Origin of the sequence: Arsenicicoccus sp. UBA6765, assembly GCF_002453335.1 — a bacterium.
GTDB classification, from domain to species: Bacteria; Actinomycetota; Actinomycetes; order Actinomycetales; family Dermatophilaceae; genus Arsenicicoccus; species Arsenicicoccus bolidensis.
Genome location: NZ_DKGR01000044.1, coordinates 1 through 56153 on the forward strand (window position 1 = coordinate 1; position 56153 = coordinate 56153).

Sequence of the window (56153 nt, forward strand, 5' to 3'; positions counted from 1 at the left end):
CCGCTGCTGCTGGCCGCCGGACCTCTGGTCGGGGAAGCGGTCGGCGAGGTCGCGGATGCCGACCTCCTCCAGCGCCGCGTGCGCCTGCCGGCGAGCGGCGCGGGGACGGGCGCCGTCGAGCTCGAGCGGCAGCGCGACGTTCTCGGCGGCGGTGAGCGACGAGATGAGGTTGAAGTCCTGGAAGACGAAGCCGACGCTGCGGCGACGCAGCCGGGCCAGGGCGTCGGGCCGCAGGGCGGTGACCTCCTGCCCCTCGATGACCACGCGCCCGGTCGTCGGGCGGTCCAGGGCGCCGGCGAGGTTGAGCAGGGTCGACTTGCCGGACCCCGAGGGGCCCATGACGGCCACCAGCTCACCGGGCTCGATCGTCAGCGTCACCCCCTGCAGGGCGTGGACGGCGGTGTCGCCGGTGCCGTGGGTGCGGTGGACGTCGTCGAGCTCGAGGACCGGCATCGCGTCTCCTGTCGAGGTGGGGCCGGCCGGTCATCCCCCTGGTGACCGGCCGACCGCAGACGACATACTCGGTATGTCCCCTGGCTAGGACAGGTATACCGAGTATGTCCGCCGCCCGTCAACCCCCTGGGAGCCCTTGCTTGACGAGGATCCTGCGGGGGCGACGGGTCGCGGGCGGGTCGCCATACTGGCCGTATGACGACCCACGCCCACATCGAGTCCTGGCTCACCGACATGGACGGGGTGCTCGTCCACGAGGAGCAGGCCATCCCCGGCGCCGCCGAGTTCCTCGCCGCGCTGCAGGAGCGCGGGCTGCGCTTCCAGGTGCTGACCAACAACTCGATCTACACCCCGCGCGACCTGCGGGCGCGGTTGCTCGCCAGCGGCATCGACGTCCCCGAGGACTGCATCTGGACCTCCGCCCTCGCCACCGCCAGCTTCCTCGCCGAGCAACGGCCGGGCGGCTCGGCCTACGTGATCGGCGAGGCCGGCCTGACGACCGCGCTCTACGAGGCGGGCTACACGATGACCCAGCGCGACCCCGACTACGTGGTGCTGGGGGAGACGCGGACCTACTCCTTCGAGGCCATCACGCGGGCCATCCGGCTGCTCGAGGGCGGCGCGAGGTTCATCGCGACCAACCCCGACGTCAGCGGCCCGTCGGTCGAGGGCACCCTGCCCGCCACCGGCTCGGTGGCCGCGCTGATCACCGCCGCCACCGGGCGCACGCCGTACTACGTCGGCAAGCCCAACCCGCTGATGATGCGCACCGCCCTCAACCGGATCGAGGCGCACTCCGAGCACACCGTCATGATCGGCGACCGCATGGACACCGACGTGGTGTCCGGGCTCGAGGCGGGGCTGCGCACGATCCTCGTCATGACCGGGTCGACGCGCCCGCACCAGGTCGAGCTGTTCCCCTACCGCCCCACGCGGGTCGTCGACTCGATCGCCGACGTCGTCCCGCTGGTCGCGGAGCGCGCGCCCGACGTCGGACGTGACGACGGTTCGGCCTCGGCGATCAGCCGGGTCGAGGGCGGCACGGGCTGACCCTGAGCCGCGGCTCGTTCTGCCATCCAGCGGGCGGCGTCGCGCTGCGTACGCGTCACCGCGATGTACTTCGTCATGGTGCCTCCTCCATCGCCAGGGTAGTCCGTGCACCGACGGGCGTCACGGGGCTCCAGGGCCATCCGTCCGGGGGCCCGAGCCCTCTGGAGACGGGCGAAGCACGACGACCACCCCTTCGCCCCGCTCCTCGGCATCCTCGACCTTCGACGTGGTCTCGCGAAGGACCGCCGAGCCCTGCGGTCATCGTCGGAAACTACCAGCTCCGCCGCCCACTTGAGGTGGCGCATCGACTCCTCTCGGCGGGAGCGTCGCTCAAGCTCGACGGCACCTTTGCGGGACACGGCGTTGGCCAGCAGCGCCGCTACGAAGGTCAAGAGGGGTGTACCCACAGACAGCAGGACCACGAGCCACGTCGGGACCACGGCGGTGGGACTCATGTTCCTGATCCTAGGGAAGCGCGCGACGTGCGGTGAGAGGGCTGTGGGCAACTTTCGGAGCGCGCGCGCCCGACGTCGGTCGCGACGGGGGCTGACGGCATACTGGCGGCATGAGCCACTCGTTCGACCCCGAGGTCGAGGCCCGCGGTCTGTGCCAGTTCGTCGACTCGTCCCCGTCCCCCTTCCACGCGGTGCAGTCGGCCGGCGCCCTGCTCGACGCCGCCGGGTTCGTGGAGCTCGCCGAGGGTGACGCCTGGCCGCAGCAGGCCGGGCGCTTCTACACCATCCGCGCCGGGTCCCTGGCCGCCTGGTCCACCGAGCACGCCGACGGGGCGGCCACGCCGTTCCGGGTGGTGGGCGCGCACACGGACTCGCCCAACCTGCGCATCCGCCCCAACCCCGACCTGCACCGGCACGGCTGGGACCAGCTGGTCTGCGAGGTCTACGGCGGGCCGCTGCTCAACTCCTGGCTCGACCGTGACCTGGGCCTGTCCGGCCGGGTGTCCGTGCGCGGACGGGCGGGCGTCGAGACGCACCTGGTGCTCGTCGACACCCCAACCCTGCGCGTGCCGCAGCTCGCCGTGCACCTCGACCGCGGCGTCAACGACGGGCTCACCCTCAACCCGCAGACCCACCTCGTCCCCGTGTGGGGGTATGGCGGAACCGCCCCCTCCATGCGCGAGTTCCTGTCCCGCGAGGTCGGCTGCGACGTGGACGACGTCCTCGCCTGGGACCTGATGACCCACGACCTCACCCCCTCGACCCTGCTCGGCCACGACAGCTCGCTGCTCGCGGCCCCGCGCCTGGACAACCTCGGCACGAGCTACTGCGGCACGCGGGCGTTCGTCGACGCGGTGGACGGCGACGGGCCGTCGACGCCGTTCGTGCAGGTCCTGGTCCTGTTCGACCACGAGGAGATCGGGTCGATGACCGACCGCGGCGGCTTCTCCTCGATGCTGCCGCAGATCATGGAGCGCATCACCCGGTCGCTCGGGGGCGACCGCGACGACTACCAGCGGGCGCTCGCCTCGACGGTCGTCGCGTCGGGCGACATGGCCCACGCCACGCACCCCAACTATCCCGAGAAGCACGAGCCCAACCACCAGGTCGCCCTCAACGGCGGACCGGTGCTCAAGGTCAACGTCAAGGGCCGCTACGCCACGGACGCCGTCTCGGCCGGCTGGTTCCGGCTCGCGTGCGACCAGGCGGGGGTGCCGATGCAGGAGTTCGGGGCGCGGGGGGACATGCCGTGCGGCTCGACCATCGGGCCCATGACCTCGGCCCAGCTCGGCGTCTCCACCATCGACTTCGGGGCGCCGATGCTGTCGATGCACTCGGCGCGCGAGCTGATGGGTGCCGAGGACCCGGCGATGTATGCCGGAGCCCTCGCGGCCTTCCTCTCCCCCCAGCTCTAGACCTACCGCGGGTAAAGGCATCGACCGGCCTTCGTTCGCCAGGCTGATGCCTCGGCCCCCGGTAAAGGCATCGACCGGCCTTCGTTCGCCAGGCTGATGCCTCTGCCCCCGGCGGGTCTGGTCCGTGGCCGCCCAGACCGCAGCTCCGCCGCCTCGCGCCGTTGGGCGTGGAGGCGGCGGAGCGACATGCGGTCTGTATGCCGGACGGTCAGGCGGCCTCGTCCAGCCGGGCGAAGCTCACGTCCATGCCGTCCGCCATGCCCGAGGCGTAGGCGCCGTCCCGGGCCTCCTTGGACGGGTAGCGGATGGTGCCCGTGAGCACCGTCCGGCCGTCCTGCTCCGTGAGCTCGACGACGTTGTGGGTCGGCGGCCAGTCGGTGCCGCCCATCTGCTCGGTGGTGACGAGCCGGCGCGGCGCGTCGACCTCGAGCACGTCGCCGTAGATCTCCAGCCGCCCGTCCGGATCGAGCCAGACCCAGCGGAAGCTGCCGCCCTCGCGGATGTCCATGTCGCACACCTCGAAGGTCGTGTCCTCGCTGGGGCCCAGCATCCAGGTGCGGACGACCTGGGGGTCGGTGCAGGCCTGCCACACGCGCTCGGCGGGTGCGGCGAAGGTCCGCGTGTAGCTGATGGTGGTGTCGTCGGGAAGGGTGAACTCGGTCTTCATCTCTGCTCTCCTCGTGGATCGCGCGGGGACTCGACGAGTGCTGCGAGCCGGTCGAGTCGCGCGTCCACGACCTGCTCGAACTGCGACACGAAGATGGCGGCACGCACCAGGGGGTCGATCGCCAGGACGCTGTAGATGCGCGTCCCGTCCCGCTCGCGGCGGATGAGCCCGGCGCCCTCGAGCACCTTGAGGTGCTTGGAGACGGTCGGCTGGCTCAGCGTGAACCCCTCGGCGAGGTCGCCGGCGGAGCGTGGCCCCGAGCGCAGGCGCTCGAGCATGGCCCGGCGCGTCCGGTCCGACAGCGCGCTGAAGATCCGGTCGAGCTGGTCGTCGTCGGGAGCCATGGGTGTCCTCGTTCGCAGTATTTCCATGTGGCTATTTAGCCATGTGGCTATCTTTAGGCGCAGGAGGGCATTGTGTCAAGGGGGCTAGGGAGCTGAGCTGTGCGGGTTGCCGGCGGACCAGCCGGTATGACGTCCCGCCCGTCGCGTGGCAGCCCGATCAGCCCGGCTCAGGCAGGGCCAGCGCTGCGAGCGCGGGTTGTGCACGCTGGGCCTCGCCAGGCCCACGCGCGCATCAGATCGTGAGGAGGACCTTGCCGATGTGGGTGCCCTTGTCGAGCTCCTCGTGCGCGCGCGCCACCTCGCGGGCCGGGAAGCGACCGTGGATCACGGGCACGACCTCGCCGGCCTCGACCAACGGCCACACGTGCTCGCGGACCTCGGCCACGATGGCGGCCTTCTCGGCGCGGGGCCGGGCGCGCAGGGAGGTCGCGACGACGGTGCCGCGCTTGCGCAGCAGGGTCGCGATGTCGAGCTCGCCCTTGACGCCGCCCTGCATGCCGATGATGACGAGGCGACCGCCGGTGGCCAGGGCGGCGACGTTGCGGGGGAGGTACTTCGCGCCCATGTTGTCGAGGATCACGTCGGCGCCGCGCCCGTCGGTGGCTGCTCGCAGCTCCTCGACGAAGTCCTGCTCCTTGTAGTCGATCAGGATCGAGGCGCCGAGCTCGCGGCAGCGCTCGAGCTTGGCGGCCGAGCCGGCGGTGACGGCGACGCGGACGCCGAGGCGTCGCGCGATCTGGATGGCCGTCGTGCCGATGCCGCTGGACCCGCCGTGCACGAGCAGGGTGTCGCCGCGCTGCAGCCCGGCGGTCATGACGAGGTTGGACCAGACGGTGCAGGTCACCTCGGGGAGGGCGGCTGCGTCGACGAGGCTGATGCCGGCGGGCACGGGGAGCAGCTGGCCCGCGGGGACGGCGACGTGCTCGGCATACCCGCCTCCGGCGAGGAGGGCGCAGACCTCGTCGCCCTCGCTCCACCCCTCGACCCGGCTGCCGACCTGCACGACGATGCCGCTGACCTCGAGCCCGGGGATCTCGGACTCGCCGGGCGGCGGCGCATAGTTGCCCTGGCGCTGCAGCAGGTCGGCGCGGTTGACGCCGGCGGCGACGACGCGCACCAGCACCTCGTCGGCGTTGATCCCCGGGGTGGGGATCTCGGAGACGGTCAGGACCTCGGGGCCGCCGAACGACGGCAGGGTGATGGCCTTCATGCCTCCACCGTATGACGCAGCCCGGCCGCCGCAGAAGTCCGCTCAGAACTCGTGGTTGAGCGTGAACGACAGCGCGGCCAGGGTCATCACGAGCACGGCGAGGGGGATCAGCACGATCGACCAGGCGGGGTGGCGGCGCCGCACGGGCCCGGTGAAGGCGAAGACGAACAGCACCCACGACAGCACGAACAGCCCCAGGGCGACGAGCTCCCCGGTGCCCACGGCGCCGTCAGCCGAGGTGGATGAAGCGGGCCTCGAAGAGGTCCACCGGGGTGTCGACGTCGAGCAGCGCGCGCGGGGAGGGGGCCGGGATGCCCTCCATGCGGAGGCTGGCGGCGGTGCGGTGCACGGAGACGTCGCGGGTGCCGGGTGGGAAGGCCTGGTGCAGCGGGCCGGTGAGGTAGGCCGCGAGCAGCGGCTGCAGCGAGCCGGAGTCGTCCACGAGGGCCACGGCCTGGACACCGGACGGGGAGTCGGCGAGCGCCTCCACGACGTGGGGCGCGGCGTCGCCGGCAAAGGGCTGGTCGCCGGCGAGGACGACCGTGACGGGGGTGCTGGACAGGGCCGCGCCGGTGGCGATGCCGGCGGCGGGGCCACCGAGCGGCGGGTCCTCGCGGGTCCAGGTGACGGGGCGCGAGGTGGGGCGCTCGGTGCCGACGCAGATGATCGCCCAGTCGTCGGGCAGGTCGCGCAGGATCCGGCCGAGGACGGTCGTCTCGCCGAGCTGCTCGGACGTCTTGTCCCTGCCGCCCATGCGGACGTTGGTGCCGCCGCAGAGGATGACGGCGGTCACGGCGCTGGTCGTGTCGGGGCCGGTCATGGATGCTCCTTGTGATGTCCGCCGAGGCGGCGGGTGAGCTCCTGCGCAGCTCGTCGTGCGGCGCCCGCGAGGGGCTGGACGGACGCCTCCACCTGTCGGGGATAGGTGATCGCGACGGATGCTACCGGGTGCCCGCCGTGGTCCACCACCGCCGCCGCGACGCCTGCGAGACCCTCGGTGACGGTGCCGTCCTCGAGCGCGAAGCCGCGCGCCCGGACGGAGGACAGCTCGGAGCGCAGGGCCGTGAGCGACTGCGGCCCGGTGCCCAACCGGGTCACGAACGCGGACCGGTCGGGGAACAGCGCGCGCACCTGCGGGGAGGGCAGCGCGGCCAGCATCGCCAGACCGCTGGCGGTGAGCTGCGACGGCAGCCGCACGCCGACGTCGGTGACCAGCAGGGGGCGCCCGGGCGCCCGCTCCTCGAGGACGTAGAGCACGTCGCGACCGTGCAGCACCGCCAGGTGGGCGCTGTGCGTGGTCTCGTCGACGAGACGGGTGAGGACAGGTCGGGACAGCCGCGCGAGCCCGGCCTGCCGGGAGTAGGCGCTGCCCAGCTCGAACACCCCGACCCCGAGCCCGTAGCGACGCTCCTCGGGGAGGTGCGTCACCAGACCCTCGTCGGCCAGGAGGGATAACAGCTTGTATGCCGTCGAGCGCGGCAGCCCGAGGTCGCGCGCCACGGCGGCGGCGGGCACGGGCTCGGGGTGACGCGAGAGGTGGCGCAGGATCGCGACCGCCTGGCTCACGGCGGGGGAGGCGCTGCGGGTCATGGCCCCATCCTGACGGGTGTCACCGGTGGGGTGGCGCGGACTGTCCACAGCCTCAGTCGGGTCGCGTCAGCCCTGGGGCCTGGCGGCTCACGACGGTCGCAGATCTTCGGGTTCCATCCCGAAGATCTGCTTCTGTGCCGAAGACCTGCGATGGGGGACCCCCGCCCCGCCCACGCAACCAGGGCGGCCCGCGTCAGTGATCGGGATCATCCAGGCACCAGGTGTGCTCGTCCTGGATGGCGAGCTCGGGCGGCAGCTCTCGCCGCAGTCGCGTCACGGCGCCCTGCATGCCGTCGGAGTACTGCTGCCTGGTGCTCGCTGAGTCCCACTCGTCCAGATAGTGGAAGTGCGTCTGGAACACGTCGCCCCATCGGCGCAGCTCGTCGGTCAGCTCGGGCGACAGCTCGTAGTCGGAGGGTTGCATCTGGTACTCGTCGGTCCCGCTCTCCCACAGCGGCCACGGGGCGCCGTACTCGTGGAAGACGCGCACCTTTCGCTGTGGTTCACGGGCCAGAGGCATTCCTCGAGGCTATCGTCACGCGGCCGGGTCAGCGGTGGGACGAGACATCGAGCCCGGCTGGTCGGGGTGCCGGGGCGACGGGGCGACGGGGGCCAGGACGAGGTTGTCGATGAGGCGGGTGCGGCCGAGGCGGGCGGCCAGCGACACCAGTGCGCCGCGCGCGGGGTCGACCACGTCGACCTCGGTCAGCGTGCCCGGGTCGGCGACGCTGACGTACTCCACCGACACCGCGGGCTCGATGGCCAGGACCGCGTGGGCGGCACCGAGCAGCTCCGAGGCCTGGCGGCGGCCGGCGGCATACGTCTCCTCGACCGCGACGAGGGCTCGATGCAGGACGGGGGCGGCGGCGCGCTCCCCGGGCGAGAGATAGGTGTTGCGCGAGCTCATCGCCAGGCCGTCGGGCTCCCGGCGGATGGGCTCGACGCAGACCTCCAGCCCGAGCGCCAGGTCCTCGACGAGACGTCGGATGACGACGGTCTGCTGGGCGTCCTTCTGGCCGACGTAGGCCCGCGTGGGCCGCACCGCGCCGAACAGGATCGTGCACACGGTGGCCACCCCGTCGAAATGCCCTGGGCGGCGGGCACCTTCGAGGACCTCGGTGACGCCGCCGACGCTCACGTGCGTGGACCAGCCTGGGGGATAGACGTCCTCGACGCGGGGCGTCCAGACCAGGTCGACCCCCTCGGCCTCGAGCATGGCGAGGTCGCGGTCAAGGTCGCGCGGATAGCTCGCGAGGTCCTCCCCGGGCCCGAACTGCGTGGGATTGACGAAGATCGACACGACCACGGCGTCGTTGGCGGAGCGCGCTGCCCGCACCAGGGACAGGTGGCCGTCGTGCAGGTAGCCCATGGTGGGGACGAGCCCGACGGTCCCGAGCTCGGCTCTGGCGCAAGACAGCTCGTCGCGGGTGGTGACGACACGCATCGGATCTCCTTGTCCGCAGGGACGTCTCGTATGCCGTCCGACCGCTGTCAGGCGAGCGGGGCGTAGAAGTACGTGGTGCGGTAGGCGATTCGCTCGCCGTCGAGCCGGAAGAAGTCGGCGAACCGCAGGTCCAGCACGCGCCCGTCGCGAGCCGTGCCGGCGAAACGGCCCTGCACCGCCACCTCGTCGCCGTCGACGACCGTGTGCGTCAGCGTGTGCGCGCCGGACGCGATGATCCGCTCCCCGGAGTAGAACGCGGTCAGCCCCGAGTGCCCGCGCATCGGCTCGTAGCCCGGCCGCTCGTACGTCGCGTCCGGCGTGAACAGGGCGACGAGCCCGTCGACGTCGTTGGCGTCCACGAGCTCGTAGTAGCGGGTGACCGGGGCGGGGGCGGTGGTCGTCATGGCGGGGGACCTTTCGTCATACGGCGGGGTCTGTCTGCTCCGACCGTATGCCGAACCTCCCGTCGCGACGAGCGTGACCTCAGGCCGGCTCGACGCCATGTCTCGGATCCGGGACAGAAGGCGGGGTCAAGGGGGTGCTGCGCCGCGCGCCGGGGCTCGCACAATGAGCGGCATGACTGCTGAGCGCACACCCGTCCAGGTCGGCCGCGGGCCGCTGTCCTTCGACGACGTCGTCGCCGTGGCGCGGCACGACGCACCGGTCGTCCTGACCCAGGACTCGATCGACGAGATCGCCCGCAGCCGCACGGTCATCGAGGGGCTGGCGAGCGACACCGTCCCGCACTACGGGGTGTCGACCGGCTTCGGGGCGCTCGCGACGCGACACATCCCCACCGAGCTGCGCGCCCAGCTGCAGCGCTCCCTCGTGCGCTCGCACGCGGCGGGATCGGGTGCGGAGGTCGAGCGCGAGGTCGTGCGCGCGCTGATGCTCCTGCGCCTGTCCACGCTCGCGACCGGCCGCACGGGCGTGAAGGTCTCGACCGCCCAGGCCTATGTCGACCTGCTCGACGCGGGCATCACGCCGGTGGTCCACGAGTACGGATCCCTCGGGTGCTCCGGCGATCTCGCGCCCCTGGCGCACTGCGCGCTCGCGCTGATGGGGGAGGGCCCGGTGCGGCTGCCGTCGGGCGAGACCGCCGACGCGGGTGACGCGTTGCGCGATGCCGGGCTCACCCCGATCTCGTTGGAGGAGAAGGAAGGTCTGGCCCTCATCAACGGGACGGACGGCATGCTCGGCATGCTCGTCCTCGCCATCACCGACCTGCGCGCCCTGCTCAAGGTCGCCGACATCAGCGCCGCCATGAGCGTCGAGGGCCTGCTCGGCACGGACAACGTCTTTGCCGCCGACCTGCACGAGCTGAGGCCGCACCCGGGACAGGGGGATTCGGCCTACAACCTGCGAACCGTCCTGGCGGACAGCCCGATCCGAGAGAGCCACCGCACCGAGGCGTGCACGCGCGTGCAGGACGCCTACTCGCTGCGGTGCGCGCCGCAGGTCGCGGGCGGGGCGCGGGACACCGTCGACCACGCGACGCTCGTGGCGACCCGCGAGCTGGCGGCGGCCGTCGACAACCCCGTCGTCACCCTGGACGGTCGGGTCGAGTCCAACGGCAACTTCCACGGGGCACCGGTGGCCTACGTGCTCGACTTCCTCGCGATCGTGGCCGCCGACGTGGCCTCGATGAGCGAGCGGCGCACCGACCGGTTCCTCGACAAGGCGCGCTCGCACGGGCTCAACCCCTTCCTCGCCGACGACCCCGGCGTCGACAGCGGCCACATGATCGCGCAGTACACCCAGGCCGCGATCGTCTCGGAGATGAAGCGCCTGGCCGCGCCCGCCTCGGTCGACTCCATCCCGTCCAGCGCCATGCAGGAGGACCACGTGTCGATGGGGTGGTCCGCGGCCCGCAAGCTGCGCCGCTCGGTCGACGCCCTCACCCGGGTGCTCGCGATCGAGGTGCTGACCGCCGCACGGGGCATCGAGCTGCGCGCGCCGCTCGAGCCGTCGCCGGCGACCGGTGCGGTGGTCCGAGCCCTGCGCGAGGCCGGGTGGCAGGGGCCGGGGATCGACCGCTTCCTCGCTCCCGACATCGAGACCGCCCGCACGCTGGTGGCCGACGGCACGGTGGTGCGCGTGGTCGAGGAGGTCACCGGCCCGCTGCGCTGACACCTTTCGCCGATTGGTCAGTTTCGGACGGGTGGGGGTGTCGGGATCTGACCAGTGGGCGGGGTCGGGTTCGCCGATTGGTCAGTTTCGGACGGGTTGGGGTGTCGGGATCTGACCGGTGGGCGGGTGGGGAGTCGCCGTCAGGGGTTCGCCGGGACGTCATACGGAGTTCAGCCCGGGACCGGGCGCCCTGCCTAGCGTCGCAAGGGTGATCACCCGAGGCGTCGTCGGCGCGCTCCTGGTCCTCGTCGGAGGCTTCGTCATCACGCCGCTCCCGGCGTCGGTCGGCGCGACGCTCGCCGCGCCTCTGGCCGGGTGGGGCGAGACGATGCCGGGTCACGGCCTCGGGCTCTCGATGGCCGTCCTCGGGCTGGCGCTCCTGTCGTGGGCGTGGATCTCGCTGCTGCACACCTGCGCTCGTGGCCACCGCGGCACCGGCGCCCTGGACCTCGTGCGCAGCGCCACCTGGTCCTGGACGCTCCCGCTGCTGGCGGCACCGCCGCTGTTCAGCCGGGACGGGTTCAGCTATGTCGCTCAGGGCGAGCTGACGAGGCGGCTGCTGTCGCCATACGGCTATGCCCCGGTGACCCTCGCCGGGCCCTGGAGCGAGCGCGTGGACCCGCGGTGGATGGACACGCTCACGCCCTACGGCCCCGTGCCGCTCGTGTGGGGCGCGATGGCCACGACGCTGACGCGGGACCCCTGGGTGGCCATCGTCCTCGAACGCTGCGCCGCCCTGCTCGGGCTGGCCCTGCTGCTGTGGGCCCTGCCCCAGCTCGCCCGCTGGTGCCGTCGCGACGCGGCCACGGTGACGGCGCTCGTGACAGCCAGCCCGCTGGTGGTCGCGCACGGCGTCGGCGGGCTGCACAACGACCTGCTGCTGGCCGGTCTCGGCGCGGCGGCCCTCGTGGTGGCGGGACGCGGCAGCTGGGGGTGGGCCGCGGTGCTCGGCGGGCTCGCCGCCGGCGTCAAGGTGCCCGGCGGCCTGATCTGCGTCGGCGTCGTGCTGGTGAGCCTGGGCGTGGGGGCGACGGTGCGCCAGCGGGTCGGCCGGGCTGCCGCGGTCGGAGGGCTGGGCGTCGTCACGCTGCTGGCCTGCGGGCTGCCCTATCGCCTCGGCGTGGGCTGGGTCGGCGCGCTCGCCGTGCCCGGCGAGGTGCTCACGCCGTTCTCGCTGTCGACGACGGGCGGCCGCGCGGTCGGCTGGGTCGTCGACCACGCCGGCCACCCCGAGCTCTGGGCCCCGGCCCTCACCACGGCACGCACCCTCGGTATGGCGCTGGCCGTGCTCGTCGGCGTGGTCTGCGCGTTGCGGGCCCGCACCGGCGACCGCCCCGCCGCCCTGAGGTCGGTCGCCGTCACGATGCTGGCCGTGCTGCTGCTCGGGCCCGTGGCGCACGCCTGGTACGCCCTGTGGGTGGTGCCGTTCGTCGCAGCCCTGCCGCTCGGGGCGCGGCGGCTGCGGGTGCTGCTGGCCGTCAGCGTGGTCGGTGGGATCAGCGCGCCGCTCGACTCCTCGCTCGAGGGGCGTCCCGTGGCGATCGTGCTCACGCGGCGATGGTGCTGGCCGTGGCGGTGCCGCTGCTCCTGGGGACACGTGGGATCCCGGCGTCGCCCGAGCCTGTCCGCGCCCCCGAGTCCGACCACCCCACCGGGTCCGACCCCGCCCCGGTCCTCGCCGGCGCCCGTCGTTGAGAGGCGACAGATGGGGGTTATGAGGCCTTCACAACCCCCATCTGTCGCCTCTCAACGGGTGGTGGGGGCGGCGGCGAGGGTGCGGTGCAGGCTGAGCGTCCGCTCGACGGTCCGGCTCCACGGATAGCGCTCGGCCCGAGCCCGCGCGTCACGTCGCCGCTCGGCCGCCGGACGGGCCACGACCCGCAGCACGGCGTCGGCCAGGGACTCGGGATCCGGGTGCCCCCACGCCCCCGAGCGGTCGTCCACGAGCTCGCGCGCGCCGCCCCGGTCCGCGGTGACGACCGGCGTGCCGCAGGCCAGCGCCTCCAGCACCGCGAGCCCGAAGGGCTCGCCCGCGCACACGCTGAGCGCCACGTCCGCCTCCCCGAGACGGCGGGCCAGCGCCTCGCGCCCCGCCACGTGACCGTGGAAGGTGACGGGGGATCCGGCCGCGAGACGTTCGAGCTCGTGACGGTGGGGCCCCTCGCCATACACGTCGAGCCGCACCGGCAGGCCGCGGTGGTGGAGGGCGACGGCGGTGCGGACGGCGAGGTGGGGATCCTTCTCGCGGGAGAGGCGACCGGAGTGGACGAGGCGGATCGTCCTGTCCGGGGCGGGCTCGGGAGCCGGCTCGAGCGGCCGGAACGTCTCGAGGTCGACGCCCAGCGGCACCTGGTGGAGGCGGTGCGGGGCCAGGGACGCGAGCCCGGAGAACTCGCCCGCCGCGAAGTCCGACGTCGTCACCACGTGGTCGAAGGCCCGCGACAGCGCGCCGTTGAACAGCCGGATCGGGTGACGCAGGCCGCGCTGCAGGCCGATTCGCATGCTGAGCATCGTGTCCAGGCGCTCGTGGGAGAACAGCACGGTCGGCACCTGGCGGCGACGCGCCACGAGCGTGACCGGCAGCAGCGTCGACTTGTCCGAGATCTCGATCGAGGTCGGCGCGAAGGCCTCCAGGGCGCGCAGCACCGGCCGCGGGTCGAGGATCATCTGATAGCCGCCGCCGACCTCGCGCGACGCCACCGTCACGACGTCACCGAGCTCGGTGGGGATGCGGTCGTCGGTGGAGCCGGGGATGATCAGCAGCCGCTGCGCCCCGGCGTCCACGTAGCCGCGCGCGCTGGTCGATCGCCACCTTCATCCCGCCGGACGTGGGCCTCACGAAGTTGGCCAGCTGGGCGATCCGGAGCTCCACGCCCCCAACCTAGCTGGCGCGGAGGCAGAGGTTCAGCGGAACGCCGCCCAGTGGATGTCGGGCCGCCGGCGGACGTCCTCGGCCCAGGCGGCCAGGCCCTGCGGACGGCCGACGGCGCGCTCGCCGGCCTCGCGTCGGCGCTCGTGACGGGCGGCCGGCGCGTCATACGTGGTCGGCGTCGTGGTGATGTCGGTGGCCGAGTCGTGGCAGCGGTCGATAATGGTCATGGGGTGCTCCTCTCGTCGAGACGGGGCGGGTCCTGCACCAGCCCGTATGCCGCCAGGCTGCCTCGGCGCGGGATGTCCCGGCCACGGTGCGGGCAGGGCCGAATCCTGCGGGGGGCCAGCGGGTCCGACCTAGGCTGAGGGCATGGCCGATCTGCTGCTGAGCAGCTCCGACGTCGCGCGGGTGAGGTTCGTGACGACCCGCACCCAGGAGCTCGCGATGTCGCTGCGGGTGCTGCAGCACGACGTGACGGGGCTGCACCGGTCCTGGGTGCGGTCGGCCCGCGAGCGGCTGGCCGCGGAGCCCGCCATCGACCTGGGGCTGCTGGTGGCGCTGGTGCCGCCGGAGGGCTTCCTCGCGGACGTGCTGACACCGTCCTTCCTGTCGACCCCGGCGGACCTCGAGGCCGAGCTCGCCGGCGTGCGCGCATTGGGCCCCCGGGTGCTGCTGCGCGACGTGGACCTGCTGCGGAAGCAGCCGCATGACGCCACCGTCGGAGCGGTCCTCGCGAGGCTGGGCGCCGAGCCGGAGGTCGGCCTCGAACGCGTCGTCGCCGCGATGCGGGGCTACTGGGAGCTGGTCCTCGCCGACCGGTGGGGTGCGATCCGTCGGCTGCTCGACGCGGACATCGTCCAGCGGTCGACCCGGCTCGCGGCGCGAGGGCTGGAGCCGCTGCTCGGCGAGCTGAGCCCGCGCGTGCACCTGCTGCCCGACCGCCTGGAGGTCGCCGGATCCTCTTATCCGGCAGAGCATTTCGAGGGTGGGCGAGGACTCCTGCTGCACCCCAGCGTGTTCGCGGGCCCGAGAGGCCTGATCGGTCTGCAGGAGCCGCTCGTGCCCACGATCATCTATCACGCCCTCGGGGTCGGAAACCTCTGGGCCGCCGAGGAGCTCGACCACGAGCACGCGCTCGACGACGTGCTCGGCCGCACGCGCGCGCAGCTGCTGCGGGCGACGGGCGTGCCCGCCTCGACCACGGAGCTGGCGTGCCTGCTCGAGCTGAGCCCGGGCACGGTGAGCGAGCACCTGGCCATGCTGAGGCGGGCTGACCTCGTCGCGTCCGCCCGATCGGGGCGCGCCGTGCTGTACCGCCGGACCGACCTGGCCCAGCAGCTGCTCGACCGTTCGGCGCGGTGTGACGGATCCTGACGGTTCAGCGGGGCTCACGTGGGTAAGGTGCGTCACATGGCGGATGTGATCCAGGGTGAGGTGCTGTCGTTCGACGCGGTCAAGGGATATGGCTTCATCGCTCCCGACGACGACGGACCCGACGTGTTCCTGCACGTCAACGACATCGTGGGTGATCGCGCGCAGGTGCGCCCCGGCGTGATCGTCGAGTACGTGCCCGAGGAGGGCGCCAAGGGCCCCAAGGCCGCGCAGGTGCGAGCTCTCGGCGACGACCTGGACGTGCGGCGTCCCGCCGGTCGCCCCGTGGAGCGCCCCGACGGCGAGGTCGACGTGCTGTCGCCGCGCGAGTTCGAGGACGCGATCACCGAGATGCTGCTGCGCGCCGAGCCGACGCTCACGGGCTCGCAGATCCTGCACCTGCGGGGGCGGCTGGGGACGATGGCCCGCGGCTACGGCTGGGTCGAGGACTGACGACGAAGGCGTGAGGACCCGAGCGAGGGACGAGCGAGGCCCGGAGCGTCGAGGAGTCGGTCCCATCATGTACGGACTGACGACGAAGGCGTGAGGACCCGAGCGACCTACCGCGCGGGATCGACGTCCGTGTTGCAGAAGTCGTCGCCCGTGAACAGCAGCGGTTCGGCGTCGACGATCATCGAGGGAGGCCGCCCTCGTCATACATCTCGTCCAGGTCCCGCTGCATGGCCTTCCGATCCGCGTCGGTCAGCATGGTGTCGATCCGCTCCAGCACCTGCATGGACCGGGCGTAGCGCTCCAGCGCGACCTGCTCGCTGGCCCGTCGGCGTTGCTCGTCGTGGCGCTCCAGCAGCTCCTCGAGGGCCTGCTCCAGCGCGCTGGTCTGGGTGGTGCCGAGCGTGTCGGCGGCCCGGCGCGCGAGCGCGCACACCCGCTCGTTCTTGATGTTCAGGCTCATCATGGTCTCCCACCTGGCGGTTTCTACCCTGGGGCCACCGACTTTACCGTCGGGTGGAGGTGAGTGCGGGGTGGGCTTGGTCTCGGATACGGGACAGATGCCGGTATGCCGGGGGTGGCCGCCGTGACGTCGGCGCGGTTCGATGGGGGGACCCCGCTCCGGTGACGACGCCGGGTGGTGACCACGGTTTCGTCATACGACCCGATCGCCCGAGGAGGCAGCCATGGAAGGCTCCCGTCCCGTCCGCGCCGCGCGCGGCACCACCCTCACGGCCCGCAGCTGGCAGACCGAGGCGCCGATGCGGATGCTGATGAACAACCTCGACCCGGAGGTCGCCGAGCGGCCGGACGACCTGGTCGTCTACGGCGGGACGGGGCGGGCGGCGCGCGACTGGCGCAGCTTCGACGCGATGGTGCGGACCATGCAGAGCCTGCGCGAGGACGAGACGATGCTCGTGCAGTCGGGGCGCCCGGTCGGCGTCATGCAGACCCACGAGTGGGCGCCGCGCGTGCTCATCGCCAACTCGAACCTCGTTGGTGACTGGGCGAACTGGCCGGAGTTCCGGCGGCTCGAGCACCTCGGGCTGACGATGTACGGCCAGATGACGGCCGGGTCGTGGATCTACATCGGCACGCAGGGGATCCTGCAGGGCACCTACGAGACCTTCGCCGCGGTGGCCGAGAAGCGTTTCGGCGGAACGCTGTCCGGCACGCTGACCCTCACCGGCGGGTGCGGCGGCATGGGTGGGGCGCAGCCGCTGGCCGTCACGCTCAACGGTGGCGCCTGCCTGGTCGTCGACGTCGACAAGGCGCGGCTGGACCGTCGCGTCGAGCACCGCTACCTCGACGAGGTGCACGAGTCCATCGACGCCGCAGTCGAGTCCGCCCTGCGGGCCAAGGACGAGAAGCGCGCGCTCTCGGTCGGTCTCGTGGGCAACGCGGCCGAGGTGTTCCCCGAGCTGCTGCGTCGCGACGTCCCCATCGACATCGTCACCGACCAGACCTCCGCGCACGATCCGTTGTCCTACCTGCCGGTTGGCGTCGAGGTCGACGAGTGGGCGGAGTACGCCGAGAAGAAGCCCGACGAGTTCACCGACCGCGCAAGGGAATCCATGGCGACCCACGTGCGGGCGATGGTGGAGTTCCAGGACAAGGGCGCCGAGGTCTTCGACTACGGCAACTCGATCCGCGACGAGGCGCGCCAGGGCGGCTACGAGCGCGCCTTCGAGTTCCCGGGATTCGTGCCCGCCTACATCCGGCCGCTGTTCTGCGAGGGCAAGGGCCCGTTCCGCTGGGTGGCGCTCTCGGGCGACCCCGAGGACATCTATCGCACCGACCGGGCCGTGCTCGACCTGTTCCCCGACAACGAGCGACTTCACACGTGGATCAACGGTGCTCGCGACAAGGTCGCCTTCCAGGGGCTGCCCTCGCGCATCTGCTGGCTGGGCTACGGCGAGCGCGACCAGGCCGGGCTGAGGTTCAACGAGATGGTGGCGAGCGGCGAGCTGTCAGCCCCCATCGTCATCGGGCGCGACCACCTGGACTGCGGATCGGTCGCCTCGCCCTATCGGGAGACCGAGTCCATGGCCGACGGCTCCGACGCGATCGCGGACTGGCCGCTGCTCAACGCCCTGGTCAACACCGCCTCCGGCGCCTCGTGGGTGTCGATCCACCACGGTGGCGGCGTGGGCATCGGACGCTCGCTCCACGCGGGGCAGGTGTCGGTCGCCGACGGCACGCCCCTCGCCGCCCAGAAGCTCGCGCGCGTCCTCACCAACGACCCCGGCATGGGCGTCATCCGGCACGTCGACGCGGGCTACGACATCGCCGAGCAGGTGGCCGAGGACAAGGGCGTCCGCATCCCCATGCGTGAAGACTGAGTTACAACCTGGGCGTCACCTGCGTCTGCCCGTGGCGCGAACGGGCTGGTGGGGGCCATGCTGACGCCCATGGCTCAGACAACCCGCATCGAACGCCGCAGCATCGACGTCGTCCCCGTCAGCGAGCGACACGGCACCCCGCTCAACCAGCTCACCCTCTGGTTCGGCGCAAACATGCAGATCACGGCGATCGTGGACGGCGCGCTCGCCGTGATCTTCGGCGCGGACGCCCTATGGGCGATCGTCGGCACGCTCGTCGGCAACCTGCTCGGCGGGATCGTCATGGCCCTGCACTCCGCCCAGGGGCCGAGACTCGGTCTGCCGCAGATGATCTCGAGCCGGGCGCAGTTCGGCGTCATCGGCGCGGTGGTGCCGCTCGTCCTCGTCGTCCTGATGTACCTCGGCTTCGCGTCCACCGGGACCGTCCTTGCAGGACAGGCGATCTCACGCACCATGGGCCTTGACAGCCCCAACGTCGGCATCGTCGTGTTCGGCATCCTGTCGGCGGTGGTCGCCATCGTCGGCTACCGCTGGATCCACGCCATGGGGCGCGTCGGCACCGTGGTCGGCATCATCGCGTGGACCTACCTGCTCGTGCGGCTGTTCACGGCATACGACATCCCGGCCCTGCTGGGGCACAAGCCTTTTGACATCGTCACCTTTCTCCTGGCGGTCTCCCTCGGCGCCGGCTGGCAGCTGACCTACGGGCCGTATGTCGCGGACTACTCGCGCTACCTGCCGCTGGGCACGTCCGAGACCAAGACCTTCTGGGCGACCCTGGCCGGCAGCGTGCTCGGATCGCAGTGGTCGATGACCCTCGGCGCGCTCATCGCCGCCGTGCCCGCCGTGACCGGCAAGGGCTTCCTCGCCAACCAGGTCGGCTTCATCGGCGAGCTGGCCGGCGGCGGCATGCTCGCGATCGTGTTCTACCTCGTCATCGTCGTCGGCAAGCTGACCGTCAACTGCCTCAACGCGTACGGCGGCTCGATGACCATGCTCACCACCATGTCGGCCTTCCAGCGGACCGCCCGCGTCTCGACGCTCGCGCGAGCGCTCTACATCACGGCGTTCATCGCCGCGTCGGTGCTCGTGGCCCTGCTCGCCAGCGCCGACTTCCTCAACAACTTCAAGAACTTCGTGCTCGTGCTGCTCATGGTGTTCACGCCGTGGAGCGCCATCAACCTGGTCGACTACTACCTCGTCGCGCGTGAGCGGGTGGACGTGCCGGCGCTGTATGACGCCCGCGGTCGCTATGGCAGCGTCAACGGCGGGGCGCTGCTCATCTATGCGCTCGGGATCGCGGTGCAGGTGCCCTTCCTCGCCCAGGCGATGTACACCGGTCCCGCCACCAAGGCCCTCGGCGGCGCCGACATCTCCTGGATCGTGGGCCTCCTCGTGACGGCGGCCCTCTACTACCCCTACGCCCGCCGGACGGCACGCCACCCCTCGCGGATCATCTACCCAGAGGGCGTCCTCGACGCCTGACCCCCACCGCGTCTTCGCGCCTTTTCGCGCTCGGAGCTCACAAAGTCTCGATTTTCGGGGGTCATATCGAGCTTTCGTGAGCTCCGAGCGAACAACTGCCCGTTGTGGATAACTGTTGGCTGGATCGCCCGGCTGGGGATAACGAGGTTGAGCACCCGCAAACACCCTTCATCGTGGGCGCATGACCTCTAATGCATCGATTCCGGCAGCGCTCGACGGGATGCTGTTCTTCACGACCTCGGTGGCTCTGAGATCCGGCATGTCGCGGTACGCGATCAGTCAGCTGGATCACCCACATCACGGCGTCGTTGGTCGTCGTATGCCGATGACCATTCTCGAAGACGCCCAGGCGTTGGCCCTCGTCCTGCCATCGGACTGCGTGTTCACCCACTGGTCCGCAGCTTGGCTGCTCGGCCTGGGTCTGCCCGCGAGGTGGACCGCCAGTCCGCGACCTTGGTTGGACGTGGGTCGGCACGGAGGCACGCCGCCACGGCACCGGACCGTGAGGGGGCATCGATTGTCGTCAAGCGACATCCCGACGGTTGTCGTACCAGGGCTCGATCGACGGGTCATCGCGCCGGAGCACCTGTTCCGCCAGCTGGCCGACTCGATGAGCCATACGGATCTGGTCGTCCTGGGAGATGCGATCTGCAGCTGGAAGTCGAATCGCTCGGTAGAAGATCTCGACTCGGGGCTGAGCATCCGGTCGCCGGGGCTCGTGGCGGCTCGCTCAGCGCGTGCCGAGGTGCGGGCCGGAACCAACTCCGTCATGGAATCGCGGCTGCGCCAGGACTTTGCGCGTGAGGGTCTGCCGGAGCCGGAGCTCAATGCACCTATCGCCGACGGGGCCGGGCGGGTCCTGGCCTACGCGGACTTCCTGTGGCGGGCAGAACGTCTCGTGGTGGAGTACAACGGTGCGCACCACTTCGCCTCGGCGGAGCAGAGGGTGGCCGACGAATCGCGACGAAACCTGCTCGAGCGGATGGGCTATCGCGTGATCATCGTCAACAAGACCGACTACTTCCAGCACCACGCCGACACCATGCGCGCCGTCAGGGAGGCGCTTGCCGACCAGCGTGCACGTGTCAGTGCCTGAGCCCTGGTCGGTATTGGTGAGCTGGGAGCGCGTGAAGGTGCGGGGTGGGGCGTCGGGGTCGTGCGTTTGTGAGCTGGGAGCGCGCGAAGGTGCGGGGTGGGGCGTCGGGGTCGTGCGTTTGTGAGCTGGGAGCGCGTGAAGGTGCGGGTGGTCAGAGCCAGCCGCGGGACTGGGCCTCGCGCGCCGCCTCGACGGCCGTCGAGGTGCCGGTCTTGGCGATCGCGGAGGACAGGTGGTTGCGGACGGTCCCCGGTGAGAGGAACAGGCGCGCCGCGATGTCGGGAGCGCGGTGGCCCTCCATCGCGAGCTGCAGGGTCTCGCGCTCGCGCGCCGTCAGTGGCGAGGCGCCGCCGTAGAGGGACTCGGTCGCCAGCGCGGGGTCGACCACGCGGAGCCCCGCGTGCACGCGCCGCACGGCCTCGGCGAGCTCGGAGGCTGGCGCGTCCTTGACGACGAAGCCACTGGCCCCCGCCTCGAGCGCCCGCCGCACGTAGCCCGGCCGCCCGAAGGTCGTCACGATCAGCGAGCGGACGCCCGGTGCTTCGCGAGCCAGCTGCGACGCCACCTCCAGGCCGTCGAGGCCGGGCATCTCGATGTCGAGCAGGCACACGTCGGGCGAGGTCACGCGGACCGCGCCGAGCACCTCGTCGCCGCGGCCGACCTGCGCCACGACCTCGAGGTCGGTCTCCAGGTCGAGCAGCGCCGCGAGGGCCCCACGCACCATGGCCTGGTCGTCGGCCAGCAGCAGGCGGATCGTCATAGCCGCACCTCCAGTCGGGTGCCCCGCCCGTCCGGTCCGGGGCCGAGCATCAGGGATCCTCCGGCGCCGGCGACCCGCTCGCGCAGCCCGCGGATGCCGTTGCCCTCCTTGGCTCCTCGCAGCCCGCGCCCGTCGTCCTCGACGACCAGGCCTGCGGCCGAGAGTCGAATGGCGCACCGCCCCGCCCCGGAGTGCCGCACGACATTGGTGACGGCCTCGCGCAGCACCCACGCGAGGACCGTGCGGTGACGTGGGTCGACCACGGTGAGGTCGCCCGGCAGGTCGGCGGCGATGCCGGCACCGGTGAGCGCCATACGGGCGCCCTCGACCTCGTCGCCGAGCGACGCGACCCGCAGCCCACCCACGGTCTCGCGGATCTCGGCGAGGGCGGTGCGGGTCAGCGAGCGGATCTCGATCAGCTCGGCGCGGGCCCGCTCGACGTCGACGTCCAGCAGCCGCTCGGCGAGCTCGGTCTTGACCGCGACCACGGTCAGGGAGTGCCCGAGGACGTCGTGCACGTCGCGGGCCACCCGCTCGCGCTCGGAGGCGATGCGCAGGGCGTCCTTGGTGCGGGTGTAGTCGAACTCCTTGTCGTTGGCGACCCGGGTCACCGCGGTGGAGATGAAGACGATCGCCAGGATGATCGTGAGGAAGCCGAAGCTGCCGAACACCCCGGCCCACCAAGGGAGCCCGACGGCGAGGGCGAGCAGCACCCCGGCGATGCCGAAGGCGTGGCGCAGCGGGAACGTGAACATCGCGAAGCTCAGCAGGAAGGGCGACATCCCGACGACCTCGACGCCCAGCACCGGCACCGTGACCAGGCAGAGCGCGATCAGCACGGCGTACCACCGCACGGCGGCGGGGTTGACGCGCCGGCCCTCGCCGAAGGCCCAGAGCCGGTTCATCGACCAGACGTAGACGAACGCGAAGCACGCGATCGCGGCCAGCGCGATGCCCTTGAGCCAGGTCGGCGCGGAGTCCTGCAGGACCTCGATCACCGGGAAGCCGAGGAAGGCGAGCCAGACGGCGGCCATCACCCACCCGTAGCGGCTCCACGGGTTCTCGAGGGTCGGGTGGGCTCCGCTCACTGCCGTCCCCGGCTGCGGCGCACGAGCCAGGTCGCCAGGATCGCGAGGAGCGTCAGCCATGCGGCCACGTTAGCAACGGGGATCCACAGGCCCTCGTTGATCAGGACGTCGCCGGACATGACGCGGCCCTCGGTGAGCGGGTAGCGGCTCAGCTGGACCAGGCCGTAGAGCGGGGTGAACCGGGCGATGGTGAGCAGGACGCCCTCGAGCGGGATGAAGATGTTGCCGAGGAACGCGAGGATCACCAGGGAGCCGCTGGCCGCCGAGACCGCCGACTCGCTGCGCAGCCAGAGCCCGAAGACGAGGCCGTAGAGCGCGAACGCGGCCGCTCCGGCGATGGTGATGAGCGGGCACAGGACCCAGGCGAGCCCGTCGGCCCGGGCTCCGGTCAGCGCGCCCGCCGCATAGATCAGGGCGATGGGGATCACCGCGATGGTGAGGGCGACCAGGACCTTGACGGAGACGAAGGTGCGATCCTTGAGCGGGGTCAGCCCCAGCTGGCGTCCCCAGCCCAGGCTGCGCTCGGTCGCGGCCGAGGCGCCGATGCCGGTCGTGGCGGTGACGGCGCCGTAGGCCGCCATCGACACCATGATGTAGAAGGTCACGTTGCCGTGGCCGGCGTTCTCCTTGCCGAAGGACTGGGCCGCGCCGAAGACGAGGTACATGAACAGCGGGATGCCGACGGTGAAGAACAGCCCCACCCGGTCACGGACGAAGCGCAGGACCTCGAGGCGGTAGTAAGTGGCGTTCATCGCACGTCCTCCGTGGCTGCGGCGGCCTGCTCGGCCTGCTCGGTGATCTCGAGGAAGGTCTGGTCGAGGGAGCCGCGCGAGACCTCCAGCTCGCGGGCGCCGAGGTCGCCCAGCAGGACCCGGGCGACCCCGTCGGAGTCGGTGCAGCGCACCACGACCCGTATGCCGCTGGCCGCCGTCCCCGTGTGGTCGACGTGGTCGACGCCTGCCACCCGCTGCAGCACGTCCGTCACGCGGGCGAGCTCGCCCGCCCCGATCTCCGCGCTGACGAGCCGCCCGGTCGCCCGGGCGCGCAGCTCGGCGGTGGTCCCGTCGGCGACGACCCGCCCGCCGGCGACCAGGACGATGCGCCGGGCGAAGTCCTCGGCCTCCTCCAGGTAGTGCGTGGCGAACACGACGGTGCGGCCCGCGTCGGCGTCGGCGTGCATGGTCGACCAGAAGTCCCGCCGGGCGGTGACGTCCATCCCGGCCGTGGGCTCGTCGAGGACCAGCAGGTCGGGCGAGGGCAGCAGCGCCATCGCGAAGCGCAGCCGCTGCTGCTCGCCGCCGGAGCACTTGGACACGCGGCGACCCGCGAGCCCGGAAAGGCCTGCCCGCTGCAGGACCGAGTCGACGCTCTCGTGCTGCGGGAAGGTCGAGGCGATCAGCTGCACCGTCTCGCGGACGGTGAGGTCGGGGAGCAGCCCGCCGCTCTGCAGCACCGCCGACACGCGTCCGGCGGCGACCGCTCGACGGGGGTCCTCGCCATACGTCCGGGCGGTCCCGCTGGTGGGCTCGGTGAGCCCGAGGACCATGTCCAAGGTGGTGGTCTTGCCGGCGCCGTTGGGGCCGAGGAAGGCCACCACCTCGCCCGGCTCGATCGTCAGGTCGAGGCCGTCGACCGCGGTCACGGTGCGAGAGCCGGGCTTGCCCTTGGCCCCCTTGCCCGTGCCCTTGAAGGTCTTGCGCAGGTCCCGCAGCTCCACCGCGGGTGCTGTCGTCGTCGTCATGTCTCCAGCCTGCTGACCTGCGCCGACGGGGCCGTGCGGGTCCTGTCACGAGTCCCGGGTGACAGGTGTCATAGGTTGGCGGTATGTCGACGCCGACCGCCTCCCAGACCCCCGCCCACGCAGAGCTGGACCGGATGTGGGGCGAGCTCGCCCCGGTGGGGCGGGACGGCGGGTCAGGGGGCTACCGGAGGTTCGCGTGGACGCGCGAGGACGCGACGCTGCGGGAGTGGTTCGCGGGGGAGTGCGCCCGGCGCGGCCTGGACGTCGTCGAGGACCTGGCCGGCAACCAGTGGGCGTGGTGGGGCGACGTCGACGCGGCGCGGGCCCGCGGGGTGCAGGGCGTGGCGATCGGCTCGCACCTGGACTCGGTGCCGGACGGCGGGGCGTATGACGGGCCGCTCGGCGTGGTCACCGCCCTCGCCACCGTCGACGCGCTGCGGGCGGCCGGGCACGAGCCGACCGTGCCGATCGGGGTCGTGAACTTCGTGGACGAGGAGGGCGCGAGGTTCGGGGTGGCGTGCATCGGCTCCCGCGTCGTGACGGGGGCGATGACGCCGGAGCGGGCGCTCGGGCTGCGTGACAACGACGGCGTGACCCTCGCCGAGGCGCTGCGGGACGCCGGGCGCGACCCCGACGCGATCGGGCGCGACGACGAGGCCCTCTCCCGCGTGGGCACCTTCGTCGAGCTGCACGTCGAGCAGGGCCGCGGCCTCGCCGACCTGGACCGGCCCGTCGCCGTCGGCACCGCCATCTGGCCGCACGGCCGCTGGCGCCTCGACCTCGCGGGGCAGGCCAACCACGCCGGCACCACCCGCCTCGAGGACCGCGACGACCCGATGCTGCGCCTCGCGTCCGCGATCCTCACCGCCCGCACCGCCGCCACCGCGCACGGCTGCGTGGCCACCATCGGCAAGACCCGCGTCGACCCCGGCGGCGTCAACGCCATCCCCTCCGCCGTCACCGCGTGGCTCGACGCGCGCGGTCCGGTGGCGGCGGACGTGCGGGAGGTCGTCGAGGCGGTGGCGCGCGACAGCGGCATACGGCCTGCGGCGGAGCCGGTCTGCGAGTCGTGGACCCCGGAGACGACGTTCGACGCGGACCTGGCCGCCCGGCTGTCCACGCTGCTCGACGACGCGCCCCTGCTCGGCACCGGGGCCGGCCATGACGCCGGCATCCTGACCAACGCGGGCGTGCCGACCGCGATGCTCTTCGTGCGCAACCGAACCGGCGTCTCGCACGCCCCCGACGAGCACGCCGAGGTCGCCGACTGCCACGCCGGGCTCGATGCGCTGACGGCCGTCGTCACCGACCTCGCGGCACCGGCCGGGGGATAGGGTGGGGGCGTCGCCGACGCCGAGGCCGACGACTGGGTCGATTCGAGGGGGCCACGGGTCATGACCACGTTCTGGTCGGAGCACGCGCTGCTGCCGTCCGGGATCACCAACGGCGTGCGCACGACGGTGTCCGAGGACCGGATCACCGCCATCGACGTCCGCACCCATCCCCGGCCGCACGACATCAAGCTCCACGGCGTGACCTTCCCCGGCCTGGCCAACGTCCACAGCCATGCCTTCCACCGCGGGCTGCGCGGGCGCACCCACGGCAACGGCGGCGACTTCTGGTCCTGGCGCGAGCGGATGTACTCCCTCATGAGCCACCTGCAGCCCGACACCTACCTCGACCTCGCGCGGGCGACCTTCGCGGAGATGGTGCTCGCGGGGTTCACCTGCGTCGGCGAGTTCCACTACGTCCACCACCAGGAGGACGGCACCCCCTATCCCGACCCCAACGCCATGGGGCACGCCGTCCAGCAGGCCGCCGCCGAGGCCGGGATCCGCCTCACCCTGCTCGACACCTGCTATCTCACGGGCGGGCTCGACGGGTCGGGCTACCTGCCGCTCGACCCCTACCAGCGCAGGTTCGGCGACGGGACGGCCGAGGGCTGGGCCGCCCGCGTAGGCCAGCTCCGCGAGGGCCCCATGTCCCGCGTCGGCGCCGCCATCCACTCCGTGCGGGCCGTCCCCCGCGAGCAGCTCGGCGTCGTCGCCGAGGCCGCCCGCGCGGGTCTCGGCGTGCACCGCTCACCCGTCCCGCTGCACGTGCACCTGTCCGAGCAGCTCGCCGAGAACGCCGCCACGCTCGCGTGCTACGGCCGCACCCCGACCCAGCTCCTGCACGAGCAGGGGGTGCTCGGGCCCATGACGACCGCGGTCCACGCCACCCACCTCACCGAGGAGGACGTGCGGCTGCTCGGCGACAGCGGCACCGGCACGTGCTTCTGCCCCCTCACCGAGCGCGACCTGGCGGACGGCATCGGGCCCGCCCGCGACCTGCACCGCGCCGGCGCGCGCCTGTCGATCGGCACCGACCAGCACGTGTCCATCGACCCCTGGGGCGAGCTGCGCTCCCTCGAGATGCACGAGCGGCTCGTCACCAACGAGCGCGGGCGCTTCGACCCCGCCGAGCTCGTCGACTTCGGCACCCGCCAGGGCTATGCCTCGCTCGGCTGGGAGGACGGCGGCCGCCTCGAGGTCGGGGCGCTCGCCGACCTGTGCAACGTCCGCCTCGACAGCGTCCGCACCGTCGGCGCCAAGCCCGCGCAGGTCCTCTTCGCCGCCACCGCGGGCGACGTCGACACCGTCGTCGTCGGCGGCCAGCCCGTCGTGGAGGGCGGCCGCCACCGCATCGGCTCGGTCGCCCTCATGCTCCGCACCGCCCTCGATGCCCTCCTGGAGGAGCCGTGACCGCAGTCCTCGTCACCGACATCGGCCAGCTCGTCACCTGCTCGCCCGAGCTCGGCGACGGATCACCCCTCGGAGTCCTGCAGGACGCCGCCGTCGTGCTCGAGGAGGTCCCTGCGGCGGGCGCGTCGGCATACCGGATGATCGAGGGCGAGCCGGTGCCCGACCGTGGCCACGTCGCCTGGGTGGGGCGCGCGGCCGACGCACCCGCCGCCGACGAGGTGCTGTCCGTCGGGGGCCGTTGCGTGGTGCCGGGATTCGTCGACTCGCACGCCCACCTGATGTTCGCGGGGGACCGCGGCGAGGAGTTCGCGGCGCGGATGACGGGACAGCCCTACGACGGGGGCGGGATCGCCGTGTCCGTGGCCGCCACCCGCGCCGCGTCCGACGAGGAGCTGCTCGACCTGCTGCTCGACCGGGTCCTCGAGATGCGCGCGCAGGGCACGACCACCGTCGAGGTCAAGTCGGGCTACGGGCTCACCGTGGAGGACGAGGCGCGGGCGCTGCGCCTGGCGTGCGAGGCCGGGATCGAGGAGACGACCTTCCTCGGGGCGCACGTCGTCCCGCCCGAGTTCCGTTCCCGCCGTGCGGACTACGTGTCCCTGGTGACCGGACCGATGCTGGAGGCGTGCGCGCCCTACGCGGTGTGGGGCGACGTGTTCTGCGAGCCGGCGTCGGCGCACGCGTTCGACGGCGACGAGGCGCGGGCGGTGCTGCTCGCGTGCCGCGAGGCGGGGCTGGAGCTGCGCGTCCACGGCAACCAGCTCGGCCACGGCCCGGGCGTCCAGCTGGCGTGCGAGCTCGAGGCGGCGTCGGTCGACCACTGCACCTATCTGTCCCCGGCCGACGTGGACGCGCTCGTGGGGGCGGCCGGCACCACGACCGCGACCCTGCTGCCCGGCGTCGAGTTCTCCACCCGCTCGCCCTATCCCGATGCGCGCGCCCTGCTCGACGCCGGGGTCTCGGTAGCGCTCGCGACCGACTGCAACCCGGGCACCTGCTACTCCTCGTCGATCCCCTTCGTGGTGGCCCTGGCCGTGCGCGAGATGGGTATGACGCCCGCCGAGGCCCTCCTCGCGGTGACCCTCGGCGGGGCTCGCGCGCTGCGGCGCAACGACGTCGGCCACCTCGCGGTGGGGGCGCGCGCGGATCTGACGGTGCTCGACGCCCCGTCCTACGTGCACCTGAGCTATCGCGCCGGCGTCCCCATCGCGACCGCCCTCGACCTCACCCCACCGCCTCGTTGAGAGGCGACAAATGGAGGTTATGAGGCCTGGATGGCCCCCATTTGTCGCCTCTCAACGTGGGGGATGGGCGGAGCGACCCACCTGGGAGGCCCATGCCGGCGTCAAGCCACCCCTGGACGCCACCCGGCGCGCACCAGGGCACGCCGCACGATCGCCAGGGCGTCGGGGGTGCGGCCGTTGACGTTCCTGCTGATGAGGCGCTCGTAGTCGTACCCCGCATCGCGAAAGGCCCTCTCCCGGGCCACGTCTCGCTCCCAGGTCTTTTGACGCTCCACGTGGTGACGACCGTCGTACTCCACCACCAACCGCCACCGCCTCCAGAACAGGTCCACGATCCCCAGCCACCCTCCCTCGTCCGTCACGGTCACGTTGAGCTCCGGCTCGGGCAGGCCCCCGCGCACCAGCTGAAGTCGGGTCTTGGTCTCCATGGGACTCGCCGATCCAGGACGGATCTCCAGCAGGGCCGCCCGCGCCGTGCGCACGCCGCGCATCCTGCGAGGCAGGACGCTCGCAAGGTCCCCGACGGTGCGGGTGGAGCGTGGTCGAAGGATCCAGTCGCCCGCTGCGATCAGCTCGTCCACCGACAGCGACGAGGCTGCGTCGGCCCAGGTGTGGAGGTCATCGGTGCAGGTCAGGCCGTTCTCCAGCAGGATGGTTCGGCGTCGCTGCAACCCTCGGTGGTTGACGATCCCCGGCCGCTCGAGGTGGAACTGTCCGCTCCGGGTGACCACGTGAACCGGCTCGTCCGGTGTCCACCGCGTCGGCCATGGCATCCCCATGAGACGGGCGGCGGTCACGTTGCTGAACGCGTGCGCCGGCGGCAGCACCGGTAGCGCGTCCTTCGCGGCCTGCTCGATGCCGAGGAGAGGGAGCGGGGACCTGACGCCGTGATGAGGGGCTCGAGTGTCGGGTGCTCGCAGTCGATCGCGTGAGACCCCGGAGGCCATGGCGTCGGACGTCCTGAAGGGCTCGGCGTCATACGGGTCGGGCAGGGGAGAAGGTGAGCGCACGCAAACTATCGTAAATGGCAGCAAATGTAGTCTGAGAGGTTGTCCACTGCGCTGCCGCCGCCCAATGAGAGGCGACAGATGGGGGTTATGACGCGCCCAGAACCCCCATCTGTCGCCTCTCAACGAGTGGTGGGGGGCCGAGAGCGCAGGGCGTGGGGGTGGGCGTCGGCGGGGGCGGTGGCAGAGGACCCAGAGTGGAGGGGGAGGATCAGACCGCGGTATGACGACCCGGCGCCGCCCGCACCTCTAGCGTGGAGGGATGCGTGCGTTCTTAAGGCTCCAGCGGTGGCTCCGCGAGCACGTCATGCTGGTCGACGCCTTCTGGGCGGGGGTCGTCACCCTGCTCTGCCTCGTCGTGTCGGCAGGCGTGCTCGACGAGCTCACCGTCGGCTGGGTGGGCTGGCTCGCGTGGACCCTCCTCGGCACCAGCCTGCCCCTCGTGTGGCGCCGCACCAGGCCCGACCCGGCCATTGTGGCGGTCGCGCTCGGCTGCGTGGTCCAGCTCGTGATCGCTGACAACGTCATGCCCCAGAACCTCGCGGCGCTCATGATGCTCTACGCGGTCGCGGCCCACGGGCACCCGCGGTGGCGCTACTGGTGGCTCGCGGCCGCGCTGGTCGGCGGGGTGGTGGGCGCCTGGGACTGGACCTACAACTGGGTCCGGCCTGCCGGCGCGCAGCGCGTGGAGTACGCCGTCATCAGCTGGGTGTTCGTCGCCGCCATGAGCGTCGCGTGCTTCGTGCCCGGGGCCCTCGCGAGGCAGCGGCGCGACATGGTGCAGAGCCTGCGCGACCGGGCGGACTCCCTGGAGCGCGAACACGACTCGATGGCGCGCCTCGCCGCGCAGGAGGAGCGGGCCCGGATCGCGCGCGAGATGCATGACGTCGTCGCGCACTCGCTCAGCGTGATCGTGGTCCAGGCGGACGGAGCGTCGTATGCCGTGGAGCACGGTGACGTCGACGCCTCGCGCATGGTCGCCGCCCGGACGCTCGCCACGATCGGCGACACCGCCCGGGGCGCGCTCGGCGAGACCCGGCGCCTCGTGGGGGTGCTGCGCGAGGAGGGGGAGGCGGCGGCCTACACCCCGCAGGCCACGCTCGAGCAGGTAGAGGAGCTGGTGGCGCACGTCAACGACGCGGGCTTGCCGGCGACCCTGACGCAGGTCGGCGACGAGCGGGTGCACGAGGCGCTCGGGCCGGCGCAGCAGATGGCGGCCTACCGCGTGGTGCAGGAGGCGCTGACCAACGCCCTCAAGCACGCGGGACCGGCGGCGACCGTGCGGGTCGAGCTCGCTCACCACCCGGACCGGGTCGAGCTGGCCGTGCGCGACACGGGTCGGGGTCCAGGTGGCGGGTCGGACGGGCGCGGCCATGGGCTGATCGGGATGCGCGAGCGGATGGCGTCGATCGGCGGGACCTTCACGGCCCGGGAGCGGGTCGGGGATGGGTTCGAGGTGCTTGCTAGCCTGCCGACGCGGGACCCGGAGGCGCCGCCGACGGCGCCCACCGTGCCGGTCCCGGTCACGACGGGACGACGACGGGAGCGCGAGTGAGCGACGAGCAGATCAGGCTGCTGCTGGCGGACGACCAGGAGCTGGTGCGGATGGGCTTCCGGATGGTGCTGGACGCCCAGCCCGACATGCAGGTCGTGGGTGAGGTGGGCGACGGCGCGGCGGCGGTCGAGCTGGCCGCGCAGGCCGACGTGGTGCTCATGGACATCCGGATGCCACGCATGGACGGCGTTGAGGCGACCCGACGGATCGTGGCCTCGGGCGCCGCGGCCAAGGTCCTCGTGCTCACGACCTTCGACCTCGACGAGTACGTCCACACCGCGCTCAAGGCCGGTGCCGGCGGCTTCCTCCTCAAGGACGCGGGCCCGGCGGAGCTGCTGGCCGCCATACGCGCTGTGCACCAAGGAGACTCGGTCGTCGCCCCGAGCGCGACCCGGCGCCTGCTCGAGAGGTTCCTGCCCGGGCTGCCCGACGAGCACGAGCCCCTGCGGAGCGCCGAGGAGCGGCTCGCCCCGCTGACCGAGCGGGAGCGCGAGGTGCTGCTCGCGGTGGGGCAGGGGCGCTCCAACCAGGAGATCGCGGCCGAGCTCTATGTGGCCGAGGCCACCGTCAAGACCCACGTCGGGCGGATCCTCGCCAAGCTCCACCTGCGAGACCGGGTGCAGATGGTCGTCCTCGCCTACGACACAGGGCTCGTGCGACCGCAGTCGTAGGCCCGCTGCGCCCGTGGTCCTCGGGTCGCCCCCGGGGTCGAGACCGCAGGTCGATCCGGGCGACACCGGCCGCTCCCTAGCGTCGACATCGACCGCGCACCAGCGATGTCCGACGACCAGACGGAGCGACCCGATGACGACCACCAGCCCGACCACCGTGACCCGCGCGGCCGTGCGCGCGCGTGACCTCACCAAGACCTATGGCAGCGGCGACACCCGCGTCGTCGCCCTGGACCACGTGGACGTGGAGATCGCCGAGGGGGAGCTCACCGCGATCATGGGCCCGTCGGGGTCCGGCAAGTCGACGCTGATGCACTGCGCGGCGGGCCTCGACGACGTCACGAGCGGGCAGGTCTGGGTCGGCGACACCGACCTCACCACGCTGGACGACACGCGGCTGACGCTGCTGCGGCGCGAGCAGGTGGGGTTCGTCTTCCAGGCCTTCAACCTGCTCCCGACGCTGACCGCCGAGGCCAACATCACCCTGCCCCTGCGCCTCGCGGGCCGCACCCCCGACCGCGAATGGTTCGAGCATGTGGTGCGGGTGCTGGGCCTGACAGATCGTCTGGGGCACAAGCCGACCGAGCTCTCCGGCGGGCAGCAGCAGCGCGTGGCGGTGGCCCGCGCCCTCGTCATGCGGCCGCGCGTGATCTTTGCCGACGAGCCGACGGGCGCCCTCGACAGCGTGACCGGGCACGAGCTGCTGGACTTCCTTCGGCGCTGCGTGCGTGAGCTGGGCCAGACCGTCGTGATGGTGACCCACGACCCCGGGGCCGCGACGTATGCCGACCGCGTGCTGCTCCTCGCGGACGGTCGCATGGCGGGGGAGCTGCGGCACCCCACCGCCGACGACGTGCTGGCCGCCCTGCGCGGGCTGGGGGCGTGATCGCCGTGCGCACCTCGATCTCCCTGGCGGCCAGCATGATCCACGGTCAGGCCCGGCGCTTCGTCAGCGTCCTGGTCGCCATCACGATGGGCATCGCCTTCGTCGCGGCCACGTTCATGGTGGGCGACACCTTCCGCGAGTCCCTGGCGCGCGACGCCGCCGGCTCGGTGGGCCGAGCGAGCGTGGTCGTCACCACGCCGGACGGGTCCTCGGGCGTGGGGGGCGCGCCTCGCGGCGGCCCGGCCGTCATACCCCCCGGGCTCGCCGCGCAGGTGACGCGCGCCTACCCGGGTGCCTCCGTGCGCACGGTGGTCGGCGGGGCCGTCCAGCAGGACCTCGGGGGTCACGAGGCCTCCCTCGTGCTGCGGTCAGTGCCGCAGCTGTCCGGGACGACGACGCTCACGGCCGGACGCCTGCCCGCCCGCCGCGGCGAGATCGCCGTCGTGGACTGGGTCGCCTCGGCGCGCAAGCTCGCCGTGGGCAGCACGACCCGCCTGCTGCAGCGCGGCACCGGCACCAGCCCTGGCACCGGCACCGAGCAGCGGCCGCAGGAGGCCCGTCCGGCCGAGGCCACGGTCGTCGGCATCGTCAAGCCGGGGCGTGACGTCGTGCAGGGCCAGGGGATGCCGGTGGCCTTCGCCCAGGACCAGGACATCTGGGCCTGGACGGGCACCACGGGCTATCGGGAGCTCGACCTGACGCAGGCTCCGGGCGGCGCGGCCGTGGACGACGAGCAGCTGCGCGCCTCCGTCGCCGGTCTCCCCGCAGCCAGGGGCCTCACGGTCCGCACCGGCCAGCAGGAGAAGGACCACCGCGTGACCCAGATGGTCCAGGGCGTCACGCAGCTCACCGCGATGCTGCTCGTCTTCGCGCTCATCGCCGTGTTCGTCTCGGCGCTGGTCATCGCCAACACCTTTGCGATCCTCGTCGCCCAGCGCACCCGTCAGCTCGCGCTCCTGCGCTGCATCGGCGCCGAGCGGCGGCAGGTGCGCGGGTCCGTCGTGGCCGAGGCGCTGCTCGTCGGCGTCCTCGGCTCCGTCGCGGGGCTGGCGCTCGGCGCGGGTCTGGCGGCGACGCTCGTGCAGCTCTCGCACGGCACCGACATGGACCTCGGCAGCCTGGTCGTCACCCCGCTCGCGGTCCTGGCTCCCCTCGCGACGGGCATCCTGGTCACCCTCGTGGCGAGCCTCGCCCCGGCCCGCGCGGCGACGCGCGTCAAGCCGCTCGCGGCCCTGCGCCCCGAGACCGCGACGCGGGTGCGGCGCGTCCGCGCCCTGCGCGTCGGGGTCGGATCGGTCCTCGCGGCAGGTGGGTTCGGGCTGCTCGTGCACGGCGCCCTCCAGCACCAGCTCGTGACGGGCATCCCCGGTGGACTCCTGTCCTTCCTCGGCGTGCTCATGGTCGCCCCCGTGGTGGTGCCCGGCCTCGCCCGCGCCGTCGGTGCGCTGCCCGCCCGCCTCGGCGGCGTCCCCGGGTCGCTCGCCGTCGACAACGCCGGCCGCAACCCCGCTCGGGCCGCGGCCACCGCGAGCGCCCTGCTCGTCGGGGTCACGCTGATCACGATGATGAGCGTGGGCTCGGCGACAGGGGTGCGCTCGGCCACCGACGCGCTCGACAAGCAGACCCCCGTGGACGCCCTCGTGCAGGCGCCGCAGGGCCTGGCGCAGCGTGACCTCGACACCCTGCGGCGCAGCAGCGTCGTCGGTGCGGCCACCCTCGTCGTCGACGCCCCGGCCACGCTGACCCACGGCGGACGGCCGGTGCACGTCGGCCAGAGCGGTGGGCAGAGCGACGGTCAGGCCGGCGGATCGAGCGGCGGGCAGACCACCGTCACCGGCGCCGACGACGCGGCGGTGCAGGTCTCGCGCCGGCCGCAGCTCTTTGCCGGGCTCGACGACCACACCGTGCTCCTGCCGGCGAGCTCCGGCCTGCGGACCGGCGACACCGTGACCCTCGCCCACGGCGCGACGCGGCTCGACCTGCGCGCCGACGTCAGCGCGGACCATGCGGACGCACCGGTCGTCACGGCGGCCACCGTGCGGCGCCTCGACCCCCAGGCCAAGGGGTCCGCGTGGATCAGGTTCGCCGAGGTCAAGGACGCGGCCACCGCGTCGGAGCAGCTCGCCCAGGACGCCGTCGCCATCCAGGGCGCCCAGGTCCAGGGGGTCGCCACCCAGCGCGCCGAGATGGAGCGGATCATGGACGTCGTCCTGCTCGTCGTCACCGGCCTGCTCGGCATCGCCGTGCTGGTCGCGCTGGTCGGCATCGGCAACACCCTCGGCCTCTCGGTGCTCGAGCGCACCCAGGAGTCCGGCCTGCTGCGCGCCCTCGGCCTCACGCGCCGCCAGCTGCGCAGCACGCTCGGGCTCGAGGCGCTGACGCTGGCGGGCGTGGGCACGATCGTGGGGCTCGCGCTGGGGGTGGCCTACGGCCTCGGCGGGGCCTACGCGCTCTTCGGCAGCGAGATGACCATCACCACCGAGATCCCTTGGGCGCGGCTGGGGCTCGTCGCCGCAGTGGCGCTCGCCGCGGGGTGGCTGGCGTCCGTCATACCGGCTCGTCGGGCCGCGCGGGTGAGCCCGTCCGCGGCGCTGGCCACCGACTGACACGCGGCTCCCAGGCCCCGGGCCTAGGCTGGCAGGAAGGAGGGACGAGATGGGTCGGGTCGAGCGCGAGGTCTACGCCGCGGCCACGTCACCGCGCCACGTGCGCGCGCTGACGGTCGGTGCCGGCACGCTGCTCGCCGCCCTCCCGCTGCCGGCGCCGCTACGCGCGGGCCTCGGGATCGCGGGCTACCTCGGCGGACTCGCCCTGCCGGCCGACCACGTCCCGACCGACGAGCCCGACCACCTGTGGCACCTGCGCCGCCAGGTCGGGGCGGTCGGCGACTGGCTCGACGACCGCCGGGGAGCGCTCGGCTGGGACGTCGAGACCTGGCTCGACCGGGTGCTGGCGCGGGCGCGCGGCGTGCTCGACGACCCGAGGCTGGTCACCGACCCCGAGCGGCTGGCGGGCCTGTCCCGGCTCCTGCTCGTCGAGCTGCCCGAGGTGCTGCGCGACGGCGACGACGTGGCGCTCGAGCCCGACCCGACCCGGCGCCGGCTGCGGGTGGCGCTGCGGCTGGACCAGCTCGACCGGCGGCTGGCGGCCCTGCGCACCCCCGCCTGATCGCCGCCACGTACCCCAGGCCCGAGGCCGCCACGCACCCAGGCCCGCAGACCCCCAGGCCCGTCATACCGCCCAGCAGCAGCGAGTCGCCCCGACCGATGGACCGGTCGGGGCGACTCGCGTGACGGACGGGGTGATCAGGCCTTGTTGGTGCGGGCGTCGATCTGCGCCTGCAGGTCGACGTCACCGATGTCGTTGCTCTGGCGCTTGACCGCGGAGACGAACCCCTTGGCCGCCTGACGCTGCGCCACCAGGCGCGCGATGCCGATCACGAGACCGGAGAACGCCGCGAAGGCCAGCGCTTCCTTCCAGTCCACGTCGGGGTTGGTGGGGTCGGAGGGGGCCTCCTTGCCCGTGGCCTTCTGCCAGCCCGAGTTGACGATCTTGTTGGCCACCATGCCGGCCAGCATGGCGGCGCCGGTGCCAATGAGCTTCCACACGTTAGGTCCCATGCGTTGAGTCTCACACGATCTTCGCGGTAGCGTCACGTTTCACACGACAGGGGAGCGCAGATCGCGCTGAGAGTGCGGGCGACCGCAGACCCTCCGCACCTGATCCGGTTAGCACCGGCGCTAGGGAGTCGGATTCTCGAGGCGACCCGAGGGGTCACCTTCCCTCTTGGTGACCGACCAGGAGATCTCGTATGCCGAACACCACCGGCTCCGCCGCCACCGCGCGGCCGGGCCAGCACGCACGACCGTCCGCGCTCGCCACGGGGGCCCTCATGTCATGGCGAGGCATCGACCTCGTCCTCGGCGCCGTCCTCGCCGTCGCGCTGGGCGTCGCCTTCTGGGGGTGGGACAGCACCCTCTACCACGTCGTCGAGGCGGCCGCCGTCGGCTATGCCCCGATCGGCTCGCTCGCGCTCGGCGTGTGGGTGCTCCCCGCCGTGGCCGGCGCGCTGCTGATCCGGCGTCCCGGCGCGGCCCTCTACGTCGAGCTGATCGCCGCGAGCGTGGAGACGCTGCTCGGCAGCAAGTGGGGCTGGCTCGTGATGCTGTCCGGGCTGCTGCAGGCGCTCGGGGTGGAGCTGGCGATGTGGCTGTGGCGCTGGCGGCGGTTCGACATGGTGGCCGCGGTGCTGGGCGGCGTGCTCGGTGCCGTCCTGGAGATCTGCCTCTACGAGTGGTGGCAGTACGTCCCGCAGCTCGCCTGGATCCACAAGCTCGTCTACCTCGGCTTCGGCATGGTCTCGTGCGCGCTGATCGCCGGGCTCGGGGGCGCCGCGCTGGTGCGCGCGCTGGCCCGGGCCGGCGTGGTCGACGCCTTCCCGGCGGGCCGCGAGGCGCGTGAGTCCCACGGCCGCTGACGCCTCCCTCGAGCGTGGTCTCGACCTCGACGAGGGTCCGAGGGGGGCTCTCGTCGAGGTCGACGACCTCACCTGGCTCCCGTATGGCGCCGCCCGCCCGGTCCTCGACGCGGTGTCGCTGCGCGTGGCGCCGGGGGAGCGGGTGCTGCTCGCGGGCGCCAGCGGGTCCGGCAAGTCGACCCTGCTCCGGGCGCTGGCCGGCGTGCTCGCCGACACGGGTGGCGGTGACCAGACGGGGCAGGTGCGGGTGTCGCGGCAGGTGGGCCTGCTCCTGCAGGATCCCGACGACGCGGTGGTCGCGCGGACCGTGGGGCGCGACGTGGCCTTCGGCCCCGAGAACGCCGGCGTGCCACGCGGGCCGCTGTGGGAGCGGGTGCGGGCGGCGCTGGACTCCGTGTCCTTCCCGTATGCCGTGGACCGCGAGACGCGCGCCCTGTCCGGCGGCGAGACCCAGCGTCTCGCGCTCGCGGGCGTGCTCGCCCTCGACCCGGGCCTCGTGCTGCTCGACGAGCCGTGCTCGATGCTCGACCCCGAGGCCGCGGAGGCGGTCCGGTCGGCGGTGGCCCTGGCCGTCGCCGAGGTGGGGGCCACCCTGGTGGTCGTCGAGCACCAGCTCGCGCACTGGGTGGACGTCTGCGACCGGCTCGTCGTGCTGGGCGACGGCGGTCGGGTGGTGGCGGACGGCCCGATGACGTCGACGCTGGCCGCCGAGGGGGAGCGGCTGGCGGAGCTGGGCCTGTGGGTGCCGGGGGCGCCGCCGCCGGCGTCGATGGAGGTGGCGACCGGGCTGGTGACGCCGGTCCGGCCGGGCGGGGTGACGGCGTCGATCGACGCGGTGCTGCGCCAGGTGCAGCCGGGGCTGGCCTCCTGGCAGGCGGTGCACCCGCCGCAGCTCGTGCTGCGGGACGTGGCTCTGGAGGCCTCGCCGGGGGAGGCGGTGGCCGTCACCGGTCACTCGGGCGCCGGCAAGTCCACGCTGGTGGCCTGCGCCGCCGGGCTGCTCGAGCCGACGTCCGGCACGGTGCGGCTGGGGGCCGGCGACCGCGAGGCGCCGCATGGCTGGCGGGCTGCGGAGCTCGCCGCAGCGGTCGGGTGGGTGCCCCAACGACCCGAGCTGCCGATCACCGCCCGGACCGTCGTCGACGAGGTGATGCTGACCGGTCGGGCGCTCGGCCAGGACGAGGACGCCCTCGCAGCCCGGGCCGGGGCGCTGCTCGAGGTGCTCGGCCTCGGCGACCGCCGCGACGCCGACCCGCACACCCTCTCGGGGGGCGAGCAGCGACGCCTCTCGCTCGCCGCCGCCCTCGCCCACGGCCCGTCCGTGCTCCTGCTCGACGAGCCCACCGTCGGCCAGGACCGCCACACGTGGGCCGCCGTCACCGGGGTCGTCGAGGCGGCCCGCGCCGCAGGGACGACCGTGGTGGTGTCCACGCACGACCGCAGCCTGGCGTCGCGCTGCACCCGCGAGCTCGTGCTCGCGAGGCCGCAGGCCGGCGCAGAGCCGGTGCGCCGTCGTGCGCAGGGGCTGGCGGCATACGCCTCGGCCCTGCCGCTGATGCTGGTGAGCCTGGTGGCGATGGTGGTCGGGTTGGTCGTGCCCACGGTGCCGGCGGGGCTGGGTCTGCTCGGGGCCGAGCTGGCGCTGCTCCTCGTGCTGTGCGGGGTGCGCTGGCCGCAGCCGGTGCTGCGGCTCACCCCGGTGGCGATCGGCGCGGCCTCGTTGTGGTGGTCCAACTGGTGGTGGGCCGAGACGCGTGATCCCGTCGCGGCGCTGCTGCCCGCGCTGCGCATGACGTCGGCGGCGCTGCCCGGCGTGGTGCTGGCGGGCTACCTCGAGCCGTTCTCGCTGGGGGACCAGCTCGGGCAGCGACTGCGGCTGCCGGCACGTCCGGTGGTGGCGGCGGTGGTGGCGCTGCAGAGGTTCGACCAGCTGCGGTCGACCTTTGGCGACCTGCGCGCGGTGCGCCGGGCGCGTGGTGTCCTGGGGCGGGGGGTCAAGGACGCGGTCGTGCTGACCTTTGCCCTGCTGGTGCAGGCGTTGCGGCAGGCGGGGCGGCTCGCGGTGGCGATGGAGGCGCGGGGCTACTCGTCGCCCGTGGTGCGGTCGGGGCGGCGCACGTGGGCGGAGCCCGCGCGGTGGGGCCGGACGGACCTGTGGGTCGTGGTGTGCGCCGTGACGCTCGCCGCCGCGGCGGCTGTGGGGCACCTTCTGGGGAGGTAATGGATCCCTAGTCCTGGTGACGGGTCTCGACTACTCTGGGTAACGCCTAGTGGGTATCAGCAACGTCATCCGTGACGCCCCCACGGCCAGCGGGTCGGGCTCCCGAGGGGGGAGTCCGGCCCGCCTCGGCGTCCGCCGCCGAGTGGTCAGTTCTGGCCACGGGTAGGTGCTTGGCATCTGACCAGTGGGCGGTCAGGGAGTCGGTATCTGACCAGTGGGTGGAAGGGGTGTGCCGGACGCGGTGTCGTCTTCGTCCTCGCGCCGTCGTCGGGCCAGGGCGATCAGCAGCATGCCGACGCCCACGGCTGTGCCACCCGCGGCGAGAAGCACGATCACGTCGGCCCCCGTGTGCGCCAGGGCTCCGGAGAGCGGCCCCGAGGACACGCCGAACGCGTCCCCGCGGGGCACCGAGCCGTCACTGCCACCTGTCTGACCCACGTCTGCGCCAGTCACGTCGGTGCTCGGCGGAGCGAGATCGGCCGGCGTCATCGCCATCGACACCCTGATCGGATCCGTCCACGTGCGATTTTCGGCCAGCGTCCGGTCGACATCGCCGACGGCGCCCGCCAGGAGCGCGGCAACCTCCACGCGGACGACCTGGCCCGGGCGGACGGCGCCCGTGGTCAGATCTCCTCCCCTCGCGGCGAGGCTGGCGGCGGTCGGCGAGGTCTCGGTTGGCGTGGCGGCGCCGCCGATGCCGGCGGCCAGGTGCAGCACCTCGGCGAGCGGGTCGGAGACGGCGTCGCTGCCAGGAACGGCCCCGATCGTCAGCATGGCGGTGTCGGGGGAGGCATTCTTGACGTACAAGGCTCCGCCGACTGTCCGGCCCGGGACCAGGCGCTGGCCCGCGTGGAAGATGCCCGTGTCCAGAGTGGGCTCCCACGGTCCGGTCGGGCTGGTCGACACCAGGAGGTAACCCAGGGTCGGGTCGGCGGCCACGGCTGCGGCCGGCTGCGGCATACGAGCTGCGGCCTGGGCGACGCCGGGAGAGGCGAGGGGGGACCCGAGGGCGACGGCGAGCACGGCCGCGGCGGCGGGGCGCGCGAGTCGTCGGCTCATGGCTCGTCCTTCGGGGTTGCGGGATCGGCGGGGGCGGTGGCGTCGGACGGAGTGTCCGTGACGGCCTCGGCGCGCAGGCAGCGGGCGCGCAGCAGGCCGACGAGCTGCCACAGGGCGTAGGTGAAGAGCGCGCCGGCGACGATGATGATGCCGCGGGACTTCTGGTCGCGGTTGAGGGCGTTGGCGACGTAGCCGACCTTGGGCAGGTGGTAGACCATGACCCCGCGGATCTGCTTGACCGTCTTGACCTCGAGGTCTTCGTCGGGGTTGTGGTCACCCTTGGTCTTGATCTTGTGGACCCCGTCGCTGTCGACCGAGATCGAGGTGATCCGGTGGGTCACGAGCGAGTTGTCGTCGGGGCGGGGGAGGAAGGTGATGACGTCGCCCTGCTTGAGCCGGGCGACGTCCTGCTCGGTCTCCACACGCTTGACGATGACCTGCGAGCCGATCGGGATGGTGGGCTCCATCGAGCCGGGCAGCACGGTGAGCGGGACCCACTTCATGATTAGGGGGACCACGACCATGAGGGCCAGCAGGCCGATGGCGATCGTCGCGAGACCGCCGACTACGACCGACACCGCGAGGCGCACGGGGGCCGGCAGGGCCGGCCGCGTCACGCGACGCGCTCCACCCCGGGGCGGGGCGGCGGTGGGCAGGGCGCTCATCAGTAGCCCCACATCCCCACGTTGGGGTTGGCGGCCGTGGCAGGGGAGCCGCACGTCCAGAAGCTTCCGCTGGTGGGGCGCGTCGCGTACCACATCACGGTGCTCTCGGCGTACTTCGTGCTACCGGCGAAGGGGTAGACACGCACGACGAACTCGTAGGTGCCCGGGCCATACCCGGCGTTGTTCATGGCGATATAGCTGACCCACTGGGCCCGGTCGTTGGCTGGGATCCCGCCCTGGACCAGCTTGAAGGGGACGGTCGAGCCCTTGGGGCGAGCCCAGACCTCCCACCGGTTGATCGCCGGGGTGCTGCCTGACGAGCTCGTGGCGGCGTTGGGCCAGGCCCAGTACAGTCGCACGTTCTCGGCCAGGCCCGTGGTGCAGACGTTTCCGTCGGAGCCCAGCATCGGGGAGGGGATCGAGATGACGTAACGACTCGTCCAGGTCCAGTCCTTGGTCGCCGTGCCGGCCACCGAGACGGCCTGGCCGGTGGTCGTCACCTGGAACTCGCGACCTGCGAACCTGTTGTAGCGGTCGTAGTCGGTCCCGCTGGGCTTGACGATCACGCAGTGGGACGTTGAGGAAGCCTTGGCGAGGGGCGTGCGGACCGCGGCGGTCACCGGCGACACGGCTGTCGTGGCGGCCGTCCCGAGAGCTGTCTGCCACAGCGCGGTCGTCGACGAGCATCCCGTGTAGTCGTACTGCACCCTGTTGTTCAGGAAGTCGCTCGCCATGGCACTGGTCCTGGGGGTGCTAGGCATCGCCGTCAGGTTCACCTGGTAGGGGCGGTACTCGAGGCCGTAGCCGGCGTCGTTCTTGAGGGTCGCCTTGAGCGCGTCCGTGAACGGCTTGGTGACGGGGACGTCCGTGGGCGTCAGAGTAGGCGTGCCCATCGTCATCCTGGGGACGACGCTGGTGCGGGTCTCGGTCCACCGTGCCTGGGTGTCACCGGTGGGCGCCGCGATGACGGCGGTCGCCGCGACGGCGGTGACGCCGAGCGTGGCCAGGACGCGCCGACGGGACATGGGGTGCCTCCAGGGATCGGTGGATCAGTTCTGGGTGAGGGTGAAGGGCAGGTTGCGGGTGGACACCGAGGTGCCGTTGAGCATCGTGTTCCACCATCCGCTGCCGCCGGCCGGCTCGGTGCGGGCCGCGCCGGTGCTCGTCGCGCGAACCGTGTACTTCATGGTGGCGAGGTAGGTCGCGCCGTTGTGGGCCGAGGTGATGGCCCACTGGTTGGTGCCGGTGCTCGTGAGGTTGGGCGCGGTCCCGACGGGCGTCAGCGTCACGACGGAGCCGTTGTTGACGTTGACCTCGGAGACCAGGGCCGCGGTGCCGGTCAGGGCTGCCGGGGCGGTCGAGAGGGTGGCCTTGAGGTTGGTGCCCACGGCCTGGACCGTGATGGGCAGCGTGATCGTCACCTGGTCGCCGGGGGCGAAGGGGTGAGAATCTGTCCGATTGACCGACTCCCAGCCGACCACCGCGACAATCGGGCATGAACCGACGTCGAGAGGCGCCGGAATGGTCTTGGGGTTGACGGATCGTGTCCGCCGCCCGAGCCGGAGGTCTCCGCCACGACCGGGCCGGCTGGCACTACGCTGATCGTTCAAGGGCCGCCATCACCGAGCGGTCGTAGCACGCTGGAGGCAGGCCATGCCCAAGGATCGCGAGGCGCTCCTCTCGTCGGCGGTCCGCCGGTCCATCACCGACCTGGTCGCCGCCGATCCCGACCGTTGGACCGCGAGCCGGCTGGCCGAGGAGCTCGACCTGCACGTCACGACCGTGCGCTTCCACCTCGACCAGCTCGAGCAGGCCGGCGTGCTGGAGTCGGGCGTCGAGCGACGCGACCGGCCGGGCCGTCCCAGCAAGGTCTATCGCCGTCGCGCCGAGGCCGTGCCCGTAAACACCGCCGCGTATGTCGTCCTCGCGGACGTGCTCGCCGAGACGCTGGGCGGCGACGAGGACGCCCGCGTGGAGGCGGCGACGCGGGCCGGCGAGGCCTGGTCACGCCACCATCTGGACCACGTGGCCCCGGAGGGGTCCCAGGGCGAGGTGCCGGTGCGCGAGCTGCTCGACGTCCTGGCGCGGTGGGGCTACCCACGCGAGACGGTGACCGTCGAGGGGGACCCCGCCGGGCGGTGCCAGGCCACGTTGACCCACTGCCCGATGAAGGCCGCCGCGGTCCGGCACCCCGACGTCGTCTGCGCCATACATCTCGGTCTGGTCCGGGGATCCCTCGAGGGGCTCGGCGTCCAGGACCCGGCCGTCCGGGTGACGCCCATGGTCGCCCCCGACGTGTGCACCGTCGAGATGAGCGGTGCCCTCCACGCCGGCGAGCAGGTCGCCGAGGGTCTGGACCTCGCCCACGTCCGCCGCCGCCCGGAGGCCGCGAGCGCAGACGCCACGACCTCCGATGTCACGAGCCCGGACGCACCCAGCCCGGACGCGACGGAGGGCCGGTCGACGAGCGACCGGCCCTCCGAGGCGACGAGCTGAGCGATCAGCCGGGCTTGGGAGCCCCCTTGCGGGCGTAGCGCATCCACGTGATCGCCACGCACATGACGGCCCAGACGACGCCGACCCAGTAGAAGAGGGTGGCGCCCATGATGCCGATGCCGAGGGCGAAGAAGAACGGACCGAAGGCGGCGATGGCGGCGGTCCAGCCGATGACGCCGCCGGCCTGACGCTTCTCGAAGATCATCGGCATCTGCTTGAACGTCGAGGCGTTGCCGATCCCCGAGAACAGGAAGATCGCGAGCATGCCCCACAGGAACCGCGTGAAGTCACCCTGCAGCGCCGCGGCGGACGAGGTGTCCGGGGTGAGCGCCGGGATCGTGTAGACGATCGAGGCGATCAGGCCGAGGCCGGAGATCAGCGTCCAGATCGCGCCGCCCATGCGGTCGGTCAGCGGGGAGAACAGCATGCGGGCGAGCGCGCCGACCAGCGGGCCGAGGAAGACGAACTTGACCGGGTCGGGGACCGCGTAGCCCTCGACGAGGATCTTGGCGGCGGCGCCGGAGCCGGACACGATGTCGGCGTTGCCGGAGCCGTAGAGGTTGCCCATCAGCAGACCGAACTGGGCGGCCAGGCCCGAGAAGGTGCCGAAGGTCATGATGTAGATCAGCGTCATCCACCAGGTGTCCTGGTTGCCGAAGATGTCGAACTGCTGGCGGACGTTGGCCTTGACCGGCACGGACTTGAGCGCGAACCACGCCCAGGCGGCGCCGATGAGGATCAGCGGGATCCAGATGAACGCGGCGTTCTGGTACCACACCTGCGTGTTGGGCTTGCCCGCGACCTTCATCGCCTGTGAGCCGCCGAGGAACCCGATCATCGAGAAGCCGATGAGCCACGGCGTGAGCAGCTGCACGAGGGAGACGCCGAGGTTGCCGATGCCGGCCTGCAGGCCGAGCGCGGTGCCCTGCATGCGGCGGGGGAAGAAGTAGGACGTCGACGGCATGAAGCCGGAGAAGGCGCCACCACCGATGCCGGCGAGGAAGGCCAGGACCATGAGCTCCCAGTAGGGGGCGGAGGGGCTCTGGACGCGCACGCCCCACCCGAGGATCGGGAAGACGAGGAGCAGCGTGGTCAGCGCGACCATCTTGCGGGTGCCGAGGATGGGCGGCAGGACCATCCAGACGATGCGCAGCAGACCGGCGGCGAGGCCGGGCATCGCGGACATCCAGTAGAGCTCGGTCTTGCTGAAGCTGTAGCCCAGGGCGTTGAGCTTGGGGATGACCGCGCTGGGGAGGTACCACGCTACGAAGCACATGGTGAGGGTGAACGTCGTGATCGTGAGGGTGCGCCAGGCGAGTGCCTTGTCCCAGGTCTGGTCGTTCTCGGGATCCCAGGACTGGAGCCACTCGCCCCCTTGGCGGGAGCTGGTTGCGGTGCTCATGGGTTGTCTACTCCACGGGTGCTGAGGTGGTGGGACGTCTCGACCGTATGACGGGACGCGGGCTGGTGCAGGGTGGTGGGTGGGTTATGCCTGTTGGGGTGTCTCACGCGGGGTGGCGGGAGGGCTCGGGGTGCGGCTGGTCGAACTGGTCCGCGAGGTGGGGGGACCGGTCGTGGAGCATCCGCACGATCGTGAGGTGCATCCAGATCAGGCACACGGCGGTGAGGAGGAACAGGACGAAGAAGGTGCTGGACGGGAAGCCTGACCAGGACTTGGTGTAGGCGAACAGCGGCGGGAGGAAGAACCCGCCGAGGCCGCCGAGCATGCCGACGAGGCCGCCGACGGAGCCGACGTTGTCGGGGAAGTACTCGGGGATGTGCTTGTAGACGGCGGCCTTGCCGACGCCCATGGCGCAGCCGAGGAGGAAGACGACGATCGTGAACGGCACGATCGAGATCGCGTAGGGCAGGTGCTCGGTCTGGGAGCCGTCGGCGTGGTTGATGGTCAGGTGGCCGTTGGGCATCATCAGCAGGCCCGTGGTGGCGAGCATGACCCAGAAGGTGCCGTACATCGCCTTGCGCGCGCCGAAGCGGTCGGAGAACCAGCCGCCGACGGGGCGCAGCAGGGACGCGGGGAAGATGAACAGCGCGGTGAGCAGGCCGGCCGTGCTGAGCGAGACGCCGAAGGTATCCATGTAGTAGTTGGGCAGCGTGCTCGAGAGGGCGACGTAGGCGCCGAACACCGCGACGTAGTAGAGGCTGAACCGCCATACGCGCACCTGCCGCAGCGGGGCGAGCATCTCGTCGAGGGGCTTGGAGGCGCCGGGCATGCGGTCGGTCGAGGGGGTCCCGAACCACGTGGCCGCCGCGAGGAGCACCAGCAGGACGGAGTAGATCACCGGCACGAGGCGCCAGCCGCCCTGGACGACACCGAGGTACGTGGCTCCGGCGGTCGTGGCGATCAGCGGCGGGCCGATGAACTTCGTGACCGAGGCCCCGACGTTGCCGGCACCGAAGACGCCGAGCGCGAAGCCCTGCCGACCACGGGTGAACCAGGCGGAGTTCCACGCGATGCCCGAGGAGAAGGAGTTGCCGGCGAAGCCCACGAGGAAGGCCAGCAGCAGGAGCATGCCGTAGCTGTGCGCCTGCGAGACGAGGTAGGCCGGGACGGCGCTCGCGAGCAGCAGCACGGTCATGACCTTGCGGCCACCGATGCGGTCGGTGATCATGCCGGCGGGCAGGCGCCACATCGAGCCGTTGAGGATCGCCGCGGCGAGGATCCAGGAGTACTGCTCCTCGCTGAGGTGCAGCTCCGCCCGGATGGGCTTCTGCAGGATGCCGAACATCATCCAGACGGCGAACATCACGGTGAACGCGGTGGTCGACCAGGTCAGGACCCGGTTGGCGCCGACGGGCTGGCTCTCGTGGGACGTGGTCGTCGGGGCGTCGGTGGCGGGTGTGCTCACGACGTGCTCCTTGCTCCAGGCATTAATAGGATCAGGCTGTATGGCGGAGACGCTGCTGGTGCAGTCGCCGCGAGACGCCCGGCTCAGGCCCTGCGAGGCATTGCGCGGAGGATCTCACCAGCAAGTTTGGCACAGCCTCCGAATATAGAGGAGGGCGCCCCCCCTCTGTCGTGGCATCGCTGGTCCGGCTATGCTGCAGGCGTGCTCCTCTTTTTGGAGGAGGCATGCACCGATGGCGTCGATGACACCGGTGCACCGTGACGGGCGACCGCAGGAGAGGCGATGAGGAGCGTGGCGCAGGAGCTCCGGTGGGGCCCCGAGGCCGACGGCCGCCCGAGCCTGCTGGCCCCGTCCATGCGCCGGCGCATCATCGACGTCCTCGCCTCCGCGCCCGTCACGGTCCACGGCCGCCCCGGGCTCGCCGCGCAGGACATCGCCACCCGCCTCGACATCCACGTGACGACCGCGCGCTTCCACCTGGACGTCCTGCTCGCGTCGCACGTCGTGGAGGCCCGGTCCGAGCGCCTGGGGACCGTGGGGCGGCCGCGCAAGATCTATCACCTCGTCCCCGCGGGGGTGCGGCTGCACCCGACGCACCGCGAGCTGTCCGCCCTGGTCACCTCCTGCTGGGGGCTGGCGGAGCCGGCGGGCTCGGAGGCGATGTTCCCCGCCGCCCGCGCCTGGTCCCGCGAGCACGCCGACGTCGAGCCGCCGGCCTGGGCGCCGGCCGCGACGCCGGGGGAGTGGCTGGTCACCGTGGAGCGCCTCGTGCAGACCATGGCGCAATGGGGCTTCCGGCACGACATCTCGCTCGTCGAGGGTGGCCGCACCGTCGACCTCGAGCTGCGGGCCGCGCCCTTCCTCGCGATCGCCGCCCGGCACGCGCCCGTCCTCTACGCCTTCCGCCGCGGCCTGATCACCGGGGTCCTCGACCGGCTCGGCGAGCCCGAGGTCGACGTCGTCATGACGCCGCACGACGACATCGCTGTCACCACGGCTCACCTGACGACGCGGACCCCCTTCCGGCATACGGTGGGGACAGGCCTCCCGGGGCCGGTCCTGCCACCCAGCACCACGACCCGACGACGCGCCAACCGCAGGAGAGACGCATGAGCACATCGACCCATCGCGGAGGTCGAGGCCCCTCGGGCATCGACACCCCCCTCGCCGAGGCCCTCGTGGGGACCCGGCGGTTCTTCACCAAGGGGGAGGTGAGCCCCGACAAGCGGACCCTGCACCAGATCGGCGGCCGCAAGGCCGACGCGTTCTACCGCGACCGCTGGAGCCACGACAAGGTCGTGCGGTCCACCCACGGCGTCAACTGCACGGGCTCGTGCTCGTGGAAGGTCTACGTCAAGGACGGGATCATCACCTGGGAGGCGCAGCAGACGGACTACCCGTCGACCGGCGGCGATCGCCCGGAGTACGAGCCCCGCGGCTGCCCCCGCGGCGCGGCCTTCTCCTGGTACACCTACAGCCCCACCCGGGTCCGCTACCCCTACATCCGCGGCGTGCTGCTCGACATGTACCGCACGGCCAAGCAGGAGTACGGCGACCCGGTGCTCGCCTGGGCCTCGATCGTGCAGGACGAGGACAAGCGTCGTCGCTACCAGTCCGCCCGCGGCAAGGGCGGGCTCGTGCGCGCGAGCTGGGGCGAGGCGGCCGAGATGGTCGCCGCCGCCAACGTGTTCACGATCAAGCGCTGGGGCCCGGACCGCATCGCCGGCTTCTCGCCGATCCCCGCGATGTCGATGGTCTCCTACGCCTCCGGGGCCCGGTTCACCGAGCTCATCGGCGGCACCATGCTCTCCTTCTACGACTGGTATGCCGACCTGCCGGTCGCCTCGCCCCAGATGTTCGGGGACCAGACCGACGTCCCCGAGTCGGGGGACTGGTGGGACGCGGGCTACCTGATGATGTGGGGCTCCAACGTCCCGCTCACCCGCACGCCCGACGCGCACTGGATGACCGAGGCGCGCTACCGCGGGCAGAAGGTCGTCGTCGTGTCCCCGGACTACGCCGAGAACGTCAAGTTCGCCGACGAGTGGCTGGCGGCCCAGCCCGGCAGCGACGCGGCGCTCGCGATGGCGATGGGCCACGTCATCCTCAAGGAGTTCTTCGTCGACCAGCAGGTCGAGTTCTTCCAGGACTACACCAAGACCTACACGGACCTGCCCTACCTGGTCTGGCTGGACGTCGAGGAGGGCGCGGACGGCGGCCAGGTGGTCACGCCCGGCAAGTTCGCCGTGGCCGGCGACGTCCCCGGCGGCCCGGAGTCCGGGTCCGAGAACGCCATGTGGAAGCCGATGCTCGTCGACGAGCGCACCGACGAGGTCGTCGTGCCCCGCGGCTCGCTCGGCCACCGCTTCGGCGACGAGGGCATGGGGCAGTGGAACCTCGACCTGGGCGACGTCAGCCCCCGCCTGTCCCTGCTCGCCGACGGCGCCGAGACGCTCGAGGTGTCCCTGCCGCGCTTCGACGCCCTGGACGGCCAGGCGACGCTGCAGCGCCGCGGCGTCCCGGTGCGCCGCATCGGCGACCGCTACGTCACGACCGTCTTCGACCTCATGCTCGCGCAGTACGGCGTGGCCCGCCCCGGCCTGATCGGCGACTGGCCGACCGGCTACGAGGACGTCACCGGCGCCTACACCCCGGCCTGGCAGGAGGACATCACCGCCGTCCCCGCCGACAAGGTCGCCCGCATCGCGCGCGAGTTCGCGCAGAACGCCGTCGACACCCACGGCCGCTCGATGATCCTCATGGGCGCTGGCACCAACCACTGGTACCACTCGGACCTGATCTACCGCGCGATGCTCGTCCTCACGACGATCACCGGCTGCCAGGGCCGCAACGGCGGCGGCTGGGCGCACTACGTCGGTCAGGAGAAGGTCCGCCCGCTGACCGGCTTCCAGCACACGGCCTTCGCCCTCGACTGGCAGCGCCCGCCGCGCCACATGATCCAGACGGCCTACTGGTACCTCCACACCAGCCAGTACCGCTACGACACCTACACCGCCAACGACATCGGCGCGGGCCGAGGGGCCTTCCCCGGCAGGACGGTGGCCGACCTGGTCGCTCAGTCCGCGCGGCTCGGGTGGATGCCGAGCTACCCGACGTTCAACCGCTCCTCGATCGCGTTGCCCGACGAGGCGGAGGCGGCCGGGATGGAGGTCCCGGCCTACGTCGTCGACCAGCTCAAGAAGGGCGAGCTGAGCTTTGCGGCCGAGGACCCCGAGGCCGAGGAGAACTGGCCGCGCGTGCTGATGATGTGGCGCGCCAACCTGTTCGGCAGCTCCGCCAAGGGTGACGAGTACTTCCTCAAGCACCTGCTCGGCACGGACCACGGCGTCAACGCCGAGGAGGCGCCGGCGGACAAGCGCCCGGCGGACGTCGCCTGGCCCGAGCGGGCCCCCGAGGGCAAGCTCGACATGCTGATGACGATCGACTTCCGCATGACGAGCTCGACCCTGCTGTCCGACGTCGTCCTGCCCGCCGCCACGTGGTACGAGAAGAACGACATCAACACCACGGACATGCACCCCTTCATCCACTCGTTCAACCCGGCGATCGCCCCGCCGTGGCAGAGCCGGTCGGACTGGGACGCCTTCGTCACCATCGCCGAGACCTTCAGCGAGCTCGCCGGGACCCACCTCGGCACCCGCAAGGACCTCGTCGCCAAGCCGCTGTGGCACGACACCCCCGAGTCCATGGCGACGGTGCACGGCCGGGTCCTGGACTGGAAGGCCGGCGAGTGCGAGCCCGTCCCCGGCAAGACCCTGCCGGTCCTGGCGGTGGTCGAGCGGGACTACACCAAGGTCTTCGAGAAGATGACCACGATCGGGCCGCTGCTCGACAAGCTCGGGACGACCACCAAGGGCGTCACCTACGACGTCAAGCGCGAGGTCGACTACCTGCGGCGCAAGAACGGCGTCGCGAGCCGCGGTGCCGGGCAGGGCAACCCGCGCCTCGACACCGCTGTGGACGTCGCCGAGGCGATCATGGCGCTGTCGGGCACCACCAACGGCCACCTCGCCACCCAGGGCTTCAAGACCCTGGAGAAGCGCACCGGCCACCAGATGCACGACCTGGCCGCCGAGCACGAGGGCAAGCAGGTCACGTATGTCGACACCGTGGCCGCCCCCGTCCCCGTCATCACCTCCCCGGAGTGGTCGGGCTCGGAGTCGGGCGGTCGCCGCTACAGCCCGTTCACGATCAACATCGAGCGGCTCAAGCCGTTCCACACACTGACCGGGCGCCAGCAGTTCTACCTCGACCACGACTGGCTGCAGCGGATGGGGGAGGCCCTGCCGACCTACCGCCCACCGCTCAACATGACCCAGCTGTTCGGCGAGCGCCCGCTCGGCGAGGTCGAGAAGGCAGCGGACGGGGTGTCCGGCATCTCTGTGTCGGTGCGCTACCTGACCCCGCACAACAAGTGGTCCATCCACTCGGAGTACCAGGACAACCTGTTCATGCTGTCCCTCGGCCGCGGCGGCCAGTCGATCTGGATGTCCGACAAGGACGCCGCCAAGATCGGCGTCAAGGACAACGAGTGGGTCGAGGCGGTCAACCGCAACGGCGTCGTCGCGTCCCGCGTGATCGTCACGCACCGGATGCCCGAGGGCACGATCTACATGCCCCACGCGCAGGACCGCCTGATCGACGTGCCCCTCACCGAGCACAACGGCAAGCGTGGCGGCATCCACAACTCCATGACCCGGATCATGGTCAAGCCGAGCCACATCATCGGCGGCTACGCCCAGCTGTCCTACTTCTTCAACTACATCGGGCCCACGGGCAACAACCGTGACGAGGTCACGATCATCCGCAAGCGCTCGCAGAAGGTGGAGTACTGACATGAGAGTCATGGCACAGATGGCCATGGTCATGAACCTCGACAAGTGCATCGGGTGCCACACCTGCTCGGTCACCTGCAAGCAGGCGTGGACCAACCGGGCCGGCACCGAATACGTCTGGTTCAACAACGTCGAGACCCGCCCCGGCCTGGGCTACCCGCGACGCTACGAGGACCAGGATGAGTGGCAGGGCGGCTGGGTGCTCGGCAAGAACGGCCGGCTCAAGCTCCGCGCCGGCGGCCGGTTCAAGAAGCTGCTCAACATCTTCGTCAACCCCAAGATGCCGTCGATCCAGGACTACTACGAGCCCTGGACCTACGACTACGAGACGTTGCTCAACGCGCCGGCCGGCAAGCACTTCCCGGTCGCGCGGCCGCACTCGCTGATCTCCGGCAAGCCGATGAACATCTCCTGGTCGGCCAACTGGGACGACGACCTCGGCGGCTCGATGGAGACGATGCACCAGGACGTGATGCTCAAGGGCATCGAGGACAAGGTCACGACCGACTTCGAGTCGACCTTCATGTTCTACCTCCCCCGCATCTGCGAGCACTGCCTCAACCCCTCGTGCGCGGCGTCGTGCCCCTCGGGCGCGATCTACAAGCGCGAGGAGGACGGCATCGTCCTCGTCGACCAGGAGCAGTGCCGCGGCTGGCGCATGTGCATCTCGGGCTGCCCCTACAAGAAGGTCTACTTCAACCACAAGACCGGCAAGGCCGAGAAGTGCACCTTCTGCTTCCCGCGCATCGAGGTCGGGATCCCGACCGTGTGCTCGGAGACCTGCGTCGGTCGCCTCCGCTACATCGGGCTCGTCCTGTATGACGCCGACCGCGTCCTCGAGGCCGCGTCGGTCGAGGACGACCAGGACCTCTACGAGGCGCAGCGCTCGGTGTTCCTGGACCCGCGCGACCCGGCGGTGGTCGCCGAGGCCGATCGCGCCGGCATACCGTCCGACTGGATCACGGCCGCGCAGCGGTCCCCGGTCTATCGCCTGATCAACGACTACAAGGTCGCGCTGCCGCTGCACCCGGAGTACCGCACGATGCCGATGGTCTGGTACATCCCGCCGCTGTCGCCGGTCGTGGACGCGCTGGCCGGGTCCGGGCACGACGGCGAGGACAAGGACAACCTGTTCAACGCCATCGAGACGCTGCGCATCCCGATCGAGTACCTCGCCAACCTGTTCACCGCCGGGGACGTGAAGCCCGTCGACGGCGTCCTGCGCAAGCTGGCCGCCATGCGGTCCTACATGCGCGACATCAACCTCGGGCGCGACCCCGACGGGTCGATCCCCGCGGCCGTCGGCATGGAGGAGGAGGACATGTACGACATGTTCCGCCTGCTCGCCCTCGCGAAGTACGAGGAGCGCTATGTCATCCCGACCGCGCACGCCGAGGAGGCGCACGCCCTCGAGGAGCTCGCCACCGAGTGCTCGGTCAGCGACTACCAGACCGGCAACCAGGGCGCGTTCGGCGAGGGCTCGGGGTCGCTGACCCCGATCGCCGTCGAGAACTTCCAGATGCTGCAGGCCCGCCAGACCGCCGACACCCTCGTCGGCGGCGGCTCCAAGGAGGGCCGGGTCAACCTGCTCAACTGGGACGGCAAGGGCATGCCCGAGGGCCTCTTCCCCGGTCAGGGTGGCAGCCTCGGCGCCGGGATCTCCGAGGAGGCCCGCCGCGAGGGCGAGGGCATGCCGATGGGCTCCGACCCGAGCGCCTCGCACGACCGCGGTGCCATCCCGCCCGAGGACATCCGGTGAAGGTCGCCCTGCGGCGTCGCAAGCAGGCCGCCCTGCCGGTCGGCACCGACGAGATGCAGGCCGCCTGGCAGTGCGCGTCGCTGCTGCTCGGCTACCCGGACGAGCAGCTCCTGCGCCACCTGCCGGTGCTGCACGACACGGTCGCGCAGCTGCCGGCGCCGGTGGGGGAGCCGCTCGGTCGTCTCGTCGCGACCATCTCCGCGGCCGTGGAGGCGGGGGAGCTGGACGTGGTGCAGAAGCGCTACGTCGACACCTTCGACTACACGCGCCGGTGCGCGCCCTACCTGACCTACTTCGCGCACGGCGACACCCGCAAGCGCGGGATGGCGCTCGTGCAGTTCAAGCAGACCTATCGCCGGGCCGGGGTCGAGATCGGTGACGAGGAGCTGCCCGACCACCTGTCGGTGGTGCTGGAGTTCGGCGCCACCGTCGACCTCGAGGCCGCCCTCAAGCTGGTCCTCGACCACCGCGCCGGGCTCGAGGTCCTGCGCCTCGCGCTGCTCGACCGCGGCGTCCCGTGGGCGGACGTGCTCGTCGCCGTGTGCGCCACCCTGCCGCCGCTGGACGGTGACGAGCAGACGGCGGTCGCGCGGCTGGTCGCGCAAGGGCCCCCGTCGGAGGACGTCGGGCTGGCGCCATACGAGATCGACCCCCGGCTCAACCCCCACCCGGCCACCGACCCATCACCCGAGGAGCTCGAGGCCGAGCTCCTGCAGCACTCGCAAGGAGGGCGCTCATGAACACCCTGCTCTGGGTGGTGTTCCCCTACATCTGCCTGACGATCTTCGTCGTCGGTCACCTCTGGCGCTACAAGTACGACAAGTTCGGCTGGACCACGCGCTCGAGCCAGCTCTACGAGGACCGGCTGCTGCGCTGGGGCTCGCCGATGTTCCACTTCGGCATCCTCTTCGTCGTGATGGGCCACATCATGGGCCTGCTCGTGCCGAAGTCCTGGACCGACGCCGTCGGGATCTCGCAGTCGGTCTATCACTTCCTCGCCCTGTCGGTGGGTCTGCTCGCCGGCTTCCTGACGCTGGTCGGCATGGCGATCCTGATCTATCGCCGCCGCACCACCGGCCCGGTGTTCTCCGCCACGACGCCGATGGACAAGGTCATGTACGCCTTCCTCGTCGTCGTGATCCTGCTCGGCCTGGCCAACACGCTCGGCTGGCACGCCCCCGGCATCAACAACCTCGGCGGGCCCGCCGAGCACTACAACTACCGCGAGGGCGTCTCGATCTGGTACCGCCAGTTCCTGACCTTCCACCCCGACGCGGACCTCATGGCGGCGGCGCCGCTCGGCTTCCAGCTGCACACGCTCGTGGCGTGCATCCTGTTCGCCCTGTGGCCGTTCACGCGGCTCGTGCACGTGTTCTCGGCGCCGCTCGGCTACGTCACCCGCCCCTACATCGTCTATCGGTCGCGCGACCGTCGCCCCGGTGCCGGCGTCGGCAGCCGGGCCCCGCAGCGCGGGTGGGAGAAGGTATGACGGACCAGTCGCCTCGCGGCTCGGACCGCGGCTCTGCCACCGGCAGAGACCCGGAGACGCCCGAGCTGCTGCCCAACCTGGTCGAGCTGGTGGACGAGCTGATCGGGGAGGCGCACGCCTCGTCGTCCGGACGCGCCACCCAGTCCGTGATGCACACCGACCTGCTGCGGACGGTGGTGATCGCGCTGCGCGCCGGAGCCACCCTGGCCGAGCACGAGGCGCCGGCCGCCGCGTCGCTGCAGGTGCTGCGCGGCGACGTGACGCTGGGCACCGGGTCGGTGGACTTCCACCTGACGACAGGGCTGTTCACGCCGATCCCGCACGAGCGGCACTCGGTGGTGGCGCACCAGGACTCGGCGCTGCTGCTGACGGTGGCCACCGGTCGCTGACCCAGCCATCCCCTCGCCCCACGATCTTCGGGGTTCTGGGGGCTCTGGGGGTTCTGGGGGGTCGTTCAGGGGGTGAGGTCGACGCTCCGGAGGGCGCGCCGCAGCCCCGAGGTGGGATAGCTCGAGACGGGGGCCTGGGCGATGACGGTGATCGTGCCGGCGGGAGTCTCGGTGCTGAGCGCCTCCACGTGCAGCCCGGTCGAGGTGTTGACGTAGACGAGGTGGGCCGGTCGCCCGTCCCAGGTGGTCGTCGTGACGATCCCGCTGGCCGTGCCGGCGTCGCGGCTGCCCCCGGTCCGCGCGATCGTCCCGGCCGACTGCTCCGCCGTGGTCTCCGCGGTGGGGGCGACGATCAGGCCGAGCGAGGTCTGCGGGTTGCCCTTGGGGTCGGTGAGCCGCTTGTAGGTCCAGCCCTTGCGCGGTGCCGCGGGCCCCGCGTCGGCCTCCGTCATCGCGGCCGGCGCCACGAGCGACACGGGACCCCATCGCCGCGGGGTCTCGCCCACACCGGCCGGTTGCGGCGCCAGCAGCTCACGCACCCTCGAGGACTGGTCCTGGGCCGAGCGGGCGGCGGCGCCGGTCCGGGTCGGGCTCGGCGCCGGGTCCGAGGCGCACCCCGCGAGCAGCAGCCCCGCGGCCGTGAGGGTGACCGTGGAGGAGGCGGCGCGTTGCGGCATACAGGGCATATGCGAACCCTAGGTGATCAAAGCAGTGCCATGCGTGCCCGTCGCGCCCGTAGCGTGCCCGTATGACGCCAGCGCGGGGGACGCGGCGCACGAGTCGTGCCTGCGGGCTGCTCGTGCGCACGACGCTGATCACCCTGGTCGCGGTCGGCGGCGCCGTCGCGCCCGTCGGGACCGGCGCTCTGGGCGGGCGCGACGTGACGGCGATGGCGCTCGACGGACCGAGGGGACCCGCGACGGGCGGCGCCCGCAGCCCCGCCCGCGACACCGCCCGCGGCGCAGCGCGACCCGTTCTCGCCACACCCTCCGCCCGACGACCCGATCCCAGGGGGACGACCCCGCCCACGAGCGCCGGCCCCCGCCCGGTCGCCCCGGTGACCACGACCCTGCAGACCGGCTGCGCCGCACGAGGGTCCTTCGACTCGGTCGAGGCGATCAACCGGGCCGTCGACCAGCTGCACGTGGCCCCGACCTTCCTGGGCGCCGACGTCGGCGCGGGGGCCCGGCTCCAGGACGGACGCCGGCTCCTGCTCTACGGCGACACGCTGCGCTCGCCGGACGTCGCGGGGCACCGGTTCGTCCGCAACTCCATGCTGCTCAGCAGCCCCGGCTGCCTGCGGGCCGTCCTGCCCGCCGGTCGTGGGGCGATCGTGCCGGACCGCGCCAGGCCGGCGGGGAGCACGGGCGCGGTCGTGGGCTACTGGCCGATGTCCGTCACGGTCACCCCGCGCGCGGGGCAGGACCTGGTGACGGTGATGCTGCAGCGGGTGCGGACGACCGGGGGAGGGACCTTCGACTTCGAGAACCTCGGCCCGTCCGCCGCGCTCTTCACCGTGGGCCGGGGTGGCGCCCCGCAGCTCCTGCGGCTCGTCGACCTGGGGCCGGACTCCCCCGACGTGACCCGCCCGGCCTGGGGTGCCGCCTCGGTCCTGTCCGACGGCTGGCTGTACCTCTACGGGACGGCGGGCTCGACCGAGGCGATGACCTTCGGGCGCTCGCTGCGCGTCGCTCGGGTCCGGCCGGACCGGGTGCTGACCCGGTCCGAGTGGACCTACTGGGACGGCAGGGGGTGGTCGCGGTCGGCCGCCGCCGCGGCGCAGCTGATCCCGGCGGTGAAGGGGA

General features: G+C 72.1%; 53 protein-coding genes and 1 riboswitch (1 of these 54 running past the window's edge). Of the genes, 27 read left to right on the forward strand and 26 right to left on the reverse strand.

All coding sequences use genetic code 11. The features are described 5' to 3' along the window. A partial coding sequence (locus B4K29_RS12040) for an ABC transporter ATP-binding protein (protein ID WP_286967447.1) occupies positions 1-453 on the reverse strand: 453 nt, incomplete at its 3' end. Positions 454-648: 195 nt separating this feature from the next. Between B4K29_RS12040 and B4K29_RS12045 the strand changes: the two genes are divergently transcribed. Beyond that, positions 649-1503 (forward strand): HAD-IIA family hydrolase, encoded by an 855-nt coding sequence (locus B4K29_RS12045; protein ID WP_239261934.1) that lies wholly within the window; start codon positions 649-651, stop codon positions 1501-1503. Between the two features lie 565 nt (positions 1504-2068). Continuing rightward, complete coding sequence (locus B4K29_RS12050) at positions 2069-3373, forward strand: M18 family aminopeptidase (protein ID WP_029212133.1); 1305 nt, start codon at positions 2069-2071, stop codon at positions 3371-3373. Positions 3374-3581: 208 nt separating this feature from the next. On the opposite strand, the gene B4K29_RS12055 is transcribed toward B4K29_RS12050, so the two are convergent. From B4K29_RS12055 to B4K29_RS12095, 9 genes are all read right to left on the reverse strand, one after another. Then, positions 3582-4040, reverse strand: coding sequence for an SRPBCC domain-containing protein (locus B4K29_RS12055; protein ID WP_029211952.1), 459 nt, complete (start codon positions 4038-4040; stop codon positions 3582-3584). After that, positions 4037-4384: an ArsR/SmtB family transcription factor gene (locus B4K29_RS12060; RefSeq protein WP_019286620.1), complete on the reverse strand. Its 348-nt coding sequence runs from the start codon at positions 4382-4384 to the stop codon at positions 4037-4039. The genes B4K29_RS12055 and B4K29_RS12060 overlap by 4 nt, the downstream gene beginning before the upstream one ends. Before the next feature lie 232 nt (positions 4385-4616). After that, entirely contained in the window at positions 4617-5594 is a 978-nt protein-coding gene (locus tag B4K29_RS12065; protein WP_239261938.1) for an NAD(P)H-quinone oxidoreductase, read from the reverse strand. 42 nt (positions 5595-5636) lie between these two features. Further along, positions 5637-5816 (reverse strand): hypothetical protein, encoded by a 180-nt coding sequence (locus B4K29_RS12070; protein WP_019286618.1) that lies wholly within the window; start codon positions 5814-5816, stop codon positions 5637-5639. 7 nt (positions 5817-5823) lie between these two features. Further along, positions 5824-6414 carry a molybdenum cofactor guanylyltransferase gene (mobA, locus tag B4K29_RS12075; RefSeq protein ID WP_029211955.1) on the reverse strand — a complete coding sequence of 197 codons (591 nt, stop codon included), beginning with the start codon at positions 6412-6414 and terminating at the stop codon, positions 5824-5826. Further along, on the reverse strand, positions 6411-7184 hold the full coding sequence (locus B4K29_RS12080; protein WP_029211956.1) for an IclR family transcriptional regulator: 774 nt from the start codon (positions 7182-7184) through the stop codon (positions 6411-6413). The genes mobA and B4K29_RS12080 overlap by 4 nt, the downstream gene beginning before the upstream one ends. A gap of 193 nt (positions 7185-7377) precedes the next feature. Further along, positions 7378-7704, reverse strand: a complete 327-nt coding sequence (locus tag B4K29_RS12085) for a hypothetical protein (protein WP_019286615.1) — start codon at positions 7702-7704, stop codon at positions 7378-7380. Between the two features lie 15 nt (positions 7705-7719). Continuing rightward, complete coding sequence (gene panC, locus B4K29_RS12090; protein WP_286967450.1) at positions 7720-8628, reverse strand: pantoate--beta-alanine ligase; 909 nt, start codon at positions 8626-8628, stop codon at positions 7720-7722. Between the two features lie 47 nt (positions 8629-8675). Next, positions 8676-9032: a nuclear transport factor 2 family protein gene (locus B4K29_RS12095; protein ID WP_029211959.1), complete on the reverse strand. Its 357-nt coding sequence runs from the start codon at positions 9030-9032 to the stop codon at positions 8676-8678. A 163-nt stretch (positions 9033-9195) separates the two neighbouring features. Here B4K29_RS12095 and hutH point away from each other — a divergent pair, with 163 nt between their 5' ends. Both hutH and mptB read left to right on the forward strand, forming a co-directional pair. Then, complete coding sequence (gene hutH, locus B4K29_RS12100; RefSeq protein ID WP_286967452.1) at positions 9196-10758, forward strand: histidine ammonia-lyase; 1563 nt, start codon at positions 9196-9198, stop codon at positions 10756-10758. Between the two features lie 208 nt (positions 10759-10966). Continuing rightward, the gene (gene mptB, locus B4K29_RS12105) at positions 10967-12580 is read left to right on the forward strand and encodes a polyprenol phosphomannose-dependent alpha 1,6 mannosyltransferase MptB (protein ID WP_286967454.1); all 1614 of its coding nucleotides are present in this window, start codon (positions 10967-10969) and stop codon (positions 12578-12580) included. Here the strand turns inward: mptB and B4K29_RS12110 are convergent. Beyond that, complete coding sequence (locus B4K29_RS12110) at positions 12505-13542, reverse strand: glycosyltransferase (protein WP_286967455.1); 1038 nt, start codon at positions 13540-13542, stop codon at positions 12505-12507. The genes mptB and B4K29_RS12110 overlap by 76 nt on opposite strands. Positions 13543-13662: 120 nt before the next feature. After that, entirely contained in the window at positions 13663-13857 is a 195-nt protein-coding gene (locus tag B4K29_RS12115; protein ID WP_019286609.1) for a hypothetical protein, read from the reverse strand. A 142-nt stretch (positions 13858-13999) separates the two neighbouring features. Between B4K29_RS12115 and B4K29_RS12120 the strand changes: the two genes are divergently transcribed. Both B4K29_RS12120 and B4K29_RS12125 read left to right on the forward strand, forming a co-directional pair. Continuing rightward, complete coding sequence (locus B4K29_RS12120) at positions 14000-15004, forward strand: ArsR/SmtB family transcription factor (RefSeq protein WP_029211963.1); 1005 nt, start codon at positions 14000-14002, stop codon at positions 15002-15004. Between the two features lie 36 nt (positions 15005-15040). Beyond that, complete coding sequence (locus B4K29_RS12125) at positions 15041-15454, forward strand: cold-shock protein (RefSeq protein WP_019286606.1); 414 nt, start codon at positions 15041-15043, stop codon at positions 15452-15454. Positions 15455-15632: 178 nt separating this feature from the next. On the opposite strand, the gene B4K29_RS12130 is transcribed toward B4K29_RS12125, so the two are convergent. After that, positions 15633-15917, reverse strand: coding sequence for a type II toxin-antitoxin system VapB family antitoxin (locus B4K29_RS12130; protein WP_286967457.1), 285 nt, complete (start codon positions 15915-15917; stop codon positions 15633-15635). Positions 15918-16137: 220 nt separating this feature from the next. Between B4K29_RS12130 and hutU the strand changes: the two genes are divergently transcribed. From hutU to B4K29_RS12145, 3 genes are all read left to right on the forward strand, one after another. Continuing rightward, positions 16138-17793 (forward strand): urocanate hydratase, encoded by a 1656-nt coding sequence (gene hutU, locus B4K29_RS12135; RefSeq protein ID WP_019286604.1) that lies wholly within the window; start codon positions 16138-16140, stop codon positions 17791-17793. Positions 17794-17862: 69 nt separating this feature from the next. Next, on the forward strand, positions 17863-19278 hold the full coding sequence (locus B4K29_RS12140; protein WP_286967458.1) for a purine-cytosine permease family protein: 1416 nt from the start codon (positions 17863-17865) through the stop codon (positions 19276-19278). Positions 19279-19459: 181 nt separating this feature from the next. Further along, the gene (locus B4K29_RS12145) at positions 19460-20374 is read left to right on the forward strand and encodes an endonuclease domain-containing protein (RefSeq protein WP_286967460.1); all 915 of its coding nucleotides are present in this window, start codon (positions 19460-19462) and stop codon (positions 20372-20374) included. Between the two features lie 151 nt (positions 20375-20525). Here the strand turns inward: B4K29_RS12145 and B4K29_RS12150 are convergent, their stop codons facing one another. The 4 genes from B4K29_RS12150 to B4K29_RS12165 are packed head-to-tail and all read right to left on the reverse strand — an operon-like array spanning position 20526 to position 23963. Next, entirely contained in the window at positions 20526-21134 is a 609-nt protein-coding gene (locus B4K29_RS12150) for a response regulator transcription factor (protein ID WP_029211968.1), read from the reverse strand. Next, entirely contained in the window at positions 21131-22282 is a 1152-nt protein-coding gene (locus tag B4K29_RS12155) for a sensor histidine kinase (RefSeq protein WP_084412826.1), read from the reverse strand. The genes B4K29_RS12150 and B4K29_RS12155 overlap by 4 nt, the downstream gene beginning before the upstream one ends. Continuing rightward, on the reverse strand, positions 22219-22974 hold the full coding sequence (locus B4K29_RS12160; protein ID WP_286967462.1) for an ABC transporter permease: 756 nt from the start codon (positions 22972-22974) through the stop codon (positions 22219-22221). Before B4K29_RS12160 ends, B4K29_RS12155 begins: the two co-directional genes overlap by 64 nt. Then, a complete protein-coding gene (locus B4K29_RS12165; RefSeq protein ID WP_286959973.1) occupies positions 22971-23963 on the reverse strand; it encodes an ABC transporter ATP-binding protein in 993 nt (330 codons plus the stop codon). The genes B4K29_RS12160 and B4K29_RS12165 overlap by 4 nt, the downstream gene beginning before the upstream one ends. Before the next feature lie 83 nt (positions 23964-24046). Here B4K29_RS12165 and B4K29_RS12170 point away from each other — a divergent pair, with 83 nt between their 5' ends. The 3 genes from B4K29_RS12170 to hutI are packed head-to-tail and all read left to right on the forward strand — an operon-like array spanning position 24047 to position 27951. Further along, complete coding sequence (locus B4K29_RS12170) at positions 24047-25297, forward strand: allantoate amidohydrolase (protein WP_286967464.1); 1251 nt, start codon at positions 24047-24049, stop codon at positions 25295-25297. Positions 25298-25357: 60 nt separating this feature from the next. Then, positions 25358-26707, forward strand: a complete 1350-nt coding sequence (locus B4K29_RS12175; RefSeq protein ID WP_286967466.1) for a formimidoylglutamate deiminase — start codon at positions 25358-25360, stop codon at positions 26705-26707. Further along, a complete protein-coding gene (hutI, locus tag B4K29_RS12180) occupies positions 26704-27951 on the forward strand; it encodes an imidazolonepropionase (RefSeq protein ID WP_029211974.1) in 1248 nt (415 codons plus the stop codon). Before B4K29_RS12175 ends, hutI begins: the two co-directional genes overlap by 4 nt. Before the next feature lie 101 nt (positions 27952-28052). Here the strand turns inward: hutI and B4K29_RS12185 are convergent, their stop codons facing one another. Next, on the reverse strand, positions 28053-28682 hold the full coding sequence (locus tag B4K29_RS12185) for a DUF559 domain-containing protein (RefSeq protein WP_239261984.1): 630 nt from the start codon (positions 28680-28682) through the stop codon (positions 28053-28055). Positions 28683-29220: 538 nt separating this feature from the next. Between B4K29_RS12185 and B4K29_RS12190 the strand changes: the two genes are divergently transcribed. The 5 genes from B4K29_RS12190 (at position 29221) to B4K29_RS12210 (ending at position 35238) form a co-directional block, all read left to right on the forward strand. Then, positions 29221-30513 carry a sensor histidine kinase gene (locus B4K29_RS12190; protein WP_286967467.1) on the forward strand — a complete coding sequence of 431 codons (1293 nt, stop codon included), beginning with the start codon at positions 29221-29223 and terminating at the stop codon, positions 30511-30513. After that, on the forward strand, positions 30510-31184 hold the full coding sequence (locus B4K29_RS12195; RefSeq protein ID WP_019286590.1) for a response regulator: 675 nt from the start codon (positions 30510-30512) through the stop codon (positions 31182-31184). Before B4K29_RS12190 ends, B4K29_RS12195 begins: the two co-directional genes overlap by 4 nt. Positions 31185-31317: 133 nt before the next feature. Continuing rightward, entirely contained in the window at positions 31318-32070 is a 753-nt protein-coding gene (locus B4K29_RS12200; RefSeq protein WP_286967469.1) for an ABC transporter ATP-binding protein, read from the forward strand. Then, positions 32067-34676 (forward strand): FtsX-like permease family protein, encoded by a 2610-nt coding sequence (locus tag B4K29_RS12205; RefSeq protein WP_286967471.1) that lies wholly within the window; start codon positions 32067-32069, stop codon positions 34674-34676. Before B4K29_RS12200 ends, B4K29_RS12205 begins: the two co-directional genes overlap by 4 nt. A gap of 49 nt (positions 34677-34725) precedes the next feature. Next, positions 34726-35238: a hypothetical protein gene (locus tag B4K29_RS12210; RefSeq protein ID WP_029211979.1), complete on the forward strand. Its 513-nt coding sequence runs from the start codon at positions 34726-34728 to the stop codon at positions 35236-35238. 137 nt (positions 35239-35375) lie between these two features. Here B4K29_RS12210 and B4K29_RS12215 read toward each other — a convergent pair whose 3' ends face one another. Continuing rightward, the gene (locus tag B4K29_RS12215) at positions 35376-35690 is read right to left on the reverse strand and encodes a DUF4235 domain-containing protein (protein ID WP_019286587.1); all 315 of its coding nucleotides are present in this window, start codon (positions 35688-35690) and stop codon (positions 35376-35378) included. A 38-nt stretch (positions 35691-35728) separates the two neighbouring features. Beyond that, positions 35729-35834, forward strand: a riboswitch (TPP riboswitch). Positions 35835-35881: 47 nt separating this feature from the next. Here B4K29_RS12215 and B4K29_RS12220 point away from each other — a divergent pair. After that, a complete protein-coding gene (locus tag B4K29_RS12220; protein WP_029211981.1) occupies positions 35882-36547 on the forward strand; it encodes an ECF transporter S component in 666 nt (221 codons plus the stop codon). Further along, complete coding sequence (locus B4K29_RS12225; protein ID WP_286961163.1) at positions 36528-38768, forward strand: ATP-binding cassette domain-containing protein; 2241 nt, start codon at positions 36528-36530, stop codon at positions 38766-38768. The genes B4K29_RS12220 and B4K29_RS12225 overlap by 20 nt, the downstream gene beginning before the upstream one ends. Positions 38769-38960: 192 nt before the next feature. Here the strand turns inward: B4K29_RS12225 and B4K29_RS12230 are convergent, their stop codons facing one another. From B4K29_RS12230 to B4K29_RS12245, 4 genes are read right to left on the reverse strand one after another with little or no spacing between them, the layout of a single operon-like run. Further along, the gene (locus B4K29_RS12230; RefSeq protein ID WP_286967472.1) at positions 38961-39827 is read right to left on the reverse strand and encodes a hypothetical protein; all 867 of its coding nucleotides are present in this window, start codon (positions 39825-39827) and stop codon (positions 38961-38963) included. Further along, on the reverse strand, positions 39824-40492 hold the full coding sequence (locus tag B4K29_RS12235; protein ID WP_286967473.1) for a signal peptidase I: 669 nt from the start codon (positions 40490-40492) through the stop codon (positions 39824-39826). The genes B4K29_RS12230 and B4K29_RS12235 overlap by 4 nt, the downstream gene beginning before the upstream one ends. Next, entirely contained in the window at positions 40492-41517 is a 1026-nt protein-coding gene (locus tag B4K29_RS12240) for a hypothetical protein (protein WP_286967475.1), read from the reverse strand. Before B4K29_RS12240 ends, B4K29_RS12235 begins: the two co-directional genes overlap by 1 nt. Positions 41518-41541: 24 nt before the next feature. Further along, positions 41542-41913: a hypothetical protein gene (locus B4K29_RS12245; RefSeq protein ID WP_286967476.1), complete on the reverse strand. Its 372-nt coding sequence runs from the start codon at positions 41911-41913 to the stop codon at positions 41542-41544. A 232-nt stretch (positions 41914-42145) separates the two neighbouring features. Between B4K29_RS12245 and B4K29_RS12250 the strand changes: the two genes are divergently transcribed. Next, a complete protein-coding gene (locus B4K29_RS12250; protein WP_019286580.1) occupies positions 42146-42988 on the forward strand; it encodes a helix-turn-helix transcriptional regulator in 843 nt (280 codons plus the stop codon). A 4-nt stretch (positions 42989-42992) separates the two neighbouring features. Here B4K29_RS12250 and B4K29_RS12255 read toward each other — a convergent pair whose 3' ends face one another. Beyond that, a complete protein-coding gene (locus tag B4K29_RS12255) occupies positions 42993-44390 on the reverse strand; it encodes an MFS transporter (RefSeq protein WP_029211987.1) in 1398 nt (465 codons plus the stop codon). A 103-nt stretch (positions 44391-44493) separates the two neighbouring features. Then, positions 44494-45855, reverse strand: coding sequence for an MFS transporter (locus B4K29_RS12260; RefSeq protein WP_029211988.1), 1362 nt, complete (start codon positions 45853-45855; stop codon positions 44494-44496). Positions 45856-46137: 282 nt separating this feature from the next. On the opposite strand from B4K29_RS12260, the gene B4K29_RS12265 reads away from it, so the two are divergent. Genes B4K29_RS12265 through B4K29_RS12290 form a run of 6 tightly spaced genes read left to right on the forward strand, consistent with a single transcriptional unit; the run spans position 46138 to position 54348 of the window. Next, a complete protein-coding gene (locus B4K29_RS12265) occupies positions 46138-46968 on the forward strand; it encodes a helix-turn-helix transcriptional regulator (protein ID WP_029211989.1) in 831 nt (276 codons plus the stop codon). Continuing rightward, on the forward strand, positions 46965-50711 hold the full coding sequence (locus B4K29_RS12270; protein ID WP_286967480.1) for a nitrate reductase subunit alpha: 3747 nt from the start codon (positions 46965-46967) through the stop codon (positions 50709-50711). The genes B4K29_RS12265 and B4K29_RS12270 overlap by 4 nt, the downstream gene beginning before the upstream one ends. A 1-nt stretch (position 50712) precedes the next feature. Beyond that, complete coding sequence (gene narH, locus B4K29_RS12275) at positions 50713-52470, forward strand: nitrate reductase subunit beta (RefSeq protein WP_286967482.1); 1758 nt, start codon at positions 50713-50715, stop codon at positions 52468-52470. Then, positions 52467-53210, forward strand: coding sequence for a nitrate reductase molybdenum cofactor assembly chaperone (gene narJ / locus B4K29_RS12280; protein WP_286967484.1), 744 nt, complete (start codon positions 52467-52469; stop codon positions 53208-53210). Before narH ends, narJ begins: the two co-directional genes overlap by 4 nt. Continuing rightward, a complete protein-coding gene (gene narI, locus B4K29_RS12285; protein WP_019286572.1) occupies positions 53207-53959 on the forward strand; it encodes a respiratory nitrate reductase subunit gamma in 753 nt (250 codons plus the stop codon). The genes narJ and narI overlap by 4 nt, the downstream gene beginning before the upstream one ends. Beyond that, on the forward strand, positions 53956-54348 hold the full coding sequence (locus B4K29_RS12290; protein WP_286967486.1) for a hypothetical protein: 393 nt from the start codon (positions 53956-53958) through the stop codon (positions 54346-54348). The genes narI and B4K29_RS12290 overlap by 4 nt, the downstream gene beginning before the upstream one ends. 65 nt (positions 54349-54413) lie before the next feature. On the opposite strand, the gene B4K29_RS12295 is transcribed toward B4K29_RS12290, so the two are convergent. Beyond that, positions 54414-55025, reverse strand: coding sequence for a hypothetical protein (locus B4K29_RS12295; protein WP_286967487.1), 612 nt, complete (start codon positions 55023-55025; stop codon positions 54414-54416). A gap of 71 nt (positions 55026-55096) precedes the next feature. On the opposite strand from B4K29_RS12295, the gene B4K29_RS12300 reads away from it, so the two are divergent. Beyond that, on the forward strand, positions 55097-56153 hold the 5' portion of the coding sequence (locus B4K29_RS12300) for a DUF4185 domain-containing protein (RefSeq protein ID WP_286967489.1). 365 nt of this gene lie beyond the right edge of the window; the window shows 1057 of its 1422 coding nt (coding positions 1-1057); the start codon lies at positions 55097-55099; the stop codon falls past the right edge of the window.

Coding starts and splice junctions, on each gene's coding strand:
- B4K29_RS12045 (WP_239261934.1), top strand. CDS start 649: ATGACGACCCACGCCCACATCGAGTCCTGGCTCACCGACATGGACGGG.
- B4K29_RS12050 (WP_029212133.1), top strand. CDS start 2,069: ATGAGCCACTCGTTCGACCCCGAGGTCGAGGCCCGCGGTCTGTGCCAG.
- B4K29_RS12055 (WP_029211952.1), bottom strand. CDS start 4,040: ATGAAGACCGAGTTCACCCTTCCCGACGACACCACCATCAGCTACACG.
- B4K29_RS12060 (WP_019286620.1), bottom strand. CDS start 4,384: ATGGCTCCCGACGACGACCAGCTCGACCGGATCTTCAGCGCGCTGTCG.
- B4K29_RS12065 (WP_239261938.1), bottom strand. CDS start 5,594: ATGAAGGCCATCACCCTGCCGTCGTTCGGCGGCCCCGAGGTCCTGACC.
- mobA (WP_029211955.1), bottom strand. CDS start 6,414: ATGACCGGCCCCGACACGACCAGCGCCGTGACCGCCGTCATCCTCTGC.
- B4K29_RS12080 (WP_029211956.1), bottom strand. CDS start 7,184: ATGACCCGCAGCGCCTCCCCCGCCGTGAGCCAGGCGGTCGCGATCCTG.
- B4K29_RS12085 (WP_019286615.1), bottom strand. CDS start 7,704: ATGCCTCTGGCCCGTGAACCACAGCGAAAGGTGCGCGTCTTCCACGAG.
- panC (WP_286967450.1), bottom strand. CDS start 8,628: ATGCGTGTCGTCACCACCCGCGACGAGCTGTCTTGCGCCAGAGCCGAG.
- B4K29_RS12095 (WP_029211959.1), bottom strand. CDS start 9,032: ATGACGACCACCGCCCCCGCCCCGGTCACCCGCTACTACGAGCTCGTG.
- hutH (WP_286967452.1), top strand. CDS start 9,196: ATGAGCGGCATGACTGCTGAGCGCACACCCGTCCAGGTCGGCCGCGGG.
- B4K29_RS12115 (WP_019286609.1), bottom strand. CDS start 13,857: ATGACCATTATCGACCGCTGCCACGACTCGGCCACCGACATCACCACG.
- B4K29_RS12120 (WP_029211963.1), top strand. CDS start 14,000: ATGGCCGATCTGCTGCTGAGCAGCTCCGACGTCGCGCGGGTGAGGTTC.
- B4K29_RS12125 (WP_019286606.1), top strand. CDS start 15,041: ATGGCGGATGTGATCCAGGGTGAGGTGCTGTCGTTCGACGCGGTCAAG.
- B4K29_RS12130 (WP_286967457.1), bottom strand. CDS start 15,917: ATGATGAGCCTGAACATCAAGAACGAGCGGGTGTGCGCGCTCGCGCGC.
- hutU (WP_019286604.1), top strand. CDS start 16,138: ATGGAAGGCTCCCGTCCCGTCCGCGCCGCGCGCGGCACCACCCTCACG.
- B4K29_RS12140 (WP_286967458.1), top strand. CDS start 17,863: ATGGCTCAGACAACCCGCATCGAACGCCGCAGCATCGACGTCGTCCCC.
- B4K29_RS12145 (WP_286967460.1), top strand. CDS start 19,460: ATGACCTCTAATGCATCGATTCCGGCAGCGCTCGACGGGATGCTGTTC.
- B4K29_RS12150 (WP_029211968.1), bottom strand. CDS start 21,134: ATGACGATCCGCCTGCTGCTGGCCGACGACCAGGCCATGGTGCGTGGG.
- B4K29_RS12155 (WP_084412826.1), bottom strand. CDS start 22,282: ATGGCTGACGCTCCTCGCGATCCTGGCGACCTGGCTCGTGCGCCGCAG.
- B4K29_RS12160 (WP_286967462.1), bottom strand. CDS start 22,974: ATGAACGCCACTTACTACCGCCTCGAGGTCCTGCGCTTCGTCCGTGAC.
- B4K29_RS12165 (WP_286959973.1), bottom strand. CDS start 23,963: ATGACGACGACGACAGCACCCGCGGTGGAGCTGCGGGACCTGCGCAAG.
- B4K29_RS12170 (WP_286967464.1), top strand. CDS start 24,047: ATGTCGACGCCGACCGCCTCCCAGACCCCCGCCCACGCAGAGCTGGAC.
- B4K29_RS12175 (WP_286967466.1), top strand. CDS start 25,358: ATGACCACGTTCTGGTCGGAGCACGCGCTGCTGCCGTCCGGGATCACC.
- B4K29_RS12190 (WP_286967467.1), top strand. CDS start 29,221: ATGCGTGCGTTCTTAAGGCTCCAGCGGTGGCTCCGCGAGCACGTCATG.
- B4K29_RS12200 (WP_286967469.1), top strand. CDS start 31,318: ATGACGACCACCAGCCCGACCACCGTGACCCGCGCGGCCGTGCGCGCG.
- B4K29_RS12210 (WP_029211979.1), top strand. CDS start 34,726: ATGGGTCGGGTCGAGCGCGAGGTCTACGCCGCGGCCACGTCACCGCGC.
- B4K29_RS12215 (WP_019286587.1), bottom strand. CDS start 35,690: ATGGGACCTAACGTGTGGAAGCTCATTGGCACCGGCGCCGCCATGCTG.
- B4K29_RS12220 (WP_029211981.1), top strand. CDS start 35,882: ATGCCGAACACCACCGGCTCCGCCGCCACCGCGCGGCCGGGCCAGCAC.
- B4K29_RS12230 (WP_286967472.1), bottom strand. CDS start 39,827: ATGAGCCGACGACTCGCGCGCCCCGCCGCCGCGGCCGTGCTCGCCGTC.
- B4K29_RS12235 (WP_286967473.1), bottom strand. CDS start 40,492: ATGAGCGCCCTGCCCACCGCCGCCCCGCCCCGGGGTGGAGCGCGTCGC.
- B4K29_RS12240 (WP_286967475.1), bottom strand. CDS start 41,517: ATGTCCCGTCGGCGCGTCCTGGCCACGCTCGGCGTCACCGCCGTCGCG.
- B4K29_RS12250 (WP_019286580.1), top strand. CDS start 42,146: ATGCCCAAGGATCGCGAGGCGCTCCTCTCGTCGGCGGTCCGCCGGTCC.
- B4K29_RS12255 (WP_029211987.1), bottom strand. CDS start 44,390: ATGAGCACCGCAACCAGCTCCCGCCAAGGGGGCGAGTGGCTCCAGTCC.
- B4K29_RS12265 (WP_029211989.1), top strand. CDS start 46,138: ATGAGGAGCGTGGCGCAGGAGCTCCGGTGGGGCCCCGAGGCCGACGGC.
- B4K29_RS12270 (WP_286967480.1), top strand. CDS start 46,965: ATGAGCACATCGACCCATCGCGGAGGTCGAGGCCCCTCGGGCATCGAC.
- narH (WP_286967482.1), top strand. CDS start 50,713: ATGAGAGTCATGGCACAGATGGCCATGGTCATGAACCTCGACAAGTGC.
- narI (WP_019286572.1), top strand. CDS start 53,207: ATGAACACCCTGCTCTGGGTGGTGTTCCCCTACATCTGCCTGACGATC.
- B4K29_RS12290 (WP_286967486.1), top strand. CDS start 53,956: ATGACGGACCAGTCGCCTCGCGGCTCGGACCGCGGCTCTGCCACCGGC.
- B4K29_RS12295 (WP_286967487.1), bottom strand. CDS start 55,025: ATGCCGCAACGCGCCGCCTCCTCCACGGTCACCCTCACGGCCGCGGGG.